This window comes from Stenotrophomonas sp. Bg11-02, assembly GCF_002836635.1.
GTDB classification, from domain to species: Bacteria; Pseudomonadota; Gammaproteobacteria; order Xanthomonadales; family Xanthomonadaceae; genus Stenotrophomonas; species Stenotrophomonas lacuserhaii.
This window is the reverse complement of the sequence record NZ_PJAY01000065.1, coordinates 1-57,671: the sequence shown is the minus strand read 5'-3', so window position 1 is coordinate 57,671 and position 57,671 is coordinate 1. Positions and strand designations below refer to the sequence as shown.

Below are 57,671 nucleotides of genomic sequence, written 5' to 3'. Positions count from 1 at the left end.
AGTAACACCATGCAGCTGATCCTTCTGCAGAAAGTCACCAACCTCGGCAACCTCGGCGACCTGGTCGACGTGAAGCCGGGCTACGGCCGTAACTTCCTCGTGCCGCAGGGCAAGGCCGTGCCGGCCACCGAGAGCAACAAGGCCGAGTTCGAAGCCAAGCGCGCCGAGTACGAAGCCAAGGCCGAGTCGATCCATTCCGACGCCGAAGCCCGCAAGGCTAAGCTGGAAGGCAAGTCGGTGACCATCGCGGCCAACGCTTCCACCGAAGGCAAGCTGTACGGCTCGGTCGGCGCGCGCGAAATCGCCGATGCCTTCACCGCTGCTGGCCTGCCGGTCAACAAGAGCGAAGTCATCCTGGGCGAAGGCGCCTTCCGCAACATTGGCGAGTACGACGTCCTGGTGCACCTGCACGCCGACGTTGAAACCACCGTCAAGGTCGTGGTCGAAGCCGAAAAGGCCTGATCCCACGCCGAAAGGCATGGAATCACCAGAACGGGCGCCCGCAGGGGCGCCCGTTTTGTTTTGGCGCGCGCCCCGGCCCCCTGCGTAGAACGCGGCCACATCGGTATACTCGGTGCATTACGCCCGACCGACGGCCCTGATCCCAGCCGGATCAAGGGGTTGGCGGGTAAATGCAGGCCTCACAACGGCCCCGGCCCGGAAACCCTATGCGTCTTTCCACGATCAAGCTGTCCGGCTTCAAGTCCTTCGTCGATCCCACCACGCTGCATCTGCCGACCAACATGACCGGCGTGGTCGGACCGAACGGCTGTGGAAAGTCCAACATCATCGATGCCGTGCGCTGGGTGATGGGCGAAAGCTCGGCCAGCCGCCTGCGTGGTGACTCGCTGACCGATGTGATCTTCTCCGGCTCGGCCGCGCGCAAGCCGGTATCGCAGGCCACCGTGGAGCTGATCTTCGATAACAGCGACCACACCATTTCCGGTGAGTACGCCTCGTTCAACGAGATATCGGTCAAGCGCACCGTCAGCCGCGATGGCAGCAGCAACTACTACCTCAACGGCACCAAATGCCGTCGCCGCGACATCACCGACCTGTTCCTGGGCACCGGGCTGGGCCCGCGCAGCTATTCGATCATCGAGCAGGGGATGATCAGCCAGATCATCGAAGCCCGCCCTGAAGACCTGCGTGTCTACCTGGAAGAAGCCGCCGGCATCTCCAAGTACAAGGAGCGCCGCAAGGAAACCGAGACCCGTATCCGCCACACCCGCGAGAACCTGGACCGGCTGGGCGACCTGCGCGATGAAATCGGCAAGCAGCTTGAACACCTCAAGCGACAGGCGCGCCAGGCCGAGCAGTACCAGACGTTGCAGGAGGAGCGCCGGGTCAAGGATGCCCAATGGAAGGCGCTGGAGTTCCGCGGCCTGGATGGCCGGCTCGGCAAGCTGCGCGAAGGGCTGTCACAGGAAGAGACCCGCCTGCAGCAGTTGATCGCCGAACAACGCGAAGCGGAATCGCGGATCGAAACGTCGCGCGTGCGTCGCGAGGAGTCGGCCGAGGCGCTCAATGCCGCACAGGCCGAGGTCTACCAGGTGGGCAGCATGCTGGCCCGGCTGGAACAACAGATCCAGCACCAGCGCGAGCTGTCGCAGCGCCTGCACAAGGCGCGCGATGAAACGCAGCAGGCACTGGCCGAACTTGGCCAGCACATCAGTGGCGACGAGGCCCGGCTGAGGGTGCTGCGCGAGGCGGTGGATGCGGCCACGCCGCAGTTGGAACAGCTGCAGGAAGAGAACGAGATCAAGCAGGAGAGCCTGCGCGAAGCCGAAGCCCGGCTGGGTGATTGGCAGGCGCGCTGGGAACAGCACAGCAGCCAGAGTTCGGAAGCATCGCGTTCCGGTGACGTCGAGCGCACCCGCGTGGACTACCTGGACCGGCAGGTGCTGGAAGCCGAACGGCGCCGCGAGACGTTGCAGTCCGAGCGCGCCGGCCTGGACGTGGATGCGCTGGAGGCAGCGTTCGAGCAACTGCACATCCAGCACGACACCCAGAAGACCGCGCTGGACGAGCTGGGCGAACAGGTGGAACTGCGCAAGCAGGAGGTCACGGCCGTGCAGGAGCGCCAGCGCGGCGCACAGAACGAACTGGCCGAACTGCGCAAGCAGGCCAATGGCGTGCGTGGCCGCTTGTCGTCGCTGGAAACCCTGCAGCAGGCCGCACTCGGCCAGGAGCAGGGCGCGGCGGTCGCCTGGTTGAAGGCGCGCGGGCTGGATTCGGCAGGCCGCGTCGGCGAGCGGCTGAAGGTTGAAGCGGGCTGGGAAAACGCGGTTGAAAGCGCGCTGGGTCAGTTGATCGAAGGCGTGCTGGTACAGGCACCGGAACAGCTGGTGGATGCGCTGGGTGAGCTGGGTGATGGCCGCATCGCGCTGGTGGCCGATGATGAAGCGCCGCTGCAGGTGGCTGCTACCTCGCTCGCAGCGAAGGTGCAGGGGCCGGCAGCCATCCGTCGCCTGCTGGCCCGCCTGCATGCTGCCGAAGACCTGGAGCAGGCGCGCGCACTGCAGGCCACGCTGGGCGACGGCGACTCGGTGATCACCCGTGGCGGCGAGCGGCTGGGTGCCGGTTGGGTGCGGGTATCGCGCTCGGGCGCGGCCAAGCAGGGCGCGCTGCTGCGCGAGCGCGAAATCAACACGCTGCGCGAACAGATCGAACAGCTGCAGCAGCGCGAAGCCGAACTGGAGCAGTTGCTGGGTGGCTTCCGTGACCAGCTGCTTGCCGCCGAACAGCAGCGCGAAGACGTGCAGCGCGCCGTGTACCAGGCGCACCGCGGCGTGTCCGAGCTTGCCGGCCAGCTGCAGGGCCAGCAGGGCAAGCTGGAATCGGCGCGCAGCCGCATCGACCGCATCGAAGGCGAGCTGGTCCAGCTGATGGAAACCCTGGAGCTCAACCGCGAGCAGGTGCGCGAGGCGCGCGGCCGGCTGGATGACGCGGTCAGCAGCATGGGCGACCTGGAGTCGACCCGGCAGGCGCTGGAGAACGAACGCCGGCAGCTGACCGAGGCCCGTGACCGGGCCCGCGATGCGGCCCGCAGTGTGCGCGAAGCCGCCCATTCGCTGGCGCTGACGCTGGAATCCCAGCGCGCCCAGGTGGCGTCGCTGAGCCAGGCGCTGGAACGCATGAGCAACCAGCGCGGCCAGCTGGATTCGCGCCTCGGCGAGCTGCACGCACAACTGGACGAAGGCGATACCCCGGTGGAATCGCTGCAGGCCGAACACCAGCATGCGCTGGAAGAGCGCGTGCGTGCCGATGGCATGCTGTCGCAGGCGCGCTCACTGCTGGATGGCATCGACGTGGAGCTGCGCGAGCTGGAGCAGACCCGGCACAAGCGTGACGAACAGGCGCTGGCACAGCGCGAGCGCATTTCGCAGCGCCGGCTTGACCAGCAGGCGCTGGTACTCAATGCCGAGCAGCTGCAGGCGGCGGTGGAGAAGGCCGGCTTCGTGCTGCAGGAGGTCATCGCCACGCTGCCCGAGGACGCCCGCCTGGGCGACTGGGAGCAGACCGTGCAGCAGATCGATGCGCGCATGCGCCGGTTGGAACCTGTCAACCTGGCGGCGATCCAGGAATATGGCGAAGCGTCGCAGCGCTCGGAATACCTGGACGCGCAGAACCTGGACCTGAATACCGCGCTGGAGACGCTGGAAGATGCGATCCGCAAGATCGACCGCGAGACCCGCGGCCGCTTCAAGGACACCTTCGACCGGGTCAACGCCGGCGTGCAGGCGCTGTATCCGCGTCTGTTCGGCGGTGGCCATGCCTACCTGGAACTGACCGGCGAGGACCTGCTGGACACCGGCGTGACCATCATGGCGCGGCCGCCGGGCAAGCGCGTTTCCAGCATTTCCCTGCTGTCCGGCGGTGAGAAGGCGATGACCGCGGTGGCGCTCGTATTTGCGATCTTCCAGCTCAATCCGGCCCCGTTCTGCCTGCTCGACGAGGTGGACGCCCCGCTGGACGAGGCCAACGTCGGCCGCCTGGCCAACATGGTCAAGGAGATGAGCGAGAAGGTGCAGTTCCTGTTTGTCAGCCACAACAAGGCGACGATGGAGGCGGCGCACCAGCTGTCCGGCGTCACCATGCGCGAACCCGGCGTCAGCCGCCTGGTCAGCGTCGACCTGGAAGAGGCGGCGCGGCTGGCCGGGGCGGCCTGATACGCCGCGTGCACGGGGGATTGGTGCATTATTCGCGCCACCCCCGGTGCAAGAAGACCTGCATCGTGCCATTCTTGTCTGAACGTATTTAGCCGGAGACCCAACCGAATGTCCGACACCGCACTGCTGCGCATCGGCATCCTTACCGCCGGCCTGCTGTTGATCGCTGCGATCCTGTTGTTCGGCCGGCCGAAGAGAAAGACCCAGGGACGCCGTGTCGAAGGCGACCCCGGCGCCGATGGCGCCCAGCGCCGCGAGCCGGTGCTGGGCGGCGGCGTCGACGCGGCGGGCGAGGAGCCACGCGACCCCGCCGTCGACGGCGAGCAGGCCGAACTGGGGCTGTCAGACAGCGAAGCCAACGCCAACAGTGACCTCGGCAAGCGGGCCAGCCAGGATTTCGACAAGATCGTTTCGTTGTTCGTGGCCGCGCGCGCCGGCGAACAGCTTCGTGGCGAGGACATCGTGGTGGCGGCGGAAAAGACCGGTCTGGTGTTTGGCCACATGAACGTGTTCCACCGGCTGGTCGAAGGCCACCCTGAGCGCGGTCCGATCTTCTCGATGGCCAGCATCATGAAACCGGGCAGTTTCGACATGGGCACCATCCGCGAGATGGAAACCCCGGCGATCGCGTTCTTCCTGACCCTGCCGGCGCCGCTGACGGCGCTCGATTCCTGGGAAAAAATGCTGCCGACCGTGCAGCGCATGGCCGAGCTGCTGGATGCGGTGGTGCTGGACGACAGCCGCAACGCGCTGGGTCGCCAGCGTATCGCGCACATCCGCGATGATCTGCGCGCCTACGACCGCCAGCACCAGGCGCCACCGCTGACCAAGACGCCGCGCTGGTAAGCGGGATGTTTCCGGCACGCAGGCCGGTGCCCGTGCGGAAGACCTCGCCGAAGCGTTCCGTTTCCGCTTCGCCGTGACGCGCCGCCGCGGCCTGCGCACGCCATGGACGTTAGAATCGCGGTCTGTACAGGAATCACCGGACCCGGCATGAACGTTACTCCCGCCCAGCGTATCGATGCGCTTCGCCGTCAGCTTGCAAGCGCGAACGCGGCCTACAACGAGCGCGATGAACTGCTGATCCCGGATGCCGATTACGACGCGCTGATGCGCGAGCTGGAGGCGCTGGAGCAGGCGCATCCGGAACTTTCGACAGTGGACTCGCCCACCGCGAAGGTCGGCGCACGGCCGTCTTCGCGCTTCGCCGAAGTCACCCATGCAGTGCCGATGTTGTCGCTCGGCAATGCGTTCAGCGATGAGGAAGTCGCCGATTTCGTGCGTCGCATCAGCGAGCGGCTGCGGCGTCCGGCGCTCGCGTTCTCCGCCGAGCCGAAGCTGGATGGCCTGGCGATCAGCCTGCGCTACGAGGGCGGGCAGTTCGTGCAGGGCGCCACGCGCGGCGACGGCAGCAAGGGCGAAGACGTGACCGCCAACCTGCGGCAGATTCGCGATATCCCGGAAAGCTTGCACGGCACTGGCTGGCCCGACGTGCTGGAAGTCCGCGGTGAGGTCTACATGGCACGCGCAGATTTCGAAGCGTTCAACGAACGCGCGCGGCAGCAGGGCGGCAAGGTACTGGCCAACCCGCGCAACGCCGCCGCCGGATCGCTGCGCCAGCTGGACCCGAAGATCAGCGCGCAGCGCCGGCTCAGCTTCTTCGCCTATGGCACCGGCGAAGTGGATGGCGGCGAGCTGCCCGATACACATTCCCGGACCCTGCAGCAGCTGCGCGGGTGGGGCTTCCCGGTCAGCGAGCTGTGCACGGTGGTGACCGGTACCGACGGCCTGCTGGCCTATTACCGCGACATCGGTGAACGCCGCGACGGCCTGGCGTTCGATATCGACGGCGTGGTCTACAAGCTGGACGACCGCGAAGGGCAACAGGCGATGGGCTTCGTCGCGCGGGCGCCGCGCTGGGCCATCGCGCACAAATTCCCCGCGCAGGAACAGAGCACCACGGTGGAGGCCATCGAGATCCAGATCGGGCGCACCGGTGCGGCCACGCCGGTGGCGCGCCTGGCGCCGGTCGCGGTGGCCGGAGTGATCGTCTCCAACGCTACCCTGCACAACGCCGACCAGATCGCGCGGCTGGATGTGCGCGTGGGCGACAGCGTGATCGTGCGGCGCGCCGGCGATGTGATTCCGGAGGTGGTCAGCGTGATCGCCGACCGCCGTCCTGCCGGCACCACGCCATGGAAGATGCCGACCCACTGCCCGGTATGCGGGGCGGAAATCGTGCAGGAAGAGGGCGCGATCGCCTGGCGCTGTTCCGGCGAGCTGAGCTGCCCGGCGCAGCGCAAGGAGGCGATCAGCCATTTCGCTTCGCGTCGTGCGATGGACATCGACGGCCTGGGCGGCAAGTACATCGAGACCCTGGTGGATGCGGGTATCGTGCGCGGCGTGGCCGACCTGTACCGGCTGACCCGTGACACCCTGCTGCAGTTGAAACTGGTGCTTGATGCCGAGGATCCCTCCGCGCTGGCCGCCAGCTTCACCCCGCACCTGCCGCCCGATGGCAGTGGCGCAGTGCTCAACGGCGTGCTGAAGATGGACGCAGGCGATGCGGGCTGGCGTGCGCAGGCGCTGGCCCAACCGATCACGTTCAGCTGGAACACGAAGAAGATCGCCACCCGCTGGGCCGACAACCTGGTGGCCGCCATCGAGGCCAGCCGCGAGGCGACGCTGGAGCGGTTGTTGTTCGCGCTTGGCATCGAGCATGTCGGCGAAAGCACGGCGAAAGCGCTGGCGCAGTGGTTCGGCGAACTGGAACTGATCCGCCACCTGCCGTGGCCGCTGTTCAAGCGGGTACCGGACATCGGCGGTGAAGTAGCACGATCGCTGGGTCATTTCTTCGAACAGCAGGGCAACCAGCAGGCCATCGACGATCTGCTGCAGTTCGGCCAGGTGCGCATCACCGATGAGCATCCGCCCAGCGGCAAGCTGCGCGAGGGGCTGGATCTTGCACAGCTGCTGGTGGAGGCCGAGATACCCGGCATCACCCGCCTGCGTGCGGAAAAGCTTGCCGCCGCACTGAGCAGTGCGCAGTCGATACTGGATGCCGAACACGGCCAGTTCGTCAATGCCGGGCTGCCTGACGACACCGCGCGCGGCCTGGCGGCGTGGCTGGACAGCGAAGGCAACGGCGAGCTGCTGCTGCAGGCAGAAGCGAAGATGAAGGAGATCCTGCAGCGCGCGCCGCAGCAGGCCGGGCAGCCCGTCGGGCCGCTGGAGGGCCAGACCGCGGTGCTGACCGGCACGCTGTCCGCGCTTACCCGCGATGTGGCCAAGGAGCGTCTGGAAGCGCTGGGCGCGAAGGTTGCCGGCAGCGTATCGAAGAAGACCAGCTTCGTGGTCGCCGGCACCGAAGCCGGTTCCAAGCTGGACAAGGCCCAGTCGCTGGGCGTGCCGGTGTGGGACGAAGACCAGCTGCTGGCCTTCCTCGCCGCCCACGAATGAAACGTACCAAAGCCGGGTACCCGCCCGGCGGGACCCCTTGAAGGAGAGTTGCATGCAGATCGCACCGCTGGATTTCCGCATGGCCACCCGCGCCGACGAAGCACAGTTGCTCACCCTGATGCGCGCGTTCTACATCGAAGACCAGATCGCGTTCGACGAGGCGCGCGTGCGCCGCGGGGTCGATGCCTTGCTGGCCGACCCGCGCAATGGCGAGGTGCTGATGCTGCTGGACGAGAACGGCGCGGTCGGCGGTTACGTGGTGATCGCGATGGGCTTCAGCCTGGAGCAGGGCGGGCATTTCGCGCTGCTGGACGAGCTGTACCTGGCGCCGGGTGTACGCGGACGTGGCCGTGGCCGGCAGGCACTGGCGATCGTCGAGCAGCGCGCACGCGCACGCGGTGTCGAACGCCTGCGGCTTGAAGTGAACCGCCACAACGAACTGGCGCGCCGGCTGTACACCGCAACCGGCTACATCGACGATACCCGCGACCTGATGACGCTGCCGCTGGACCATCCGCGCGACGGCCTGCTGTGAGCGCGCTGCTGCAGGCGCTGCGCCAGCGCGCCGCGCTCAACGCGATGGTGCGCCGCTTCTTCGCCGAGCGCGAGGTGCTGGAAGTGGAGACCCCGATCCTGTCGGCGGCAGGCAATACCGAGCCGAACATCGACAGTTTCCATACCGATTTCAGCGGCCATCGCGATGCCGGTGCGCGTCGTCGCTGGCTGCGTACCTCGCCGGAATTCCCGCTCAAGCGATTGCTGGCTGCCGGCGTGGGTGACTGTTACGAGCTCGGCCGGGTGTTCCGCAATGGCGAAGCAGGCGGCCGCCACAACCCGGAGTTCACCATGCTGGAGTGGTACCGGGTGGGCTGGGACCATCACCGGCTGATCGACGAAACCGCCTCGCTGGTGCAGCAGGCGCTGGCGTTGGTCGGGCGGGTGGCGACCCTGCAGGTGATCGACTACCGCACGCTGTACCTGCAGCGCATCGGCGTGGATCCGTTCGAGGCGAGCATCGCCGAACTGCGGCTGCCACTGGCCGGCATCCAGATCGATGCCGCGGGCCTGGGGCGGGACGACTGGCTGGACCTGTTGATGACCCACTGCATCCAGCCGCACTTCGATGACACCGTGATGACCGTGGTGCATGACTGGCCGGCATCGCAGGCGGCGCTGGCGCGGATCCGCGACGATACGCCGCCGCGCGCGGAGCGCTTCGAGCTGTACCTGGGGCCGGTCGAGCTGGCCAATGGCTACCACGAACTGGGCGATGCGCAGGAGCAGCGCGCACGCTTCGAAGCTGACCATGCGCGTCGGCAGGCACGTGGGGATGTGCTGCCGCCGCTGGACGAAGCGCTGCTGGCGGCGTTGCCGGCGATGCCCGCCTGCGCCGGCGTCGCGGTGGGCGTGGACCGGCTGCTGATGGCCATGGGGCGCACCGCGCGTATTGCCGACGTGCTCGCGTTTGATTTCAGTCGTGCCTGAACGTCGTAACCGGCGCTTGCGGGGGATACGCGATGATGCTCTTATCACGCCGGTTGCCGCATGGTGGCAAACGAATCACGATGACAGGGCGGACGAGTCGTTGAACAAGTTGTTGGCAAGCACGGGGGCCTCGTTGGGCGCGCTGCTGCTCTGGACCGCGCTGCTGCCATCGGCGGCCGCGCAGGGGCAGGGCGGCTATGCCGGCGAGGTGGTGCGTTGCCAGTCGCGCGACCTCGGATGGGTGCACTGCAACATGGATGTCGAACGGGGCGTGGAACTGGTGCGCCAGCTGTCCGAAAACGCCTGCGTGCGGGGCAGCGAGTGGGGCACCGACCGTTCCGGCGTGTGGGTCACCCTGGGGTGCCGTGCTGAATTCCGCGCGCGCGGTAGCGCCGGCGCCGCAGCACCGGGTGCACCGGCCAAGGTCGTCAGGCGCGTGGTGCGTTGCGAATCCAACGGCCGCCCGCAGAGCTGTCCGGTGCGCCTGGAAGGTGCGCCGGTGCGCCTGCTGCGGCAGAACTCGCGCATGCCCTGCCGTGAAGGCCACAGCTGGGGTTATCGGCGCAACGAAATCTGGACCACGCGCGGTTGCGAGGGTGATTTCGAGATCGGCGCGGCGGACGGCAGTGGCTTCGTCGATGCGCCACGCCGGCTCACCTGTGAATCCAAGGATCGGCGTCGGCGTTTCTGCGGGGCCTCCATCACTTCCGGCGTCAACCTGCTCAAGCAGCTGTCCGGGCGCGCCTGCGAAGAGGGACGCAACTGGGGCTGGGACAAGCGTGGGATCTGGGTGGACGACGGGTGCCGCGCCGAGTTCTCGGTGAACTGAGCGCGCATTACAATGGGCGCATGAACGCGCCCACCGATATCGACTACGCCCGCTACGACCACATCCGCCCGATCCTGTGGACCGGCGATGCCCTGCAACTGCTGGACCAGCGCAAGCTGCCCTTCGTGGTGGAGCACGTTGCCTGCACCACCAGTGACGAGGTGGCCACCGCCATCCACGCGCTGACCGTGCGCGGCGCGCCGGCCATCGGCATCGCCGCTGCCTGGGGCGTGGTGCTGGCCGCACGCGAGGTGCAGGCCGACGACGGCCCGCAGGCCCTGCAGAAGCTGGAACCGGCGCTGCAGCGCCTGAATGCCTCGCGGCCGACGGCGGTGAACCTGGCCTGGGCGCTGGCGCGCATGCGTCGGGTGCTGGGCGCGGCAGGCAATGACTGGCAGCAGGTGCTGGAACGCGAGGCCGAAGCCATCGCCACCGAAGACCTGGCGGCCAATCGGCACATGGGCGCCCTGGGTGCCGGCCTGATCGACGCCGGCAGCGGCGTGCTGACCCACTGCAACACCGGGTCGCTGGCCACCGCCGGCTTCGGTACCGCACTGGGCGTGATCCGCGCCGGCATGGCCCAGCAGCGCATCGCCAAGGTGTTCGCCGGGGAGACCCGGCCGTGGCTGCAGGGCGCACGCCTGACCGTGTGGGAGCTGCAGCAGGATGGCATCGATGCCACCTTGATCGCCGATTCGGCCGCCTCGCACCTGATGAAGACCGGTGCGGTGCAGTGGGTGATCGTCGGCGCCGACCGGATCTGCGCCAACGGGGACACCGCCAACAAGATCGGCACCTACCAGCTGGCCATCGCCGCACGCCACCATGGGGTGAAGTTCATGGTGGTGGCGCCGTCCTCGACGGTGGACATGGATACCGCCGATGGCGGACAGATCGAGATCGAACAGCGTGATCCCGGCGAGTTGTACGGGGTCGGCGGCAGCCGCACCGTGGCCGACGGTATCGCCGCCTGGAACCCGGTGTTCGACGTGACCCCGGGGGAGCTGATCGACGCCATCGTGACCGAGCGCGGGGTGATCCTGGCGCCGACCGTGGCCAGCATGCGGGCCGCCTTCAGCTGATCCCGGACGGGCGGCGAAGCGGATCGGGGAGGCAAGCGGGGCAATCGGTCAACAGGCGGACAACCGGTCCCTAAGTTGCTGATTTCTTCCGGTAAAAAGCCGCTGAACAGGGGAGAAAATTCCCGTGCTGTGGTAGACTCCGCCAGTTAATCGAGATTCCGCCGCTGCCGCCCTGAAAAGGGAGTGGCGCGACGGACTGGACCGCTACCAGACAACGGAACCCGAATGGCAGAATCCGCCAAGGAAATCATCCAGGTCAACCTGGAAGACGAGATGCGCAAGAGTTACCTCGATTACGCGATGAGCGTGATCGTGGGACGCGCGTTGCCTGATGCGCGCGACGGCCTCAAGCCTGTGCATCGCCGTGTGCTGTTCGCGATGAGCGAGCTGAACGCACACGCCAACAAGCCTTATTTCAAGTCGGCGCGTATCGTCGGCGACGTCATCGGCAAGTACCACCCGCATGGCGACCAGTCGGTGTATGACACCCTGGTGCGCCTGGCGCAGCCGTTCGCGCTGCGTTACATGCTGGTCGATGGCCAGGGTAACTTCGGTTCCGTCGATGGCGACTCCGCCGCGGCCATGCGTTACACCGAAGCGCGCATGTCGCGCCTCGCGCATGAGCTGATGGCCGACATCGACAAGGAAACCGTCGATTTCCAGCTGAACTACGACGAAAAGGAAAGCGAGCCGACGGTCATGCCGACCCGGTTCCCGAACCTGCTGGTCAACGGTTCGGCTGGTATCGCGGTGGGCATGGCGACCAACATCCCGCCGCACAACCTGACCGAATCGATCAACGCCTGCATCGCCTTGATCGACAATCCGCAGATCGATGTCGATGGCCTGATGGAGTACATCCCGGGTCCTGATTTCCCGACCGCGGGCATCATCAACGGCACCGCCGGCATCATCGCCGGCTACCGTACCGGCCGTGGCCGCGTGCGCATCCGTGCCAAGGCGGACGTGGAAGTGGCCGACAACGGCCGCGAGTCGATCATCGTCACCGAAATTCCGTACCAGGTGAACAAGGCGCGTCTGATCGAGAAGATCGCCGAACTGGTCAAGGAAAAGAAGCTCGAAGGCATCAGCGAACTGCGCGATGAGTCCGACAAGGACGGCATGCGCATCTACATCGAAATCAAGCGCGGCGAGTCGGCGGAAGTTGTCCTCAACAACCTCTACCAGCAGACCCAGATGGAGTCGGTGTTCGGCATCAACATGGTGGCGCTGGTCGACGGCCGCCCGCAGTTGTTGAACCTCAAGCAGATGCTGGAGGCGTTCGTCCGCCACCGTCGCGAAGTGGTGACCCGCCGTACCGTGTTCGAGCTGCGCAAGGCGCGCGCCCGTGCCCACGTGCTGGAAGGACTGACCGTCGCGCTGGCCAACATCGACGAGATGATCGAGCTGATCAAGAGCTCGGCCAACCCGAACGAAGCCCGCGAACGCATGCTGACGCGCGTGTGGGATCCGGGCCTGGTCGGTTCGCTGCTCGGCGCCGCCGGTGCCGAAGCGTCGCGTCCGGAAGACCTGCCCAAGGGCGTGGGCCTGGTCCAGGGCGGTTACCAGCTGACCGAAGTGCAGGCCACGCAGATCCTGGAAATGCGCCTGCACCGCCTGACCGGGCTGGAGCAGGACAGGCTGACCGACGAATACAAGCAGCTGCTGGAAGTCATCGCCGGGCTGATCCACATCCTGGAAAACCCGGACCGCCTGCTCGAAGTGATCCGCGAGGAGCTGATCAACGTACGCGAGGAATTCGGCGACGCACGTCGTACCGAAATCCGCCACAGCGAAGAAGACCTGGACATCCTCGACCTGATCGCCCCGGAAGACGTGGTGGTCACCCTGTCGCATTCCGGCTACGCCAAGCGCCAGCCGGTCAGCGCGTACCGCGCGCAGCGTCGTGGCGGTCGTGGCCGCAGCGCGGCGTCGACCAAGGAAGAGGATTTCATCGAGCAGCTGTGGCTGGTCAACACGCATGACACGCTGCTGACCTTCACCAGCGCCGGCAAGGTGTTCTGGCTGCCGGTGCACCAGTTGCCCGAAGCCGGTTCCAATGCGCGCGGGCGCCCGATCATCAACTGGATTCCGCTGGAACCGGGCGAGCGGGTGCAGGCGGTGCTGCCGGTGCGCGAGTATGCCGAAGGACAGTTCGTGTTTTTCGCCACCCGCAACGGCACGGTCAAGAAGACCCCGCTGGGTGAGTTCGCCTTCCGCCTGGCGCGCGGCAAGATCGCCATCAACCTGGACGACGGCGATGCCCTGGTGGGCGTCGGCCTGACCGACGGTGCACAGGACATCCTGCTGTTCGCTTCCAATGGCAAGACCGTGCGCTTCGGCGAAGACAAGGTCCGTTCGATGGGCCGTACCGCTACCGGCGTGCGCGGCATCAAGATGGCCAAGGGCGAAGAAGTGGTCAGCCTGATCGTCGCCGAAAGCGCCGGCGGGATCGAGGACGAGAACGAGGACGATACGGGCGTGGAGGACGCCAGCGTGGACAACGGTGATGCCGTGGTCGAGGTCGGTGACGAGGCGGGCATGAAGTTCATCCTGACCGCGACCGAGAACGGCTACGGCAAGCGCACCCCGCTGCCGGAGTATCCGCGAAAGGGACGTGGCACGCAGGGCGTGATCGGCATCCAGACCACCGAACGCAACGGCAAGCTGGTCGCTGCGGTGCTGATGGGTCCGGCCGACGAAGTGCTGCTGATCTCCGATGGCGGGACCCTGGTGCGGACGCGTGGCTCGGAAATCAGCCGGGTCGGCCGCAACACCCAGGGCGTCACCCTGATCCGCCTGTCCAAGGAAGAGAAGCTGCAGGCGGTGGAGCGGATGGACGCCTTCATCGAAGCCGACGAGGAGCAGGAAGGGGCGGTCGATGCTGCGGCGATCGAGCCGGCGGCTGCTACCCCGGCCGCAACGGACGACATGCCGTCGCAGGACTGACCGCTCTCTTGGTGGTCAACGGAAGACGCCGGCCCCGTGCCGGCGTTTTTCGTTACGCAGGATCGGTAGTGTCGAGCTTGCTCGACACTGCGGTAGTTCCCCACGCTGCGGTGCGCGCCCTACGGTACCTGGTCATGGCTTTCGCCACGGATGCTGGAGCCATGTCCAGTCAGCTTCGCATCGGCCGGGTTTCGCTTACCGGGACTTATTACTCCATCAACACTGTCACGGCACAACGGTCGCCTTGCTTCGTTGATCCCACGCTCGCTGCGCTGAGGATGGAGCAGCTTGAGCGAAGCGATCGGTCCGGGCTGACGCGCTCATTCGCTCGAGTGGTCATGCCCGACCATCTGCATTGGGTGATGCAGCTGAAAGACGGAAGGCTGTCGCGCTGCGTGCAGTCATTGAAGTCCCGTTCCGCGATCGCGATCAATTCAGCGCGCGTGGGCGAAGGCACGGTATGGCAACGGGGCTACTACGATCATCTCATCCGGGACGGCAACATGAAGCCAGTGCACGCGCAGCGCTCCGCGACGCGGTAATCTTGCGGTCCGCTGTTGAAGGAATTCCCTGTGCGTACCGTGCACGCTCTGCGCTATGTCACTCCGCTCCGCGAAGGCGGGTCGTTGCCGGCGATCGTCGAAACCGACGATGAGGGCATGGTCGTGCTCAAGTTCCGGGGTGCGGGGCAGGGGCCAAAGGCACTGATCGCCGAGCTGATCGCCGGGGAGATGGCGCGCACGCTGCAGCTTCCGCTGCCGGAGATCGTGTTCGTCGAACTGGATGCCGAGTTCGCCCGCACCGAGCCCGATCCGGAAATCCAGGAGCTGATCCGCGCCAGCGAAGGGCTCAACCTGGGCAGTGATTACCTGCCCGGTGCGATCAACTACGACCCGGCCGCGATGCCGGTGGATGCTGAGCTGGCCTCGCGGATCGTCTGGTTCGATGCGCTGGCCAGCAACGTGGACCGCACCGCGCGCAACCCGAACCTGATGGTGTGGCACCGCAAGCTGTACCTGATCGACCACGGTGCGGCGATGTACTTCCACCACGATTGGGCGACGGCGGGACAGGCCTGCGAGAGGCCGTTCGTGCTGATCCGCGACCATGTCCTGCTGCCCTTCGCCAGCCGGATCGCCGAGGTCGATGCCGAACTGGCAGCGCGCCTGCCGGATCACGAAATCGAACGCATCGTCAGCCTGGTGCCGGACGCCTGGCTGGTCGACGAGCCTGCATTCGATACGCCGGCCGCCTACCGCCAAGCCTACGTCGACTACTTCATCCATCGCCTGCGCGTGCGCGCGGCCTTCGTCCAGGAGGCCGTCCGTGCCCACGCTGCATACCTATGATTACGCGGTGATCCGGGTCGTTCCCCGGGTCGAGCGCGAAGAGTTCATCAACGTCGGAGTCATCGTCTCCTGCCCGGGCGCCAGGCACCTGGAGGCGGCGATCGAGATCGATCCGGCGCGCCTGCACGCCTTTGCTCCCAGCCTGGACCTGGAGGCGTTGCGGCCCTGGCTGGATGCCATCGTGGCGATCTGCCGCGGGGAAGCCGGCGCCGGGCCGATCGCGCAGTTGCCGGCGCGTGCGCGCTTCCACTTCCTCACCGCCAAGCGCAGCTCGGTGGTGCAGATGTCGAGCACGCATGTCGGCCGCACGGCAGATCCGGCGGGCGTGGTGGAGCACCTGCTGACGAAGATGGTGCGCGTACCGACCGGATGAGCCCACATGGGCCGCTGCGCTCGCCGACCATGGGTCGGCGCTACCGGGGTTGCGGGTCCTGCGCGGATACCAGGATGGCCGGGAGCGCCGAGGGCAGCACGCAGCCGTTGATCACCGCCCAGCACTCCGGTCCAGGCCCGGTCCTTTCGTTGATCATGGCGCGTGCCCGCGCACGTGCTCGATCAGCGCGCGCAGCTTGGCCGGTTGGTTGTGCCGGTTCGGGAAATACAGGAAAAAGCCCGGGAACGGGGGCAGGTACTCGTCCAGCATGGTGACCAGTTCGCCACGGGCCAGGTAGGGCGCGAAGGTTTCCTGCATGCCGAAGGTGATGCCGCCGCCGGCCAGTGCGGAGCGCACCATCAGCAGCATGTCATTGGTGGTCAGCTGCGGTGCCACGGTCACGTCGAAGTCGCGCCCGTCTTCAACGAACTCCCACCGGTACGGGGCCACCTGCGGTGAGGGGCGCCAGCCGATGCAGCGGTGCCGGGCAAGCTCACGCGGGTGGGCCGGCGTACCGTGCTCGGCCAGGTAGGCCGGCGTGGCCACCACGACTTCGCGCTGCGGTCCGGTCAAGGGAATGGCCACCATGTCCTGTTCGATCACCTGTCCCAGCCGCACGCCGGCATCGAAGCCGGCCGCGACGATGTCCGATTCATCATCGGTCACGGTGACATCCAGGGTGATGCCGGGATACCGACGCATGAAGTCGGCAATCAGCGGCCCGGACAGGAAGCGTTCGGCGATGGAGGTCACCGCGACGCGCAGCAGGCCGTGCGGCTGGCCGTCGCTGGCGGTGTCTTCGATGGCCGCAGCGACCACGCGCAGCGGGCCGGCAATCTGGCGGTGCAGCTGTTCACCGGCTTCGGTCAGCCGCACGCTGCGGGTGGAGCGCTGTACCAGCGCGATGCCCAGGCTGTCTTCCAGGCGTCGGATGCCCTGGCTTACCGCAGACCGGGTCACCCCCAGGCGATCGGCCGCCACGCGGAAGTTGTGGCCTTCGGCGACGGCCAGGAACAGGCGCAGGAGGTTGAGGTCGGTATCCATTGGTTACCGATACTAACCATTCTGTCCAGCGTACAGGGAATTCCGTGGACGCCGCGCTCCTCATAGGCTGGCAGCTCCTTCAAACAGACAGCTTCCAGGAGCCTGCCATGAACCTCATCCAGGACAAGATCATCGTCATCACCGGTGCCAGCAGCGGTATCGGCGAAGCCACCGCACGGCTGCTCGCGCGCAGCGGCGCCACCGTGGTGCTGGGCGCCCGCCGCGTTGATCGCCTGCAGCAGGTGGTGGCCGACATCCAGGCCGAGGGCGGCACGGCGGTCGCGCACGCGCTGGATGTCACCGCGCGTGAGCAGGTGCAGGACATCATCGACCGCACGGTTGCCGCGTACGGACGGGTCGACGTGATCATCAACAATGCGGGCGTGATGCCGCTGTCGCCGCTGGCCGCGCTGAAGGTCGAGGAGTGGGACTGGATGATCGACGTCAACATCCGTGGCGTGCTGCACGGCATCGCCGCGGTGCTGCCGCAGATGCAGGCGCAGGGCCACGGCCAGGTGATCAACATCGCCTCGATCGGTGCGCATGCGGTGTCGCCCACCGCAGCGGTCTACTGCGCTACCAAGTACGCAGTCTGGGCACTCTCCGAAGGCCTGCGCCAGGAGAGTCCTGCGATCCGGGTGACCACGATCAGCCCGGGCGTCACCACCTCCGAACTGGCCGAGAGCATCTCCGATGCGCAGGGGCGCGAAGAAATGCGCAGCTTCCGCGCCACCGCCATTCCCGCAGAGGCGGTGGCGCGCGCTATCGCGTTCGCCATCGCCCAACCCGCCGACGTGGATACCAGCGAGATCATCATCCGGCCTACGGCCAGCCCGTACTGAGTCCGACGCGCGCGCTCAAACCGGGACCGGTGCGTCCGCCGCGATCAGTTTGAGCTGCTTCAGCTCGGCCCAGAAATCGGCCGGGATCGCGATCGCCATCGACTCCACGTTGGCGCGCACCTGCTCCGGCGTACGCGCGCCGGGGATGATCGAAGAGACCACCTGCGGGGCATCGGCGAACTGGAGGGCGGCGGTGCGGATGTCGATGTCGTGGCGCTCGCAGACTTCGGCGATCTTCGCGCGTTTGGCGGGCGCCCATTGCGGGATCGGACCGCCATACAGATAGCGCTCGCGTCCGGTGAGGTAGCCGGCCAGCAACGGTGAACCGACCATCACCGACACGCCCTTTTCCGCCAGCCTGGGGAAGGTGTCGTGCAGGGTGGCTTCGTGATCCAGCAGCGAGTACTGGCAAGCCAGGAGCATGATGTCCGGATCGGCTTCTGCTACCGCGCGCAGCGCCGGCTGGGGCCGGTTCACGCCAAAGCCCCAGCCCTTGATCAGGCCTTCTTCGCGCATCCTGGTCAGTTCGGGCATGGCACCGCGCAGTGCCTCGGAAAAACGCTGTTCCCACGGCATGCCGAGGTCTTTTTCGTTCTCCGGCGAGAGGTCGTGGATGTAGACGATGTCCAGCTGGGAGACGCCAAGCCGGTTGAGGCTGTCTTCAACCGAACGCCGCGCGCCATCAGCGGAGTAGTCGTATCGATAGTGGAACGGGGCGGGGTCATGCCAGTTGGTTTTCTGCAGCGGGCCGGCGGTGCCGGTCAGCAGGCGGCCGACCTTGGTGCTGAGCGTGTACGCATCGGCGGGATGGGTGTGCAGTTCGTGGCCCATCCGCCGTTCGCTCAGGCCCAGCCCGTACCACGGCGAGGTATCGAACAGGCGCACGCCCGCCGCCCACGCCGCCGCCATCGTGGCATCGGCCGCCTCGCGGGTGGTCGGTGCCAGGCTGCCGCCAAGCGGCGCCCCGCCCAGTCCCAGCCGAGTGGGTGGACGGTAGCGGCTGCCCTTGGGCGTTGCACGCGGGGTGGCCTGGTTGCCCGTGCGCGGGGTGCCGCGGGTGGGCAGCACGCTGCCCGGTGCCGGCGATTGGCCGAACAGGGGAGAGGCGGCCATCATCGCGGCGCTGGCCGCGGCAATCGAAAGGAACTGACGACGTGAGTTCACTGGTGTCTCCTGCGGAGGAAGGCGTTCAGGGCGCTCGCAAGCCGTTCGACCATAGCGTGGGAACGTGTCAACGCGGTGGGAACGGGATCGCACCGCGACCGCTGATGACGATCGTCGGTGGGTGACGACCGTTGGTCGTCACGCTGTTGCTTTCCGCTGCGCTCGCCGAGCATGGCTCGGCGCTACCAGGGCGCGTGCGGTCCGGTAGTGACGGCCGCTGGCCGTCATGCGGATACGGTGCGGCGTCAGTTCGCCAGCAGGCGCGCGTACAACGCGGCGCCGTAATGCGGCGCATGCAGGGGTGCGCGCAGGACGAAGTCCGGGCTTGCCGCGTGCAGCGCGTCAGCGAACGGGTGCATCAACGCGTCACCGGCGCTGAATGCACCACCGGACCAGGACAGCGGCACCGGCTCGCCGGGCTGGAAGCCCAGGGTGACCCGCAACGCCTCGCCGATCGCCGCCAGTTCATGCCCGGCACGCTCGAAGATCGATGCGGCCACCGCATCGCCGGCCAGTGCGGCCTGCGATACCAACGGTGACAGCTGCGCCAGTTCGCCGCGCGAGCCATGGCCTTGGCCATACACATGCGCACAGATGTCCAGGTCGTGCTCTCCCAGCTTGAAGTGTTCGCGCAGGATCACGTGCAACGGGCCGCGCGGCAGCCGCCCGTCACTCATCCGCGAGAACGCGTTCAGGCCCTGCACGGCAATCCAGTACGCCGACCCTTCATCGGAAAAGGCTTCGCCCCAGCCACCGGCGCGCGCCGACGCATCACCACGCCGACCGTAGCCCATCGATCCGGTGCCGGCGATGATGTTGATGCCGTCCGCACAGGCCAGCGAGCCGGCCCAGCCACATACCATGTCGTTGTCGCAGGCATAGCGCGCATGCCCCAGCACCTGGCCGGGAATCGCCTGCAGCAGGGCGGTGGCGCGACTGTCTTCGCCGTACGCCGGAAGCCCGAAGAACGCCTGGGTGATGTCGGCGCTGTTCGCCTGCACCTGCGCCAGCACCGCCTCGATGCCCGCACCGAGGATCGCACGCACCCCGTCCAGCCCCACCTGCGGATGGTAGGTGGTGCCCAGCTGGGCTTCGGCGAGCAGGCCAGCCTGTGCATCGATCAGCGCAAACCGGGTCTTGGTGCCGCCGCCGTCCACGCCCAGGTAGAGCGGGGCGGTCATGCGTCCAGCGCGTACAACTGCACGCCCTGTACCACGCGGTTGACGATGCCGGCCGGGTTCGGATTATCCGGCGTCACGCCGCGCTCCAGTGAATGCAGCAGCGCGTAGATCTGTGCGGCGGCGACATACGGCCACAGCAGGTCCACGTCTTCGGCACGTTCCAGTCCGTGCACGGCCAGGGTGTCCTGGAGCGCTCCGGCGCGCGGCTGGGCGCTGATCTCGACCACGCGCGCCGCACAGCCATCGCGGCGCAGTTCGTCGATCAGGTCATGGTCGTAGCGGCGGGTATACGGATCATTGGAGACGAACACGATCACCAGGGTGCTGTCGGTGACGAAGGTCTTCGGGCCGTGGCGGAAGCCCAGCGGCGAATCGAAACAGGTCACCACCGCGCCATTGGTCAGCTCGCCCAGCTTCAACGTGGCTTCGCGCGCCAGTCCCTGCAGCAGTCCGCTGCCGAGATAAACCACGCGGTCGTGGCGGGCTGCGGCGAGTTCCTGCAGCAGCGGCATCGCGCCTTCGATCACGCCGTCGGTGGCGCGGGAAATCGCTTCAATGCGGCCATCCAGCGCCGCAGCCGGCGACAGTGCGGCAAGGGTTGCATACATCATGCAGCTGAAGCTGGAGGTCATGGCGAAGCTGGTGTCGTGGGTCTGCTCGGGCAGCAGCAGGGTCATCGCCTGCGCGACCGGGATGCGGGCCAGCGCACCGGCCGGGTTGCAGGTCACCACCAGATGGCGGATGTCGCTCACCAGCGCTTCGGCCAGTTCCACCGCAGCCAGGCTTTCCGGACTGTTGCCGGAGCGGCCGAAGGACACCAGCAGCAGCGGTTGGCCAGGATCCAGGTACAGCTGCGGGGCGCAGACGATATCGGTGGTGGGCACCGCATCCACGCGCGCGGCGAGCTGGCGGTCCAGCAGCGGTGCGAGGCATTGGCCGATATAGGCCGAGGTGCCGGCGCCGGTCAGGATCACGCGCGCCCTGGGATCATCCACCAGCGGGGCGATGAAGGCACGCAGCTGCCCGGCCAGCGAGTCCACCAGCGCATGGGTGGCCCGCAGCATGGCCGGCTGCTGGGCGATCTCGCGCGCCGTCCACAGCGCGCCCTTCGCCTCCAGCAGGGGTTCTGGGAATCCGAGGATTTCAGGAGAGGTCATGGTCTTGGCATGCATGGTGGTAGTCATCGAGGACAGCGCTAATATGGGCCATGGCCAGGGACTGCGGATCGAACGTAGCAGTTCCATCGCGCACTGCGTGCAGGGCATGGGGAAGGTATTGGCTGACGAGCGGCAGCGGCGGGGGATCGGCACGCAGGTTGTCGAACAGCTGTACGCGCGCAGCTTCGATGGCGGTGTCCGGCCAGTAGTAGCGGATGCGGTCGCTGAGGCTGTACTGCAGGTCGGTGGACAGCGCACGTCCGGCGCCGTGGTAGTAGCGCTGCCAGTAGCCCGGCGCCTCCTGCATGCGGCGCAGGGTGACTTCGCGCAGGCGCGCGCGCTTGCCCTCCTCGATCCACTCGCCTTCGATCGCATCCAGTGCCCACAGCGCTTCGCGCAGGGCGAAGGTCAGGCCGGGGCCGACCTTCAGGATCGCGAAATGGTCGCGCACCAGCGCGGTCAGCGCATCGCGGGTCTGGTAATCGGTCGAATGCGCTTCGAACACCAGCCTGGGCACGGTGGTGACCGAATGGCTGAGCGGCTGCGCCTTGTCGCTGTCGTAGTCGATGACATCGTGGTGGTCGAACTCCACGCCCGGCTGCACCACCGAGGCCAGCACGCGCTGCCAGGCGGCGTCCAGTCCGGCTTCGGCGAAGGCGACCCGGTGCGCCTCGATGGTGGTCAGCGCCGCTGCCGGAGTGGTCAGGGCGAGACCGTCGATCGCTTCGGTCGCGCCGCCCGGAACCGGCACTTCGGTGCCGATCACATACACCGGCGCCTCGCCGCCTGCGCTGGCCCAGGCGTCTTCGGCCGCGCGGCACAGGCGCACCGCGCGGCGCACGATCTCCGCTTCGGGCAGCGGCTCCGGATCGCCCTTGCAGGCCATTGAACAATCCAGGTGGATCTTGCGGAAGCCGGCGGCCACGTACTCGGCCACCATCACCTCGGCCTTGTCCATCGCCGTGGCGGCATCCAGCGCGGTCCATGGGTTGGGCCCCAGGTGGTCACCGCCGAGGATCAGCCGCTCGATATCGAAACCCACCCGCGCGGCGATGCCATGCACGAAGCGCACGAAATCGGCCGGGCGCATCCCGGTATAACCGCCCTCCTGGTTTACCTGGTTGCAGGTCGCTTCGAACAGCAGCAACGCCTGGCCGCTGCGCTGGGCGTGGCGCAGGCTGGCTTCGATGACGAGGGGATGGGCCGAGCAGATCGAGGTCACGCCGATGGCGTGGCCCTGCCGGTGCCGCGCGACCAGGTCGAGCAGTGCGTGCATGGGGGAGTCCTTCAGGAAAGAGGGCGTTGTGCCGGTTCGCGCTCGGGTTCGAGCACCAGCAGCAGCGAGGCGACCAATGCCAGCACCAGGCCGACGGTCTTCAACGGACCGGGCACCACGCTGGCGAACAGCAGCGACAGCACGGCGGTGACCAGCGGCGCGCCGGCATTGCTCAGCGGCGCCACCACCATCGCCTTGCCGTGGCGGAACGCATACACCAGCGTCAGTGCGCCGACCGCGTTGAGGATCTGGATGCCGGCGGTCATCCACGGGCCATCCAGGCCCCAGTTGATCGGCTGGCTGAAGTCGGTCATCGCCAGCGCCACCGGCGCCAGCAGCAGCGCACCGACGGTCATGTAGGCGAAGATGCTTTCTGCCCGCACGGTGTCGTTGGCCAGCTTCATGAAGTAGGCCTGCAGGCCCCAGGCCAGCATGATCAACAGCGACTGCAGGAACCAGCCCAGGCCGGCTTCGCCGCTGCCGAAAGAGAAATCCAGCAGCGGCAGTGCGACCAGCGCCAGCACGATCCCCAGCGTGCCCTGCCAGCCGGTGCGCTCGCGCAGCAGCAGGAAGGACAGGGCGATGGTGACCACCGGCGACAGCGAGATCACCGGAAACACGAAGTATGCCGGGCCGATGGTCAGCGTATGGAACAGCAGCATCTGCCCGCCTGCACCCAGCAGGCCGATGACCAGCCCGTAGCCGATGGCGCGCGGCGAGCGCTCCAGCTGCCAACCGCCGCGCCACAGGATGTACAACGCCGGTGGCAACATGGTCAGCGCCCATACGCAGTACACCAGCGTATCCGGGAAGCCATGCGCGGCCGACAACGGGGACAGCGCGCCCCATACGCCCCACAACGCGACAGTCGCCAGCGCATAGCCGAGCCACGGGCGGCGTCGCGTTGTAGCGGAGACCGACACGGCGTCGGCATTCATGCCACGCTCCCGGCCGGAGTGGCCTGCAGGAACAGGAAGCGTTCGAAGCGCGCGGGCAGGGTAGCCACCGCACCGCCGTCGACCACGCCCAGGTCGGTTTCGTTGAACAGGTCGCGGACCTGCCAGCGGCCGGCCGGCAGGCCGCGCAGCTCGACCTTGCCGTCCCAGCGCGGGGCATAGAAGGTGTAGTACTGCGCACCGTCCTTGCGGATGGCGTGGGCTTCGGGCTTGTCGAAGCCGATGTCATACAGGGTGCCGAGGTACTCGCCCTTGGGCAGCATGTGCGTGTTGTAAAGGCCTACCCAGCGGCGCCACAGCGCCTCGCGTTCGTCGGTCAGCACGAAGCCGCCCGGCGGCAGCGGTACCGAAGGTCGATCGGTGTCCTTGGGCCAGGTGAACTTGCTGGAAATCACCGCGCCGATGCCCACGCTTGAAGCAAAGTCATCGCGGTTGTCGGACAGCTCCACGTGGTCGCCGGCGTAACTGCTGCGCTCGCCGATCAGCGCCTTGATCGACTTGCCCTTGCTGCGCACCTGCCAGGATGACAGCGGGTCCGAGGAGGGGAATTGATCGGTGGCCGGCAGGTTGTGGAAGGCGAACGCGGTGCCGCACGGGCACAGCTCCACCACCGCCTCGGGATTGGCGTCATGGGCGGCGCGGTAGATCGCGTTCCAGAACGTGGCCAGTCCGGTGACCGAGTCGTCCGGGCTGGCGTGTCTGTGCGCCGGATTGTGGCAGGGCGCCACGGCGTTGAGGTGTTGGCCGTCCAGCTTGATGCCCTCGAAACCCCAGTCGCCGATCGCCTTCTTGACCAGCTCGACATAGAAATCGATGGTCGGCTGGTAGGCCGGACACTGGGTGAGCGCGTTCCACCAGGTCACGGTCTGGAAAGCGCCTTCCTTGTCCAGCAGCAGCATGTCCACATGGTCGTGCAGTACGTCGCTGCCCGGATCGGCCGCGAGCGGGGCCAGCCACAGCCGCGGGCGCATGCCGTGCCGGCGGACTTCGGCGGTGAACGCGCGCATGTCCGCGTCACCGCGCGGGAACTTGCGCCGATCGATCTTCCAGTCGCCTTCGTTGGTCTGCCAGCCATCGTCCAGCACCGCCCACTCAAAGCCGAGCTCCTTGGCCTTGGGCAGGGTCGCGTAGATCTGCTCGACGCGGAAATCACGTTCATAACCCCACGCGCACCAGATCGGGGCGAACGCCGAATCCGGTGGGCGCGGGCCTTCGATCCCCTCGCCGCGCATGAACACCTGGTACTGCTGCAGCGGCGCGTAGAAATCGCCTTCATGCACGGCCAGCAGGGTGCGTTCGGTGACCAGTTCCTGCCCCGGGGCGAGGGTCTGCGCCTTCGCTGACTCAACCGCGATGGACGCGCCGTTTGCGGTGCGCTTGACCGGCATGTCCAGTGGGCGCGGCACCGGTTCGACGTGGCCCACGGCCAGGCCCCCATCGCGACGCCAGATGTTGGCCACTGGCGTGCCGCCGCCGTAGTCCGATGAATCCATCGCCAGGGTGTTGCGCTGGTCGAAGTCGGCCGCCAGCGGTTGCACCCAGTCGCGGCGATCGGTGTGGGTGGCGCCGGAGAAACTCCAGAAGCCACCGGGCGCGTCGTCGAGCTGGTAGGCGCTGCTGCGCCAGCCTGTCACTTCAAGCGGCACATCGCCGAGGTTGCGGTAGCGCACCTGCACCAGCGCCAGTCCGGGCTGGGCGTCGAAGCTGCTGAGCGAGACCTGTTTTTCCACACCCGCCGCGCGCGAGCGACCGATGAACACCACCTGCCTGCCAGCCCCGTGGCGGGGGTCATCCAGCACATGCGCGGTCTGCTCGACCAGGGCAAAGTCGGTGATATCCCCGCTGGCCAGCAGCAGGGCTTCGCTGGGCTGCCAACCGGTGAGCGGCTTGCCATGGCGCCAGATGCGCGTATGCATGCGCTTGTCCAAGCCGATGGACAGCACGCCATCACCTGCGCGGCCATCGGGGGCGGGTGCAGCGGTGGCAGCGCGCACCCAGGGGGCGGCACTCCAGGCCATGCTGCCTGCCACGCTTCCGGCAATCAGCTTCAAGGCGGTACGGCGTCCGATCGGTGGCATAAGCGTCAACCCGGTGGAGATGGCTAGCATTCTGCGCACGCACCTCAGATTGATGCAAGCGTTTTGTTGCGATATGGTTCGATCAAGTTTCGTTATGTATAAGCGAGGGCGTCATGCGGTGGAACCTGCGTAGCTGGGCCGGGTGTGCGGTGGTCGGAATGGTGGTGCTGGCGGGCTGTACGCCGGAAAAAACGCCGCCAGCAGACCCGAGTGCGACCGCCATGACAGAAGGGCGCGGCGGGCCGTCCTATGCGATGGCGGACTTTTCCACGGTGCGCAAATTCGACGCGCACGTGCATGCCAACGACCGTGGTACAGCGCTGCTGGAGCAGGCGCGCGCGGACAACTTCGGGCTGCTCTCCATCAATGTGGATTACCCCGACTTCCCCAGCCTGCAGGAGCAGCGCGCGATCGCAGTAGCGCAGGCACGGCAGGATCCCGGGCACTTCCATTGGGCGACCACGTTTTCAATGAAGGGCTACGGCAGTGAAGGCTGGGCCGGCCAGGTCAACGCCGCGCTGGACCGTGACGTGGCCGAGGGCGCGCGTGCGGTGAAGGTGTGGAAGAACATCGGCATGGTGGAAAGGGATGCGCAGGGCAGGGCGATCATGCTCGATGATCCAGGTCTTTCCCCGGTGGCCGAGCACGTGCGCGCGCTGGACGTGCCGCTGATCGCGCACCAGGGCGAGCCGTACAACTGCTGGCTGCCGCTGGACAAGATGACCACCAACAATGATCGCGAGTACTTCGCCAAGCATCCGCAGTACCACATGTTCCTGCACCCCGAGCAGCCTTCGCATGCCGAGCTGATGGCCGTGCGCGACCGCTTCGTCGGCGCCCATCCGCAGCTGCGTGTGGTGGGTGCACACATGGCCAGCCTGGAGTACGACGTGGATGTGCTGGCCGCCTTCCTGGATCGTTTTCCGCAGGCCACGGTCGACCTGGCCGCGCGCATGAGCCAGGTGCAGTACCAGTCCAACGCTGATCGCGCGAAGGTGCGCGATTTCTTCATCCGCTACCAGGACCGGCTGCTGTACGGCACCGACCTGACCCAGTCCCCCGGCGCGGATGCGGCGCAGTTCAAGGCGGAAACGCACGCGGTATGGCAGTCGGACTGGCGCTACCTGGCGACCGGCGAGAGCCAGCGGATCGAGGTGCTGGAGGCGGACGTGGCAGGGCTGTCGCTGCCGCGCGCGGTGATCGACAAGGTGTACTACGGCAACGCGGCGCGCGAGTTCAAGCTGTAAGTCGGGCAGCGCCGAGCCATGCCCGGCGAGCGCAGCGGGAAGCAGGAGCGTGACGACCAACGGTCGTCACCCACCGACAGCGGAAGCAGACGACCAACGGTCGTGACTACCGGGCGGGCGATCAGGCCAGCTGCAGGTCCACGCCCAGCGCACGGCAGGCGTCGGCGACCTCGCCAGGCGCGCCGGTGTCGGTGATCAGCGCGTCCAGCCCGGATACCGGGATGATCCGGTGCAGGCAGACTTTGCCGAACTTGGAGCTGTCGGTGATCGCCACCACCGCACGCGCGGCTTCCACCATCTTGCGGTTGAGCATCGCCTCGGGTTCGTAATGCGTCGTGATGCCGCGCTCCAGGTCGAAGCCATCCACGCCCAGGAACAGCAGGTCCACGTGCAGCGCATCGAGCGCTTCCACTGTCAGCCCACCGTAGAAGGCCATGTTCTTGCGGCGCAGCTCGCCGCCCAGCATCACCAGGTTGATCCGGGTCTTCGGGCTGAGCACGGTCAACACGCCGAAATCGTTGGTGACCACGGTCAGGTCGATGTCCGGAAGCGCCTCGGCCAGCTGCATCGAGGTGGTGCCCGAGTCGATGGCGATGGTGTCGCCTGGCTGCACCATCGCCGCTGCGCGCGCCCCGATCCGGCGTTTTTCATCCAGGTAGGCAGTGCGCTTGGCTTCGTAATGGGGTTCTGCCGCCGGGGCCGGACCCACCGCGCCACTGTCGATGCCGCCGCCGTAGGCGCGCGCCATCACCCCGCGTTCGGACAGATAGCGCAGGTCCTTGCGCACGGTCTGCAGGCTGACGCCGAACTGCTGGGCCAGCGAGGACACCTGCACGCTGCCGTGCTGGCGTACCAGTTCACTGATCTGTTGACGGCGATGGCTGGTGTCCCGGGTGGCGACCATGCAGAAAGCTCCTTTCAAATGTTCCAGAGTATGGCGGTTTTCGTTACATTTCGCTATTGATGCAAAACGAAACCTCATATACGCTCGGTTTCGTTGTTTCACCAGCCAGGCCCCCACAGCCCGCCGTCCTATGCTTCATGCCTCAGGAGAGAGAGCCCGTGAACGCCGTCCGTCCGCACCGCCACTGTCTTTACCATGGAATTGCCCTTGCCCTGCTGCTGCCCGCTACCGCGTGGTCGCAACAGGCCACCGAACCTGTCCCGGCCAACACCTCGACCGGGCAGGCCGCTGCACCCGCAGGCGAGGGCCCGATCGACCTGCAGACGGTCCAGGTCAGTGGCGTACGCGCCGCGCTGGCGCGTTCCACCGAGCTCAAGCGCGATGCGTCCACCGTGCAGGATTCGATCAGCGCGCTGGAGCTGGGCCGGTTCCCGGATGACAACGTGGCCGATTCGCTCAGCCATATCACCGGCGTTTCCATCACCCGCACCGCCGGTGGCGAAGGCCAGAAAGTCAGCGTGCGCGGGCTGGGCCCGGAGTACACCCTGACCACCTTCAACAACCGCATCCTGGCCACCGATGGTGCCGGCCGTGATTTCGCCTACGACGTGCTGCCCTCCGATGTGATCAGTGGGGCCGACGTGGTCAAGGGGGCCCAGGCTGCGTTGACCGAAGGTGCGATCGGCGGGCTGATCAACCTGCGTTCGGCCAGCCCGTTCGACAACAAGGGCCAGCACGCCATTGTGCGTGCCGAGGGCGACCACAACCAGATGTCCGAGTTGAACGGCCGCAAGTTCTCCGCGACCTACAGCAACACCTTCGCCGATGACACCATGGGCCTGCTGATCGGCGCGGTGTACGCCGAGCGCAAGGACCGTACCGATATCGCCGGCAACGACGGCGGCTGGACCCGCAACCCGGACCCTGCCGACCCCAGCTGGGGCGGCAATGCCTGGGGTGGCAACATCGACCCGAACGGCAACGGCGAACTGGACCCTGAAGAATACGGGCTGATCGCACCGGGCCAGTTCCGCGTCGGTACGGTGCAGGAAGACAAGAAGCGCAAGGCGTTTTCCGGCAAGTTCGAATGGCGTCCCAACGATGACGTGCGGATCGTGGTGGACGGCCTGAAGACCCGGCTGGATTCGCCGCAGGTGTCCTACCAGCAGTCGTTCTATCCGCTGTTCGCGCCCGGCCGCTGGTCGGACATCAACGTGCAGAACGGTATCGTCACCGGCTTCACCATGGACAACCCGGATCCGGAGCAGCGGATGAACCCGGAGCTGCTCAACCAGACCGAACACCGCGTGGTGGACACCGACCTCTTCGGCATCAACGGCAGCTGGAAGGTCAATGACAGCCTGACCATGACCGGCGATGTGTACCGCTCCACCTCTGAACGCAAGTCCGGCGGGCAGGACACCTACGTGGTGCTGCGCATGAACCAGCCGAACGTGACCCGCATCGACCTGACCCGCGACGCCGTGCCGAATGTCACCACCACCTTCGATGATGGTCGTGACCTGTCCACCGGCCTGGCCAACGGCCAGTTCAACGACAGCGACTTCAACACGCACTACATGGAACTGCGCGGCGACAACATCAAGGATGAGATCACCGGCGGCACCGTTGGCGGCAACCTGTACGTGGGCCAGTGGGGCATCGACAGCCTGAACTTCGGCATGACCCGCACCGAACGCAGCAAGCGCCGTGACCTGGTCAACAACACCCTCAACGGCGGTGCCGACTACTACTCGGTGGACAACGCGATCAACGTCGGCGACCTGGGCGGCGGCGTGCTGGATCGCACCCTGTCGCTGCCGAACTTCATGAACAAGGTCGGTTCCACTTTCCCGCGCAGCTTCCTGGGCTTTGACGTGCCCAATTACCTCAGCAGCCTGGAGGCCTACAACGGCAACCCGCGCCCGGATGGCACGGTCTACGATTTCGCCAACGCCGCGCCGCAATGGAATCCGCTGGAAAGCTACCGCGTGGAAGAGAAGACCAACGCGTTCTACATGCAGGCCGATCTGTCCGGCGATCGCTGGAGCGCGGACGTAGGCGTGCGCGTGATCAGTACCCAGACCCGCGCCGAAGCCTGGGATGCGAAGATCATCGGCATCACCGAGAACGGCGCGTTCAACTACACCGCCCGCTATGCCGATCCCACCCCGGTGCAGCAGGACGGCAGCTACCGCTACATCCTGCCGTCGGGCAACTTCACCTGGCGCTTCACCGATGAGCTGTTGCTGCGCCTGGGCGCGGCCAAGACCATGGCCCGCCCGCCAGTGGACAAGCTGGCCCCGACCAACACCACCGCCAGCGTGTCCTGGGGCGAGTTCACCCAGATCTACGGTGGCAACGTCGACCTCAAGCCGTATACCGCCAAGCAGGGTGACGTGTCGCTGGAGTGGTACTTCGCTGAACAATCCATTGCCAACATGGCGGTGTTCTACAAGCGCATTTCCAACCAGATCACCACCAGCTGGGAGCCGGGCCAGGACATCGGCGTGCCGGGCTATCTGTTCAACGTGATGCGCCCGATCAACGGCGACTACGCCAAGGTGCATGGCCTGGAAGCCGGCCTGCAGCATTTCTGGGAGAACGGCCTGGGTTTCCGCGCCCAGTACACCCGCAACTGGTCCAAGAGCTTCGTGGCAGGGGAAGAACGTCCGCTGGAAGGGATTGCCCCGTCGGTCTACTCGCTGGGCCTGATGTATGAAAAGGGCCCGTGGTCGATCAGCACCACCGCCGACTACAGCGATGGTTTCGTGACCGCCACCAACGTGCTGGGCGCGGGCTACAACGAACAGGCCGATGAGATCACCTGGCTAACCGCCAGCATCTCTTATGAGATCAACGACATGTTCAGCGTCAGCCTGCAGGGCCAGAACCTGCTGGACGAAGCGCAGACCTACAGCATCAACGGCAATCCGCTGCTTTCGCAGGGCTACTACCGTTACGGCCGTTCGTTCACGCTCGGCTTCAGCGCGCGATTCTGATCTCGATGGCGTGCCGGCTTTCCGGCCGGCACGCCATGCGCAGCGCTGGGCAGATGGTCATCATCGGCCATTACACTATCCCGTCTTTGCCACGGGGCCCCCGATCATGAAACTGCATGCTGCAGGCCTGTGCTGCCTGCTCCTCACCAGCGCGCCCGCATGGGCCGACGCGGTCACCGTCAGTGGACGGGTCTACCAGGAACGTGATGGCAAGTCCGGTCGCGGGCCGACCGATCCGGGCATGGGCGGCGTACAGGTCTCCAACGGCCGCAGCATCGTGCGCACCAGCGCCGATGGCAGCTATCGCCTGCCGGTCGAGGCCGGCGATACCGTGTTCATCATCAAGCCCGACGGCTACCGCATTCCAGCCGGTTCGGATGGATTGCCCGCATTCTGGCGCCACCACGTCCCGCAGGGGTCGCCGGTGTTGAAGTACCGCGGCATCGCGCCGACCAGCACACCCGCTACTGCCTACGATTTCGCGCTCGCCCCTGAAAAACACGACAACCGCCGCGGCTTCCAGATGCTGGTGTTCACCGATCCGCAGACCGCAACGCGGGGTGACATAGGCTACTACGAGCAATCCATCGTCAGTCCGCTGGTGGGAAAGACCAAGGCGCGCCTCGGCACCACGCTGGGCGACATCGTCAACGACGACCTGTCGCTGTATCCGGCCATCAACAAGGTGACCACCCAGCTCGGTGTCCCGTGGTTCCATGTCCCCGGCAACCATGACCTGGATTTCGACGCCGGCCATGATGAGCATTCGCTGGACAGCTGGCGTGCGGTGTACGGACCGGACACCTATGCAGTGGAAGAGGGCGGCGCCAGCTTCGTGTTCCTGGACGATGTGGTCTACGATCCGGCGGCCCGGCCGACCTACATCGGCGGGCTGCGCGAGGATCAGTTCGCCTTCCTCGGCCAGTACCTGAAGGGAGTGCCGCACGACCGCCTGCTGGTGCTCGGGATGCATATCCCGCTGTTCGATGCCGCACCGGGTCGCGAAACCTTCCGCCATGCCGACCGCCAGCGCCTGTTCGAGATGCTCAAGCCTTTCAGCAATGTGCTGGTGTTGAGCGGCCACAGCCATACCCAGCAGCACTACTACCACGCCGCGGCCGATGGCTGGCACGGCGACAAGCCGCTGCACGAGTACAACGTCGGCGCCAACTGCGGCGCGTTCTGGTCCGGGGTCAAGGATCGGCGTGGCGTGCCCGACAGCACCATGAGTGATGGCACGCCCAAGGGCTACGCGCTGCTGGATGTGGCCGGCAACGGGACGTACCGGCTGCAGTACCGCGTGGCCGGTGCGGCGGACAGCGAACAGATCGGCCTGCATGCGCCGAAGGTACTGCGCCAGGGCGCTTACCCGGCCTGGGGCGTGTTCGCCAACGTGTACATGGGCGAGGCTGCCACGCGCGTGGAGTTCCGCATCGACGGCGGCCCCTGGCAGCCGATGAAGCAGGTGCGCCAGGGCGATCCGCGGCTGCTGGCGGAGAACGTGGCCGATGACCTGGCCCCGGCCTTGCGCGGCTATGACCGTTCGCCCGAAGCCACCCCGTCGCCGCACCTGTGGCGCGGCGCGCTGGCCACCGACCTGGCCCTTGGTGAGCACAAGGTGGACGTGCGCGCGACCCAGCCGGATGGTTCGGTCTACACCGCCAGCACCCGTTACGCGTTGCAGTCAGCCCAGCCCTGAGCAGCAGGCGAGGGTAGCGCCGGCCAGTGGTTGGCGAGCGCAGCAGGCCGCAGAAAAAAAACGGCAGCCGCCCATCAAGGCGCGGCTGCCGCGGAGAGAACGGACCCCGCCGCGAGGCGGGGTTTTTTCAGCTCAGAACTTGTAGTTCAGGCCGAAGTACAGCTGGCGGCCACTGTAGATGTTGGAGATCAGGCGGGCCTTGGTGTCGCCCCCCAGGTGCATGCGCTGTTCTGACTTGGTGGCATTGAGCACCGAAGCGGTCAGCGTCAACGCCTCGGTCAGGTTGTAGGCCGCATTGAGATCCAGCTGGTCGTAGGGCTCGGTGAACACGGTCATGCCGTTGTTGAGCCCACCGACCACTTCGCCGCGGCGGTTGTAGGACGCGCGCGCGAGGAACTTGTCGTTCTCGTAGAACAGGGTCACGTTGGCCTGGTTCTTCGCGCTGCCGACCAGCGGCGAAGCGCCGATGTTCTCTCCGTCCAGCACGATCGAGGCCAGGTTGGTGTCGTTGTAGGTGTAGTTGGCCTGCATGCCAAAGCCCATGTCGAAGGTGTACTGGCCGTAGATTTCCACGCCCTGCGACACGCCGTCACGGCCGTTGGCCTCGGTGGAGTAGTTCTGCACCGTCACCATCTCGCCGCCCACGTCCATCTGCTGGTCCGTCACCACCGGCACGGTGAAGTTGTCCACGTCCTTGCGGAACAGGGCCACGCCGGCGACCGCGCCCGGCTTGAAGTAGTACTCCAGGCCGAGGTCGTACTGCAGGGCCTCGAACGGCTCCAGCTGCTTGTTGCTGCCCGACCCGTACCAGCCCGGGGTGGTGGTGCCACCGGCCACGCGGCGGTCGTTGCTGTATTCCTCGCTGATGTACTCCAGGCCGCCCGGGTAGGCGATGCTGGTATAGCCGGGACGTGCGATCACCTTGGACGCCGCGCCGCGCAGCACCAGGTTTTCGGTGATGTCCCAGGCGATGTTGAAGCTGGGCAGGACATCGGTGTAGGTCTTGTCCAGCGAGGACTGCTCGTAGGTTTTTTCGCGCACGTCGCGGCGCACGAAGCCGGATTCGCATACCGTGCCAGCCGGCGGCGCGCCGGTCGGGCAGGCCAGCGGATTGCCGTCGGCGCCGTCGACGAAGTAGTCCATGAAGCGCTCGACCGAGTCGCTCGATGCCGCGTGCTGCTTGGTCTGCACCAGGCGCACGCCCAGGTTGCCGCGGACGCGTTCGGTGCGGAAGTTGGCCTGGAAGTAGGTCGAGTAGATCTTCTCGTTGACGTCGTAGACGAAGTCCGGCTCGATCCGCTTCTGCATGCCGCCGTAGCGTTCGTTGAGGTAGGCCAGGTAGGCGGGGAAGTTGATGCCCGGCATCACGTTGGCGTCGAAGCCGCCGGCGATGTCGTCGATCGGGCTGGACAGGAAGAAGCCCGGCTGGGCCACGCTCTTTTCCGGATCGGCACAGTTGCCGGCCTGGTAGCGTGCCTCGTAATCGTTCGGATCAGCACCCTGGCAGGCCCAGTAGGTGTTGCCGGTGTTGCGATGGACCTTGCCGTCGCGGTACTTCACGCCGAACTGGAACGAATCGATGAAGCCGCTTTCAAACAGGCGGGTGAAGTCGGCCTGGAAGTAGTTCTGTTCGATGCTGGTCTCGCGCCACGACGAATCGGTCGAGCCGGTGTCGATCTCGGCGATGCCGGCCATCAGCTGGTCCTGCAGGTCCGGCGAGAACGTGGCCGACGGCGTGCCGGTCAGGTCGTACGCGCTGTAGCTGTTGCCGGATTGCCACACGCCATCGACCTGGCGGCGCGGCTTGGCCGACATGCGGAAGTTGATCGACGGGCCGCCTTCGGACCAGGTGCGGCCGCCCTTGAAGGTCACCTTGGACAGCGGGCTGATTTCCCAGTCCACGGTCAGGTCGCCGGTCTGCGACAGCGCCTTTTCGCGGCTGTAGGCGCCACTCAGCTGCGGGGTGGGGATGGTGCAGTCATCCGGGCCCCAGCCACCCGGCGCCATGCCGGCGGCAGCGGCCTGTGCTTCGCTGCAGTAGTACGCCTTGCCCGGCAGCTTCTCGAACTGTGCGCCGGTGACGACGCTGCCGCTGGAATCGAAGTCCATGCCATTGAGCAGGCGTCCGCCGGCCCAGTTGCCGTCGCCGTTGTAGCGGGCGATGTTCCACTCCGGGATCTTGGCCTGGTTCAGCGTGTAGTCGCCGGACAGCTCGAAGCGGAAGTAGTTGGCGGTGACGGTCAGGTTGTCGACCGGCTTGAACTGGAAGGTGAACTGGCCGCCGGTACGCTCGCGCTCTTCTTCGCGCACGCCGAAGTTGACCGACGTCGGCATGAAGAATTCGCTGTAGTTGCCACCGGTCTGGTTGTTGAAACCGGACTCGCCCCACCAGTAATGGATGCCATCCTGCGGCAGCGTATTGCCGTAGGCGTCCTTTGCCTCGGTGCCGGCGCCGTACCACTGGTAGTCATCTACGGTGACTTCCATGCTGCGGTTGGTGCGCTTCTGCTTGGTCGCCCCGATCAGCACGCCGAAACGCTCGTCCTTGCTGTGCCAGGCGTACATCGCCGACAGGTTCGGATCCACGCTGTCGCTGGTATCGGAGGTGACCCCTTCGATGTTGACGAAGCCGGAGTTGGCTTCCATTTCCAGCGGGCGGCGGGTATGCAGGATCACCGTGCCGCCGATGCCGCCTTCGTCGATGCGCGCTTCGGGCGACTTGAACAGCTCCGCGCTCTCCAGCATGTTCGACGGCAGCAGGGTGTAGTTGAACGAACGCGAAGCCTCGTTGTTGGTTTCCGAGGTGGCGATGTAGTTGCCGTTCAACTGGGTCAGGGTCAGGTCGGCATCCAGGCCGCGCACGCTGACATTCTTGCCTTCGCCGCCATCGCGGGTGATGACCACGCCGGGCACGCGCTGCAGCGCATCGGCGACGTTCTTGTCGGGGAACTTGCCGACGTCTTCTGCGGTGATGACTTCAACCACGGCATTGGCGTCACGCTTCTGCTGCAGGCTCTTTTCGATGGCGTAGCGGTAGCCGGTGACATTGACGCTGTCCAGCGTGGTGGCGCTGGGCGAAGCGGCGGGGGTGGCGGGTGCTGCGTCCTGGGCGAACGCCGGCGCCGCAGTGGCCGCCAAGGCGAATGCGATGGCTGCCGACAGGGCGTGGCAACCGTGCTTGTGTGACATGTAATTCATTCTCTCCCTCTCCTGGATCGAACCGTTGGCTGATACGAAATACTTGAATCGATCTTATGTTTTGACGCGAGACCGCAAGCGTGGGGCGGGAGAGACAGGGCACCTGGGGGCGTTGCTGTCGGATTCCGAACCCGGCAATCGTGACCGTTTGAAGTTGGATCGATCTAAACGATTGCCGCGCATTTTTTAACACGGCCTGACTCAAGTCGCATGCTGCTGCGCAATATGAAAACGTTTGCAGTTCGCCCGCGCCCCGGCGTGCGGTGTTCCATGTTGCGCTGCAGGATGCGCGAGGACAGACGTTCATGTTTACTTCAATCGATCTAAATCGACGAACAGGTATCGGGTCGACCTCCCGCGACGCGGGCCTGTCGGCTCGGATCCCGATCTGCCAACGCCCGCCAAGGAGCCCGTGAACGTGACCTTCCGACGTTGTTTTCCCCTGCGTGCCTTCACGCCCATCGCCTCGCTGGCGTGCGTGATTGCGTTGTCTGCCGCGCCCGCCCTGCAGGCCGCGCCGGCGGCGCTGGAGCGCGAAGTGAACACCTTCATCGGCAGCAAGGATGATGGCAATACCTTCCCGGGCGCCTCGGCGCCGTTCGGCCTGATCCAGGTCAGCCCGATCGGCAGCCATTACGCCGGCTGGCGCTACGACGACGAAAAAATCCGCGGCTTCGGCCATTCGTTCCTGTCCGGTGCGGGCTGCTGGGAGCAGGGCGGTCAGGTCTCGGTGCTGCCGGTCACCGGCACCATCGGGGCAGGCGGCGATTTCGATACGTCCAACCCCAAGGCTTTCGACCACAAGGCCTATGCGTCCACCTATGAGCATGCCGGTGAAGTCGGCCAGGCCGGCTACTACCGCGTGCGCTTGACTGGCTACGGCGGCATCGATGCCGAAGCCACCGCGCGCACCCGCGCCGCCGCCGAACGCTACACCTTCGCCGCCGGACAGAAAGAAGGCCACGTGCTGGTGAATGTCGGACAGGCCAACGAGCGCCATTCGGTGATCGGCAGCGTGGTCGACGTGGTCGGCGACCGCGTGGTGGAAGGCAAGCTGGTCACCAAGAGTTTCTGCGGTGGCCATCAGTACACGACGTGGTTCCGGATCGAGTTCGACCGTCCGTTCACCGCACACGGGGTGTGGGGCGAAGAGCGCGGCCTGCCCGGCGCGCGCCACAGCATGCAAGGCGAGGCCAAGCCGAATGGTGCCTGGCTGACCTTCGACATGGCGCAGGGCCGCGCCGTCACCGCGGTCAGTGCGATCTCGCACGTGGATGCCGAAGGTGCGCGCACCAACCTGCGCAGCGATGGCATGCAGGGCGGCAAGCTGCTCGGCTTCGATGGCATGCGCCGCCTGGCGCAGGACGCCTGGCGCGAAGAACTGTCGACGGTGAAGCTCGACGGGGGCAGCAAGGACGACCGCACGGTGCTGTATACCGCGCTGTACCACGCGCTCCTGCAACCGTTGACGGGCAGCGATGCCGACGGCCGCTATCGTGGCTACGACGATGCGATCCATCGTGCCGACGGCTGGACGTACTACGAGTATTTCTCGCTATGGGATACCTATCGCGCGCAGAACCAGTGGCTGGCGCTGACCCGCCCGCAGGTGGTGCGTGACATCGGCCGCACGCTGCTGGCCATCGATGCACAGGGGGGATGGCTGCCGCGCTGGGGCTATGCCAACTTCGAAACCAACATCATGACCGGCGATCCGGTCACGCCGTTCATGGCCGACCTGTGGCGCTTCGGCGCGCTGGAAGGCCGCGAGCAGGAAGCCTGGTCGGCGCTGCGCCGCAATGCGTTCGACGTGCCGCCGTTGAACTCCCGCGCGGCCGGCCGCTCGGGCAACCCGTCCTACCTGGACAAGGGCTACGTGGTGTATGACCGCGCGTTCCCATCCAAGGGCATGGACGTGGACCCGCACCATGGCGGTTCGGCGACGCTTGAATACGCCTTGGCCGATTGTGCGCTGGCGCAGATGGCCGATGGCCTGGGCCATGCCGCCGACGCGGCGACCCTGCGTGCCCGTGGGCGTAACTGGCGCAACGTGTGGGATGTGTCGGTCCGCGATGACGAGACCGGTTTCACCGGCTTCCCGCGTCCGCGCACCGACGGTGGCCAGTGGTATGCGCCGTCCGACGGCCACTACAGCCCGCGCTCGCACCATGGTTTCCATGAAGGCACCGCCTGGCAGTACCAGTGGCTGGCGCAGCAGGACGTACCGGGCCTGGTGGAGGCGATGCATGGCCGCGAGCAGGCTGGCAAGCGTCTGGATGCGTTCTTCGCGATGGATGCGCTGCTGGCCGATCCGCTGCAGGCCGCGCGCAAGGAATGGGTGGTGGGCCCTTACAGCTATTACAACCAGTACCGCTACAACCCCAACAACGAACCGGACCTGCATGCGCCGTGGATGTACACGCTGATCGGCCAGCCGTGGAAGACCGCCACCGTGGTCCGCGCAGCGCAGCAGTTGTTCACCAACGCCCCGAACGGGGTGACCGGCAACGATGACCTGGGCACGATGTCGGCCTGGTACCTGTTCAGTGCGCTGGGCCTGTATCCGGCGGTGCCCGGCAGTGGTGAGTTCCTGCTGCACGCGCCGCGCTTTGCCAAGGTGGATGTGGCGCTGGGCAACGGCCGCACGCTGAAACTGCGCGCCCCCGGCGCGGACGGTCGCACGCTGCAGTACGTGCAGGGCGTGGAAGTGGATGGCGCCGCGCAGTCCGCGGTGTGGCTGGACTGGGAAGCGCTGCGCGCTGGCCCGACCCTGCAGTGGTCGCTCGGCACGCAGGCGCCGGAACAGGGCTGGGGCACGGCGGTCAATGACCTGCCGGTCTCGTTCTGCGCCGCACCCGGCAGCGTCCTGAAGTGAGGCATTCGGCCGCCCGTGCTGCGCATGACCGTGCACGCGCGGCTGGGGCCGTTATGATTCAGGTACCTATCCAGAGCTCAGGGTCCATTACAGGATGAATGACGCCACCGGCAGCAAGGGGCCGCGCAAAAGCGGCGACCGCGCGGTCACCGTGACCGACATCGCACGCGCGATCGGCGTGTCACGGGCGACCGTGTCGCTGGTGCTGCGTGGCAGCCCGCTGGTGAACGTGGATACGCGCGCCAAGGTGGAGGCCGAACTGCGCCGCCAGCGCTATGTGTACAACCGCGCGGCGGCCAACCTGCGCCGGCGCACATCCTCCAGCGTGGCGCTGGTGATCAACGACCTGTCCAACCCGTTCTTCGCCGAGTTCGCCGCCGGCGTCGACGAAGCACTGGGCGACCAGGGCTACGTGACCCTGCTCGGCAGCACCGGCGAATCACCACAGCGCCAGCAGGCGGTGCTGGGCACGCTGATGGAGCACACCCCGGCCGGATTGATCCTGTCACCGGCCGAAGGCAGCGATACCGCGCAGGTGCGCCAGGCGCTGGGCCCGACCGCCAACGTGCTGTTGTTCAACCGTGCGCTGGCCGGCGCTGACTGGGATTTCCTTGCGCTGGACAACCAGCAGGGGGCCTACCTGGCGACCCGCCACCTGATCGAACGCGGTCACCGCGAAATCGCCTTCTTCGGTGGCCACGCCGATTCCAGTTCCTGCGAACAACGCCGTGCCGGCTACCAGCAGGCACTGGGCGAGGCCGGCCTGTCGGTCACGCCGCAGTGGCTGATCGAATCGGCGCCGAACCGCCTGGAAGCCGCGCGGCGGGTCGACGAACTGTTCGTCGGTGGTGGGCGGCCCAGTGCGGCGGTCTGCTACAACGATACCGTCGCGCTGGGGCTGATGCTGGGCCTGACCTCGCGCGGGATCCGTCCCGGCGGCGACTTCGCCGTCACCGGTTTCGATGACATTCCCGAAGCGGCCGTCGCCGTGCCGCCGTTGACAACCCTCACCGTTGATCCGCGGGCGCGCGGACGCCAGGCCGCCGAGCTGCTGCTGCAGCGTGTGCAGACCCCGGATGCGCCGCCGCAGCGTACCGTTGCCCCCGTGCAGCTGCGCATACGCGAAAGCAGCGCCGCCCGCCCGAACTGATTCCCCTTCCCCATTCAACCTACGCGCACCGAGGCGCGAACCCGCATGCCGATTTCATCAACGCCCCGTTTGAACACCACGCCCGGGCAAGGCGCACCACCGGTCAACACCCGCATGGCGCTGGGCGTGGCCACCACCATCTTCTTCATGTGGGGCTTCCTGACCTGCCTCAATGACATCCTCATTCCACACCTGAAGGCGGTGTTCGAACTGAATTACGCGCGCGCGATGCTGGTGCAGTTCACCTTCTTCGGCGCCTACTTCCTGATGTCCCTGCCGGCCGGTCGGCTGGTGGCCCACCTGGGGTACAAGAAAGGCATCGTGGCCGGCCTGTTGATCGCCGGCGTAGGCGCGCTGGGCTTCTGGCCCGCCGCCGAGCTGCGCGAGTACAGCGCCTTCCTGGGCGCGCTGTTCGTCCTGGCCACCGGCATCACCGTGCTGCAGGTGGCCGCCAACCCGTACGTGGCGCTGCTGGGTCCGGTGGAAACCAGTTCCAGCCGCTTGACCCTCGCCCAGGCACTGAACTCGCTGGGTACGGCGATCGCGCCGATCTTCGGCGGACTGTTGATCCTCGGCAACACGGTCAAGAGTGCCGATGAGATCAACGCGCTGTCGGTGGCCGAACAGGCCGCTTACCGTGCAGCCGAGGCGCAGTCGGTGCAGGGCCCCTACATCGGCCTGGCGATCGCCCTGGCGCTGCTGGCGCTGTTCGTTTACCTGTTCCGCCTGCCGACGCTGAGCGAGAGCACCGAGAAGGTCGATGATGGCCCTCAGCAGAGCTACGGCGCGGCCCTGCGCCACCGCCACCTGCTGTTCGCGGTGCTGGGCATCTTCTTCTACGTGGGTGCCGAAGTCTCCATCGGCAGTTTCCTGGTCAACTACCTGTCGATGCCCACCATCGGTGGCTTCACCGAACAGCAGGCCACCCATTACGTGTCCGCCTACTGGACGATGGCGATGATCGGTCGCTTCGCCGGCTCGGCGCTGCTGACCCGCTATTCGCCGCGGCACATGCTGGCCCTGTTCGCCGGCATCAACGTCGTGCTGCTGGGTGCCACGATGGCCAGTTCGGGCCAGGTCGCGCTGTACTCGGTGGTGGCCATCGGCCTGTTCAATTCCATCATGTTCCCGACCATCTTCGCGCTCGGCATCGAACGCCTGGGCCCACTGACCAACAAGGCCTCCAGCCTGTTGATCATGGCCATCGTCGGTGGCGCGCTGGTGCCGTACCTGCAGGGCGTGCTGGCCGACCACATCGGTCTGCAGCCGAGCTTCATCCTGCCGCTGCTGTGCTATGGCTACGTCATCTTCTTCGGTCTGGTGGGCGCCCGCCTGCCGGCTGCCACGACCCGCGGAGGCTGATGCAGATGGGCACCATTGTCTGTTTCGGCGAGATTTTGATCGATCTATTAGCGCAGCCACCGGCCTCGCCGGCCGAGCCGCGCGCGTTCCTGCAATACGCCGGTGGCGCGCCGGCCAACGTCGCGGTGGCCGCCGCGCGGCTGGGCGTGGATACCCAGTTCGTGGGCATGCTGGGACGGGACATGTTCGGCGATTTCCTCGCCGACAGCCTGCAGCAGCACGGCGTGGGCATCGACTACATCGCGCGTACCGATGCGGCCAAGACGGCGCTGGCATTCGTCGCGCTGGATCCGCATGGCGAGCGCAGTTTCAGCTTCTACCGGCCGCCGGCGGCGGACCTGCTGTTCCGCGCCGAGCATTTCCAGGCAGCCTGCTTTGCGCAGGCACGCTGCTTCCACGTCTGTTCCAACAGCCTGACCGAAGCGGCCATCGCGCAGGCGACGTTCGAGGGCATGCAGCGTGCGCGCGCGGCCGGTGCACTGGTCAGCCTGGACCTCAACCTGCGCCCGGCCCTGTGGCCGGCCGACGCCGATCCGCTGCCGACGCTGTGGCAGGCGCTGGCGCTGGCAGACGTGGTCAAGCTGTCGCGCGAAGAGCTGGATTTCCTTGCCGCACCGCTGGGCGACGACGGCGCCGCGCAGGTCCTGCAACGGCTGTTTGCCGCGCAGGCGCGCTGGGTGGTGGTCACCGATGGCGCCGCCGCACTGCGCTGGTACACGCGCAGCGCGCAGGGCCAGGCCACCAGCTTCCGTGTGGTCACCGTGGACAGTACCGCTGCGGGCGATGCCTTCGTCGGCGGCCTGCTGACCGCGCTGATCGAGCGCGGCGTGGATGCCGCCAGCCTGCCGGCGTTCTGCAGCGATGAAGCCGCCATGCGCGAGGTGCTTCGCTTTGGCGCTGCGGTGGGCGCGCTGGCGGTGACCCGCAAGGGCGCATTCGCGGCCATGCCCTCGCGCGATGAAGTCAACGAACTGCTGCTGCAAACCGAGGAATCGCACTGATGACCCAGACTCCGGACTTCCGTTCGCCGGCTTTCCTGCGCGGCCACATCGCCCACACGATGGCGTTCTACCATCCGCGTTGCATCGATCCGAACGGTGGCTTCTTCCATTACTTCCGTGACGACGGCAGCGTCTACGACGCAGGGCATCGCCATCTGGTGAGCAGCACGCGTTTCCTCTTCGACTACGCCATGGCCTACCGCGAGTTCGGTGATGCCGCTTATCTGGACGGGGTCAAGCATGGCGTGCGCTACCTGCGCGAGGTGCATCGCAACCCGGCCACCGGCGGCTATGCCTGGACGCTGCGCGATGGCGTGGTGGAAGACGCTACCAACCACTGCTACGGCGTCGCCTTCGTGCTGCTGGCGTACAGCTGCGCGCTGAAGGCGGGCATCGAAGAAGCGCGTGGCTGGATGGAGGAGACCTGGCAGCTGCTGGAAACGCGGTTCCATGAGCCGGCGCACGGTCTGTACCGTGACGAAGCCGATGCGCAGTGGAACTTCAGCGGTTACCGCGGGCAGAACGCCAACATGCACATGTGCGAGGCGATGCTGGCCGCGTTCGAGAGCAGCGGCGAGCAGCGCTACCTGGATCGCGCGCTGCAGCTGGCCGACATCATGACCCGGCGGCAAGCCGCCAAGGCAGACGGGCTGGTGTGGGAGCACTACGACAGCGACTGGAACATCGATTGGAACTACAACCTGGATGATCCAAAGCACCTGTTCCGTCCGTGGGGCTTCCAGCCGGGTCACCAGACCGAGTGGGCCAAGCTGTTGCTGATCCTGGATCGCCATGTACAGGCGGACTGGCTGGTGCCGATGGCGCGCCATCTGTTCGACGTGGCGGTGGAACGCAGCTGGGACAACGAGCGCGGTGGGTTGTATTACGGCTTCGCGCCGGATGGCAGCGTCTGCGACGACGACAAGTATTTCTGGGTGCAGGCGGAGTCGCTGGCGACCGCGGCGGTGCTGGCACAGCGCACGGGTGATGCGGTGTACTGGGAGTGGTACGACCGTTTGTGGGCGTATGCGTGGGAGCACTTCGTGGACCATGAATACGGTGCGTGGTTCCGCATCCTGGATGCGGACAACCGCAAGTACAGCGATGAGAAGAGCCCGGCCGGGAAGGTGGATTACCACACGATGGGCGCGTGCCATGAGGTGTTGAACGTGGTGCGTTCCGGAGCCGGAGCTGCGGCGCCTGTTTGATTTCGGGTAGCGGCGGCGGGGAGGCCTGCGCAGGACACCCCGCAAGTACGTCCCTGTAGGCTCGTTTCCGCCCGTGCGGGGCGCCAACGGTCCTGCGCGGGCCTCCCCGCCGCAGCCCAGCCGGATTCCCGCGTGCGCGGCGGGTTCAGAGCCAGACACTTACGGTGTGGGGCTTTCCAGGCGGAATCATTGTTGCGACGGGGTGTTCGGATGCGGATCTGGAATGCGTGGGTGCGGTTCGGTGCGGTAGTGCTGGCGTGTCTGTTGCCGGTGCTGGCACAGGCCGGTGTGCTGCAGGCACGCTGGGAGTTCCGGCTGCTGCCGGGTGGGGCGCAGGTGGCCGTGCATCCGGAAGCGGCAGGCTGGGGCGCAGCGCAGGTGCCGGGCAGTGTGCATACCGATCTGCTGGCCGCCGGCTTGATCCGCGACCCGTATGTCGGTGCGCCGGAAGCGCAGCTGCAGTGGATCGGGCTGGCGGATTGGGAATATCGCGCTGGCTTCGATGTGGATCCGGCGACGCTGGCGCGGCCGCACGCCGAGCTGGTGTTCGAAGGGCTCGATACCTTCGCCGAAGTGGAACTCAACGGCCAGCCGTTGCTGCGCGCAGACAACGCGCACCGGACGTGGAAGGCGCGCGTCGAAGGTCGCCTGCAGTCGCGGGGCAACGTGGTGCGCATCGTCTTCCGTTCGCCGATCACCCGGTTGCTGCCGGCCGTGCAGGCGATGCCGCACAAGATCGCGGGCAACTATCCCTCGCCTTATGGCGACGAGCCGCGCGATGCGATGGTCGGCAATTTCGTGCGCAAGCCGGCCTACCATTTCGGTTGGGACTGGGGGCCGCGCTATGTCACCGCAGGCGTGTGGAGGCCCGTACGGCTGGAGGCGTGGGGCGCACAACGGGTGACCGACCTGGCCATGCGCACCGAGGCGCTGGATGCAAACCTCGCCGCGCTGACCGCTCTGGTCGAGGTCGAACATGCCGGCGCCGACGCGACGTTGCCACTGCGGCTGGAGGTGCGCGATCCGGACGGCAAGGCTGTGGTGCGGATAGTTCGCGATGTCCGGGTGAAGGCGGGAAGGCAGACGCTGCAGGTGCCGTTGCAGGTCCCGAAGCCGCGTCGCTGGTGGCCGGCCGGGCAGGGCGCGCAGGACCGCTACAGCGTGCAGGTCACGCTGGGTGCGGGCGACGATCCGGCACTGCAGGCCAGCCGACGGATCGGCCTGCGCAGCGTGGAGCTGCGGCGCGGCAAGGATGCCCAGGGTGGCCAGGGCTTCGCCTTCGTGATCAACGGGCGCGAGGTGTTCGCCAAGGGGGCCAACGTGATCCCCTTCGATGCGTTCCCCGCACGCGTGGACACCGCCCGCCTGCGCACCATCCTCACCGCCGCACGCGATGCCAACATGAACATGCTGCGCAACTGGGGCGGCGGTTACTACGAAGACGAGGCGTACTTCGAGCTGGCAGACGAGCTCGGGCTGATGGTATGGCAGGACTTCATGTTCGGCGGCGGCATGCAGCCGGGGTTCGATCCGGCGTTCCGGCAGAGCGTGGTCGCCGAGGCCCGCGACAACGTACGGCGGCTGCGCCACCACCCCAGCATCGTGCTGTGGTGTGGCAACAACGAAGAAGAAACGGCTTGGAAGGATTGGGGGCATGGCCGCGATCTTGGAAAGGCCGACCCTGCGTTCGCCGCCCGCGTGTGGCAGGGCTACGTGGACCTGTTCGGGCATGACCTGCGCGCGGTCGTGGCCGAACAGGGCCTGGGTGTCCCGTACTGGTCCAGCTCGCCCAGCAACGACCTGGATGACAAGGCCAACGACTCCACCCGCGGTGACAAGCATTACTGGCAGGTGTGGGGCAATCCGGCATTGCCGGTCGGCGCCTACCTGAAAGAAACGCCGCGCTTCATGTCCGAGTATGGCCTGCAGTCCTGGCCGTCGCAGGCCATGGTCGACCGCTTCGCCACGCGTGCCGAGCAGCGCATCGACAGTCCGGTGATCCAGGCCCACCAGAAATTCATGGCCGGGCAGGGCAACGAACGGCTGCTGCATTACATCCGGCTCGGCTATGGCGAGCCGGCTGATTTCCCCGCGTTCCTGTACCTGTCCCAGGTGATGCAGGCTGAAGGCATCCAGCTGGCTGCACTGCACCACCGGGCATCGCGTCCCTACACCATGGGTTCGCTGTACTGGCAGCTCAATGATGTGTGGCCGGGTGCATCGTGGTCGGGAATGGACCACGACGGCAACTGGAAGGGGCTGCATTTCCAGGCACGTCGCTTCTTCGCCGACCTTGCCGTCGCGGCGCTGCGCGATGACGGGATGACCCGCGTGAGCCTGCTCAACGATACTGCGCAGCCTCACCCAGTGCGCTGGCGGCTGCGGGTGATGGACCTGCAGGGGCAGGTGCTGGGTACGCAGGAACAGGCGGTGGTGCTGGCGCCGGGATCAGCGACCGAGGTCGGGCGTTTCAGCGATGCGCGCCTGCTGGGTGGGGCGGATCCGGCGCGCACGATTGCGGTGGTGGAACTGCTGCAGGACCAGCGGCTGCTGTCGCGGCAGGTGGTCGGCTTCGTCGAGGCGCGCGATCAGGCGTTGCAGCCCGGCCAGCTGCAGGCAAGCCTGCAGGGCGAGGGCGATGCGCTCGAAGTGGTGCTGCAGGCACGCGGGCTGGTGCGCGCGGCATGGATCGGATTCGGGGCAAACGAAGCGGTGCTGGAGGACAACCTGCTGGACCTGCTGCCGGGCGAGCGCCGGGTGCTGCGTGTGCGCTCGGCCAGTGACGCCCGGACGCTGCGCGCGGCACTGCGCGTGCAGACCCTGGGCGACGTGCTGGAAGGGAGTCGGTAGCGCCGAGCCATGCTCGGCGGCTGTGCGCGGGAAGGCCCCCGCCGAGCACGGCTCGGCGCTACCAGGGCTTGGCCGCGCGGCTCGCTCAGAGCATGATCTGCGGCCGTGCGCGGGAGGGCCCCGCCGAGCACGGCCCGGCGCTGCCAGGGCCTGGCCGGCGCCGCTCGCTCAGAGCGTGATCTGCTGGAAATTCTCTACCCGTTCATGGCCGTGCGTGGCCTCGCCGCTGCGCGGCAGCGGGTAGTCGTCCAGGCGGTCCAGCAGGCGGGTCTGCAGGCCGGCTTCGCGCGCCGCATCGAGCTCTTCCACCACGTCGGACAGGAACACGATCCCAGCGGCGGGAACACCGATGGCCGCCACGATACGGCGGTAGCTGTCCGCCTCGCGCTTGCCGCCGATTTCGGTATCGAACCAGCCGGAGACCAGCGCCGTCAGGTCACCGGCTTCGCTGAAGCCGAAGAACTGCTTCTGTGCCGGCACCGAGCCGGAGGAATACACGTACAGCGGCAGCCCTGCGGCATGCCAGCCCTTCAGCACTGCGGCGACTTCCGGATAGAAGTGCGCCTTGTAGTCACCGTTGCGGTAACCGGATTCCCAGATCATGCCCTGCAGCGCCTTCAGCGCCGTGTGCTTGCGATCCTGGTCGATCCAGCCCTGCAGCGTTTCTGCCACCACGCTGTCCTGGCAGGCGCCACCGATCTCGGTGGCCACCGCATCCAGCCAGCGCCGGACCTGCGGCTCGTTGCCATGGGCGGCGATGAAGCCGGGCAGCGCCTGGCGTGCATACGGGAACAGCACGTTCTTGACGAACGAGATGCTGCTGGTGGTGCCTTCGATATCGGTGAGGATGACGCGCGGCTGCATGGATATTCAGGCCTGGGTAGGGACGTAACGGGGGAACTTCTGCGCGATGTCGGTGCCGGTGAAATGACCGACCCAGCCATCGGCTTCAGTAAAGAAGCGGATCGCCACGAAGCTCGGTTCATCGCCCATGTCGAACCAATGGTTGACGCTGTCCGGCACGGCGATCAGGTCGTCCTTCACGCACTCGATCTCGTAGACCTTGTCGCCCACGTGCAGGGTGAACAGGCCGGAGCCTGCGACGAAGAAGCGGACTTCGTCTTCCTTGTGGAAATGCTCGTCGAGGAACTTCTTCCGCAGTTCTGCACGGTTCGGGTTGTCCGGCGCGATCGATGCGACATCCACGCTCTTGAACCCGCGTTCGGCGACCAGCCGGTCGATGTCGGTGCGGTAAGCGGCGAAAACCTCTTCCTGGCTGGCGCCCGGGGCGACCGGCTGGCTGGCCTGCCAGCGCTCGAAGGTGACGCCGATCTTCTGCAGTTCGGCAGCGATCAGCGCGCCGTCCTGGGAGACCAGCAACGGGGCGTCGGGGGCGGTGTCGTTGTAGATGCGCAGTCGGCTCATGGCGGCAGCTTGGACGTCGGGGGGACGGGTAGGGTAGCAGCGTGGCGCGGCGGGGTCAGATTTCCATCGGCCATGTGAGCGCTCCGGATTCAGCCTCGCAGGCGGCGCAGTTCCAGTTCACAGTGGAACAGGAACTCGAACGCCTCCAGGTGGCGGCGTGCTTCGGCCATGTCGCGGCCCCAGGCGTACAGGCCGTGGCCGTCGATCAGGTAGCCCCACAGGCACTGAGTATCCAGCAGCGCGTCGACCTGGGCGGCCAGCACGTCCATGTCCTGCGTGTTGGCGAACACCGGCGCGTCGATGGCCATCTCATGGGTGCTGTTGCCGGCGAAGGCCTTCAGCAGCTCGTAGCCTTCCAGCCGGATGTGGCCCTGGGGTGCGTACAGCCGCGAGGCGATGGTCTGCACTGGAGAATGGGTGTGCAGCACGCAGCCGACTTCGGGGAAGCGGCGATACAGCTGGGTATGCAGCAGCGTTTCGGCAGACGGGCGCAGCGGCCGGCCGACGGCCTTGCCGTCGAAGTCCACCACCATGATGTCGTCTTCGATCAGGCGGCCCTTGTCACGGCCGGACACGGTGATCGCCGCATGCTGGTCATCCAGCCGATGCGAGAAGTTGCTGCTGGTCGCGGGCGTCCAGCCGGCCTGGGCCAGCTCGCGGATGTTGTCGATCAGCAGCTGCGCCAGTTCGCTCAGGCGCTGGCTGTCATACGGAAAAAGGGGCGCGTTCATGCGCCCCATTCTATCCGGTCCCGCCGGGCAGGGCGCGTGCCTGCCCCGGCAGTGACGGCCGCTGGCCGTTGGTGGGTGACGACCGTTGGTCGTCACGCTGTCGCTTGCCGCTGCGCTCGCCGAGCATGCCCCGGCGCTACCAACCCATGGCGTGGCGCTACCCGCTGCCTGTTACCGGCGCAGGCGGCTGTGGCGGAAGCCGTAACCGAAGTAGATCGCGAAACCGACCGCTGTCCACACGCCCATCAGCATCCAGTTGTGGAACGTCATGGCCGACAGCAGTGCCATGCAGCTCAGCACGCCCAGGCTGCAGACCAGCCAGGCACCGCGGATGCGGAACGGCCGCGGCAGGTCCGGCTGGGTGCGGCGCAGTACCAGCACGCCGGCGCACACCGCGGCGAAGGCGATCAGGGTGCCCATCGAGGTCAACTCGCCCAGCACGTCCAACGGAAACAGCGCGGCCAGCAGGGCGATGCCGATGCCGGTGATCACCGTGTTGATGTGCGGAGTGCGGTACTTCGGGTGGATCTTGGTGAACAGGGGCGGCAACAGGCCGTCTCTGCCCATGATCATGAAGATGCGCGGCTGGCCGATGATCATCACCAGCACCACCGAGGACAGGCCGACCAGCGCACCGATTTCCACCACCACGCGCAGCCAGCCCAGGGACGGGTGGGCGGCCACCGCAGTCACCACCGGCTCATCGGTGCCCAGCAGCGTGTACGGCACCAGGCCGGTCATGACCGCCGCCATGGCGATGTACAGGATGGTGCAGATCACCAGCGAGAGCATCATGCCGATCGGCATGTCACGCTGCGGACGGTGCGATTCCTGGGCCGCCACCGAGACCGCCTCGAAGCCGATGTAGGCGAAGAACACCATCGCCGCACCGCGCAGCACGCCTTCCATGCCGAACTGGCCGGGGCCGGTGTTTTCAGGGATGAACGGCTGCCAGTTGGACGTGTCCACGTACTTCCAGCCCACCGCGATGACCAGCACGATCAGGCCGGTTTTCAGGATCACCATGGCCATGTTCATCGCCGAGGACTTGCGGATGCCGACGTAGCACAGCCAGGTCAGCAGCAGCACCAGGATCGCAGCGGGGATGTTGGCGATCGCCCCGGTGGGGCGCAGCTGGCCGTCCAGTGGCGCGCTGACCAGCGCGGCGGGCAGGTGGATGTCGAAATGGCTGAGCAGGCTGAGGAAGTAGCCGGTCCAGCTGACCGCCACCGCCGAGGCGGAGACGCCGTATTCCAGCACCAGCATCCAGCCGATGAACCACGCCGCCAGCTCACCGAAGGTGGCATAGGTGTAGCTGTAGGCACTGCCGGAAACCGGCACCATCGCGGCGAATTCGGCGTAGGCCAGCGCGCAGAAACCACAACAGATGGCGGCCAGCACGAAGGACAGCATGATCGCCGGTCCGGCATGGTTGGCGGCGGCCTGGCCGGTGATGACGAAGATGCCGCCGCCGATCACCGCGCCGATGCCCAGTGCGGTCAGGCCCCAGGGCCCCAGCGTACGGGTGAGGCTGAGGCCGTTGGCATCTTCGTGGGCGGCGTGCGGGTGCTTGGTGGCCCACAGTTGCTTGAGCATGGGTGTGTGTTCTTGTGGGTGCGTGCAGGCAACCGGTGCCTGCGGAATGTGCCGGTATCAAAGCAGACGGGCCGGCGAGGGCCGACCCGTCAATGTATCAGGAGGACTTGGCCAGCTTGCTGTTGCGCATGCCGTAGCCGAAGTAGATCAACAGCCCCAGCACGGTCCAGCCGACGAACAGGTGCCAGTGTTCGCGGAAGGCCATGGCGAACAGGGTAAGGCACGCCAGCGCACCCAGCGGACAGATCAGCCAGGCCATCGGCACGCGGAACGGACGCACCAGTTCCGGACGGGTGTAGCGCAGCACCAGCACGCCGACGCAGACCGTGGCGAAGGCCAGCAGGGTGCCCATCGACACCAGTTCACCGAGCACGTTCAGCGGCATCATGCCGGCCAGTGCCGCGGCGATGACACCGACGATTATGGTGGCCACGTACGGCGTCTTGAAGCGCGCATGGACTTTGCCCAGGAAGCCTGGCAGCAGGCCGTCGCGGGAAATCGTGTAGGCGATGCGGGTCTGGCCCATCATCATCACCAGGATCACCGAGGACAGACCAGCGATGGCGCCGATCTCCACGGCGGTTTTCAGCCATGCCAGCTGCGGATAGGCTTCCAGCGCGGTGGCGACCGGCTTGGCGGTTCCCAGCTGCTGGTAAGGCAGCAGGCCGGTCAGCACCAGGCATACGATCACGTAGATCACGGTGCAGACGGCCAGCGAGCCGAGCAGGCCGATCGGCATGTTGCGTTGTGGGTCCTTGGTCTCGCCGGCGGCGGTGGACACCGCATCGAAGCCGATGAAGGCGAAGAACACGATCGAGCCGGCGCGCAGTACGCCACTCCAGCCGAACTCACCGAAGGTGCCGGTGTTCTCCGGGATGAAGGGTTGCCAGTTGGCGGTGTCGATGTGCGAGGCGCCAAAGCCGATGAAGAGGCAGATCACGCTGACCTTGATGGCGACGATGATGCCGTTGACGAAGGACGACTGGGAAATGCCCACGTACAGCAGCCCGGTCATCACCGCCACGATCAACACCGCCGGCAGGTTGAACAGCTGCCCCGAGGAGACGAACCGGCCGCCTTCCCAGGCGATGGGCGCCGAGCTGAGGGCGGCCGGGAAGGGCATGTCCAGCGTAGTGGTCACGAAGCTCAGCAGATAGGCCGACCAGGCAACGGCAACCGACGCGGAGGCAAACAGGTACTCCAGCACCAGGCACCAGCCGATGAACCAGGCCATGCCTTCGCCCAGCGTGGCATAGGAATAGGAATAGGCACTGCCGGATACCGGCATCATCGCGGCGAACTCGGCATAGCACAGGCCGGCCAGTGCGCAGGCCAGGCCAGCGGCCACGAAGGACAGGGTGACGGCGGGGCCGGCATGGAACGCCGCGGCCTGGCCGGTCATCACGAAGATGCCCGCACCGATCACCGCGCCGATGCCGAGCAGGATCAGGTGTTTTGCCGTGAGCGTCCGTTTCAGGGTGGCTTCGCCGTCCAGGCGGCCTTCGATGGGTTCGCCAGCGTCAACGTGCCCGGCTGGCTCAACCGGTTTGACCCTCAACAGAGCTTTCAGCATGCGGTACTTCCCTAAGTGGTCGTTGATTGGCCGGCGATGCGTTGCCGCCGGCGCGTATGGTTGGTGAAGGCCATGCGAATGGCTCGCTGTACCTTAGCCAAAGCTGAAGGTGATGCACAAGCCGCATGTGCAATATTTTCTGGCGATAATGGCCGATACTTTTGCTGAACGCGTGCCGGACATGTCGGAAACTGTCGCAACCCTTGGCCTGCTTGACGATGCGTTGCGTCAACTGCTTCGCCGATACGCGCTTGAAGTGCCTGTGCAGGGCGCATTGGCTGACGAATTCAGCACACTTCTCGATGATCCGCTGGATCCGTTTTTTCGCGAGCGGCTGCAAGGCCATTTCACCGGAAGCGCGTGGCTGGTCAGCGCCGACGGGCAACGGGTTCTACTGACCCACCACCGCAAGCTGGACCGATGGCTGCAGCTGGGTGGGCATGCCGATGGCGATCACGACCTGGCGCGGGTGGCCTTCAATGAAGCCGAGGAAGAATCCGGGCTGTCCGGGCTGTCACTGGACGATCCGGCGATCTTCGATCTGGACAAGCATTGGATCCCGGAGCGTCACGACGTGCCGGGGCATTGGCACTACGACGTGCGTTTCGTGATCCGCGCGGGCGCTTCGGAAGCCTTCGCGATCAGCGAAGAGTCGCTGGCGCTGGCCTGGCGCGACATCGCCCCGATCGCCGCCGACCCGCAGGCGGATGAATCGCTGCGGCGGATGGCCCGCCGCTGGCTGAGCCGCGGGTAGCGCCGAGCCGTGCTCGGCGAACGCTATCCGGTCGCGCCGGCAAAGAGCCGCCGAGCATGGTTCGGCGCTACCGATCCGCTGGTCAGCTGTACAGCACGCGGGTGCGCAGGGTACCGGGGATGGCGGCCAGTTCATCGCGTACCGCGCCGGCCTGCTCCACGCTGGCGGTGATGTCGATCACCACGTAGCCCACCTTCGCGTCGGTGCGCAGGAACTGGCCGTCGATGTTGACGTTGTGGCGCGAGAAGATTTCGTTGACCTTGGACAGCACGCCCGGCACGTTGCGGTGGATGTGCAGCAGGCGCAGGCTGCCGTCGTGCTCGGGCAGGGTGACTTCGGGGAAATTGACCGCGGTCAGCGTGCTGCCGTTGTCGCTGTAGCGGACCAGCTTGGCCGCCACTTCGATGCCGATGTTGTCCTGCGCTTCCAGCGTGCTGCCGCCCACGTGCGGGGTCAGGATCACGTTGTCGTGCGCGGTCAGCGGGGAGTCGAAGAGGTCGCCGTTGCCCTTGGGTTCCACCGGGAACACGTCCAGTGCCGCACCGCCGATGTGCCCGGAGCTGAGCGCTGCATCCAGCGCCGCGATGTCGACGATCGTGCCGCGCGCGGCGTTGATCACATGCGCGCCGCGGCGCATCTTCGCCAGTTCCGCCGCGCCGATCATCCACTGCGTGGCGGGGGTCTCCGGCACGTGCAGGGTGATGATGTCCGAGCGTTCCAGCAGGTCGTCCAGGCTGATCGCGGCGCGCGCGTTGCCCAGCGCCAGCTTGGCTTCCACGTCGTGGAAGATCACCTGCAGGCCCAGTGATTCGGCCAGTACGCCGACCTGGGTGCCGATATGGCCGTAGCCGATGATGCCCAGCGTCTTGCCGCGTACTTCGTGGCTGCCGGCAGCCGATTTGGACCAGCCACCGCGGTGGCATTCGGCGTTCTTCTGCGGGATGCCGCGGGTCAGCATGATGGCTTCGGCGATCACCAGTTCGGCCACGCTGCGCGTGTTGGAGTAGGGCGCGTTGAACACCGGGATGCCGGCCAGTTCAGCCGCGTCCAGGTCGACCTGGTTGGTGCCGATGCAGAAGCAGCCCACGGCGATCACGCGCTTGGCCTCGGCCAGCACCTCGGCCGACAGCTGGCTGCGCGAGCGGATGCCGACGATGTGGGCTTCGGCGATGCGCGCCTTCAGCTCGTCTTCGGGCAGCGCTTTGGAATGCAGTTCGATCTGGCTGTAGCCGGCCGCAGTGAACACGTCCACGGCGGTCTGGCTGACCCCCTCCAGCAACAACACGCGGATATCCTGCTTGGGGTAGGAGGTCTTCTTCGGCGACATGGGACGGCACGGCCAGTGGGGCAAGGGCTGATCACTATGCCAGATGCGGCTGCCCATGGTGCACTGCGGAATTGGTTGCAGACGTAGCCATTGCTGATCGCGCGCAGGGCTGGACGCTGGACGGCGGCACTGGCACGCTTTCCCGTTCTGCCTGTGTCTGCCTGGACTGCCATGACCGATCCCCGCGTTGCCTCCCTCCAGCAGGCCGTTCCCGACCTGCGCCTGAAGACCGACGCGGCTGATCTGGAGCATTACGGGCGCGATTGGACCCGGCGCTGGACCCCGGCACCATTGGCCATCGCGCTGCCGGCCAGCGTGGAAGAGGTGCAGGCGGTAATGCGCTGGAGTGCTGCCGAAGGCGTGGCGGTGGTGCCGTCGGGCGGACGTACCGGCCTGTCCGGTGGTGCGGTGGCGGCCAACGGCGAACTGGTGCTGAGCCTTGAGCGCATGAACAAGGCGCTGGGTTACGACGCGGTGGACCGGACCCTGGTGGTGCAGGCGGGCATGCCGCTGGAGTCGCTGCACAACGCGGCGCTGGAGCACGGGCTCATCTACCCGGTGGATTTCGCTGCGCGCGGGTCCTGCTCGATCGGCGGCAACATCGCCACCAATGCCGGCGGTATCCGGGTGATCCGCTACGGCAATACCCGCGAGTGGATTGCCGGGCTTAAGGTTGTCACCGCTGACGGTGAGCTGCTGGAGCTCAACAAGGGCCTGATCAAGAACTCCAGCGGGTATGACTTCCGCCAGCTGCTGATCGGCTCGGAGGGTACGCTGGGGGTGATCGTGGAAGCCACGGTGAAGCTGACCGATCCGCCGCCGGCCAGCAACGTGATGCTGCTCGCCGTGCCCAGCTTCGAGGTGCTGATGCAGGTGTTCGCTGCGTTCCGTGCGCGGCTGCAGCTGCAGGCCTTCGAGTTCTTCACCGCCCAGGCACTGAAGCACGTGCTGGCGCATGGCGCGCAGGCGCCGTTCGACCAGGTGCATCCGTATTACGTGGTGACCGAATTCGCCGCCGGTGACGAGGCGCAGGAAGCCGCGGCGATGGCGGCGTTCGAAGACTGCATGGGCAATGGCTGGGTCAGCGACGGGGTGATCAGTGCCAGTGACGCCCAGGCCGCGCAGTTGTGGCGCCTGCGCGAGGGCATCACCGAGGCGGTCGCGCGTTACAAGCCGTACAAGAACGACGTGTCGGTGCGGATTTCGGCGATGCCGGCGTTCCTCGCCGAAACCCAGACGCTGATCACCCAGGCTTACCCGCAGTTCGACGTCGTGTGGTTCGGCCACATCGGCGATGGCAACCTGCACATCAACGTGCTCAAGCCCGATGACACCGGCGATGCGGAGTTCCTGCAGCAGTGCGAGCAGGTGACCAAGCTGCTGGCGCAGGTGCTGGCACGCTTCGATGGCAGCATCTCCGCCGAGCACGGCATCGGGCTGGTCAAGAAAGCCTACCTGGACAGCACCCGCGGGCCGGCCGAAATCGGCTTGATGAAGGCGGTCAAGCGCGCGTTTGATCCGCAAGCCCGGCTGAATCCCGGCAAGGTCTTTGATCTCTGAGCTGCCGTTTGCGTCATGGGTCGGGTACGCTCTGCACGTACCCTTCACGAGCAAAACCATGATCTCCCGACTGCCTTCGCTGCTGGTTCCCGTTGCCCTGTCCCTGTTGGTGCTGCCACTGGCTGCGGGTGCGTCCAGTTTCGCCGGAACTTCGGCGGGCTCGGCCTCCGGTGCGTCGTCGAATTCGTCGGGCAGCAGCTCCGGCGATGACAAGGTGATCCTGGCTGCGCGCGATGATGCGGCCGCCTTTGTTGCCAGCGATGGCCAGATCCGTGGCGCCCGCCTGCAGGCGGCGCTGGTCCACCTGCGCGAGCAGGATGCGGCGGCCCGCGCAACCAGCGACCTCGCGCTGGCCCAGGCGTTGCTCGCGCGCTGATGCCGATGCGCCGCCGCGCGTGGTTGGCGTGGTGGCTGCTGTGCGTGGCACCGGCCACGCTGGCGTTCGAGCTGGCGCCTGACCTGCACGGGCTGGACGCCGGCGAACGCGCCCGCGCAGAGCGCGCCGTGGATGCCGTGGCCCAGCGCCTGCCTGGCACGCTGCGCGCGGCGCTGCCACCGCAGGTGCCGGTGCGCTGGGTGGACACGCTGCCCGCGCATGTTGCCGGCCGCGCATTCGCCGGCGACATCCAGCTGCAGCGCTCTCTGCTTGGCGGTCATGAAGACGCGGCTGGCCGCGTGCTGCAGGCCGCGCTGATCCATGAACTGGTGCACGTAGCTGATCGCGGGCAGGCCGGTGGATGGTCGGGCCAGGCGCGCTTCCGCGAACTGGCCGGATGGCAGCGCCGTCCCTGGAAACTGGGGCGCAGCCCGAATCGTTTCAGTGACCGCAGTCCGGACGACTACGAGCGCGAGAGCGCGGCCGAATACCTGGCGGTCAATGCGGAACACTGGCTCATGGATGCGGACTTCGGCTGCCGCCGTCCGGCCCTGGCGAGCTGGTTTTCCGCGACGCTGGGCCCGGCGCCACGGCAGGCGGACTGTGATGCCGGCGTGCCGCTGCTTCAGGCCGGTGCGGAGGAAGGCCTGGTTGAACTGGCGCGATTGGATCCGGCACGCGTTTATGCGGTGGATTACCTGTTCGCCGAGAGCGGCGACGTACCGATGAGCCGCTGGGGCCACAGCATGCTGCGGTTGGTGATCTGCCGCGAGGGGCGCGCACCGGGGCCCGACTGCCGGCTGGACCTGGACCAGCACCGGGTGCTGTCGTTCCGTGCGTTTGTCGGCGATGTTGAACTGTCCAGCTGGCGTGGCCTGACCGGGGGCTACCCCTCACGCCTGTTCGTGCTGCCGCTGCAGCAGGTGGTGGATGAGTACACCAAGGTGGAACTGCGCGGCCTTGCCTCGCTGCCGCTGCAGCTTTCCGCGCAGGAGATCGCCGGCCTGCTCGAGCGCAGCGCGCAGGTGCATTGGAGCTACGACGGCCGCTATTACTTCATCGGCAACAACTGCGCGGTGGAGACTGCCAAGCTGCTGCAGGCGGGCGTGCCTGCGCTGCAGGAGGCCGGCATCGAACGCATCAGCCCACGGGGTCTCCGGCGCAGGCTGGCGCGGCTGGGCAGGCTGGATGAAAGCGTGCTGCATGACCGCGCCGCGGCGATCCGCCAAGGCTACTACTTCGAATCCAGCGACCAGCACTACGACCTGCTGTTCGCTGCGGCGCGCGACGAACTGTTGCTGCCGGCGCGTGACGCGCAGGCATGGCTGAAGCTGGACGCCGCAACGCGTGCGCCGTGGCTGCAACGCGGCGGGCTGCGCGCCACTGCCGGCCTGCTGCTGCTGGAACAGGCCGCGTCCGCACGCGCCGAGCTGCGTGCGCGCGACACGTTGAAGCGTGCCCTGCTGGCAGAGCGTGACAGCGATGGGGCGCGGCAGTTGCAGGGGTTGCTGGAGCAGGCGGGGCAATGGCTGCAGCCCGGCGCGTTGCTGGGTGGGCCGGGGTATGGACTGCCGCAGGCCGATGAACTCGCCGCGTTGCAGCCCCGGCTGCTGGCGGCATCGACGCAGGCACCGCAGGCGTGGAAGCAGTTGCGACAGCAGATGCGCGCGCAGCTGCCAGTGCAGCAGCGGCAGGAGCTGGACACGTTGGATGCCAACCTGATGGCGCTTCGGAGGCATCTGCGTGCGCAGGCCGCTGCGCCTGCTCGGGCAGGAATCTGAACGCCACGAACGGCGTTTCCCGTGGCGTTGACGGTGCGGATGTTAGCGTGGTGCGCTGTTGAACGACGGAGAGGAGCGCACATGCGTCCATCTTTTTTCCTGCTGCCCACCGTGCTGGTGGTTGCCCTGGCGGTCGCCTGCCAGCCTGCGGCGGACCCAGCGCCAAACGGCGAGGCCGCCGCTGCTGGGCCTTCCGACGCGCCGGCGGCGGTTGTTGCTCCGGCCGCTGAGGGGCGTGCTTCCGACGCCTTCCGCGCGACCGGCAACGAGCCAGGCTGGTTGGCCGAAGTCGCCGCAGGTACTGGTTCGGCGCTACGCGTGGAAGTGGATTACGGCCAGACACAGTACGAGGTGGCTGCCCCCACGCATGGCCCGGATGGCTGGGCCGGCGCGGCTGCCGATGGCACGCCGATCAAGTTGAGCGTGCAGCGGGTGCCGTGCCAGGACGATATGAGTGGCAAGACCTTCGATGCGAAGGTGATGCTGACCGTGGGCACGCGCCAGCTGCACGGCTGCGGGAGTTTCAGCGCGGCGCAGTGAGCTGAGAGCCAGAGCCAGAGCCACTGCTGCAGGGCTGCGTGTTGGCGGGGCGGGGTGGCTGTGCAGGACACGCCGTGAATCCGTCCGTGGAGGCTCGCTTTTCGCATCCATGCGAC

General features: G+C 66.7%; 41 protein-coding genes and 1 pseudogene. 27 read left to right on the top strand and 15 right to left on the bottom strand.

The window, feature by feature from the left end; translation table 11 throughout:
• The first annotated feature begins 9 nt into the window (after positions 1 to 9).
• The 12 genes from rplI to CXG43_RS14430 all read left to right on the top strand — a co-directional run bounded on the left by rplI (position 10) and on the right by CXG43_RS14430 (position 15,698).
• Positions 10 to 462: a 50S ribosomal protein L9 gene (rplI, locus tag CXG43_RS14485; protein ID WP_042613983.1), complete on the top strand. Its 453-nt coding sequence runs from the start codon at positions 10 to 12 to the stop codon at positions 460 to 462.
• Between the two features lie 206 nt (positions 463 to 668).
• Complete coding sequence (gene smc / locus CXG43_RS14480; RefSeq protein WP_101100560.1) at positions 669 to 4,172, top strand: chromosome segregation protein SMC; 3,504 nt, start codon at positions 669 to 671, stop codon at positions 4,170 to 4,172.
• Positions 4,173 to 4,280: 108 nt separating this feature from the next.
• Complete coding sequence (gene zipA, locus CXG43_RS14475; RefSeq protein WP_101100559.1) at positions 4,281 to 5,018, top strand: cell division protein ZipA; 738 nt, start codon at positions 4,281 to 4,283, stop codon at positions 5,016 to 5,018.
• A gap of 147 nt (positions 5,019 to 5,165) precedes the next feature.
• Entirely contained in the window at positions 5,166 to 7,631 is a 2,466-nt protein-coding gene (gene ligA, locus CXG43_RS14470) for an NAD-dependent DNA ligase LigA (RefSeq protein ID WP_101100558.1), read from the top strand.
• Between the two features lie 52 nt (positions 7,632 to 7,683).
• Entirely contained in the window at positions 7,684 to 8,166 is a 483-nt protein-coding gene (locus tag CXG43_RS14465) for a GNAT family N-acetyltransferase (protein ID WP_101100557.1), read from the top strand.
• Entirely contained in the window at positions 8,163 to 9,116 is a 954-nt protein-coding gene (gene epmA, locus CXG43_RS14460; protein ID WP_269801197.1) for an EF-P lysine aminoacylase EpmA, read from the top strand. The genes CXG43_RS14465 and epmA overlap by 4 nt, the downstream gene beginning before the upstream one ends.
• A 160-nt stretch (positions 9,117 to 9,276) precedes the next feature.
• Positions 9,277 to 9,945, top strand: coding sequence for a DUF3011 domain-containing protein (locus CXG43_RS14455; protein WP_232767820.1), 669 nt, complete (start codon positions 9,277 to 9,279; stop codon positions 9,943 to 9,945).
• A 20-nt stretch (positions 9,946 to 9,965) separates the two neighbouring features.
• Positions 9,966 to 11,027, top strand: a complete 1,062-nt coding sequence (gene mtnA, locus CXG43_RS14450) for an S-methyl-5-thioribose-1-phosphate isomerase (RefSeq protein ID WP_101100556.1) — start codon at positions 9,966 to 9,968, stop codon at positions 11,025 to 11,027.
• Between the two features lie 225 nt (positions 11,028 to 11,252).
• Complete coding sequence (gyrA, locus tag CXG43_RS14445) at positions 11,253 to 13,976, top strand: DNA gyrase subunit A (RefSeq protein ID WP_101100555.1); 2,724 nt, start codon at positions 11,253 to 11,255, stop codon at positions 13,974 to 13,976.
• Between the two features lie 161 nt (positions 13,977 to 14,137).
• Entirely contained in the window at positions 14,138 to 14,518 is a 381-nt protein-coding gene (locus CXG43_RS14440) for a transposase (RefSeq protein ID WP_157825000.1), read from the top strand.
• A gap of 30 nt (positions 14,519 to 14,548) precedes the next feature.
• A complete protein-coding gene (locus CXG43_RS14435; protein WP_101100553.1) occupies positions 14,549 to 15,325 on the top strand; it encodes a HipA family kinase in 777 nt (258 codons plus the stop codon).
• Complete coding sequence (locus CXG43_RS14430) at positions 15,303 to 15,698, top strand: DUF3037 domain-containing protein (protein WP_101100552.1); 396 nt, start codon at positions 15,303 to 15,305, stop codon at positions 15,696 to 15,698. The genes CXG43_RS14435 and CXG43_RS14430 overlap by 23 nt, the downstream gene beginning before the upstream one ends.
• Before the next feature lie 153 nt (positions 15,699 to 15,851).
• Here the strand turns inward: CXG43_RS14430 and CXG43_RS14425 are convergent, their stop codons facing one another.
• Positions 15,852 to 16,742, bottom strand: a complete 891-nt coding sequence (locus tag CXG43_RS14425) for a LysR family transcriptional regulator (protein WP_101100551.1) — start codon at positions 16,740 to 16,742, stop codon at positions 15,852 to 15,854.
• A 107-nt stretch (positions 16,743 to 16,849) separates the two neighbouring features.
• On the opposite strand from CXG43_RS14425, the gene CXG43_RS14420 reads away from it, so the two are divergent.
• Positions 16,850 to 17,584, top strand: coding sequence for an SDR family oxidoreductase (locus CXG43_RS14420; RefSeq protein ID WP_101100550.1), 735 nt, complete (start codon positions 16,850 to 16,852; stop codon positions 17,582 to 17,584).
• 15 nt (positions 17,585 to 17,599) lie between these two features.
• On the opposite strand, the gene CXG43_RS14415 is transcribed toward CXG43_RS14420, so the two are convergent.
• The 6 genes from CXG43_RS14415 to CXG43_RS14390 all read right to left on the bottom strand — a co-directional run bounded on the left by CXG43_RS14415 (position 17,600) and on the right by CXG43_RS14390 (position 25,396).
• On the bottom strand, positions 17,600 to 18,748 hold the full coding sequence (locus CXG43_RS14415) for an aldo/keto reductase (RefSeq protein WP_101100549.1): 1,149 nt from the start codon (positions 18,746 to 18,748) through the stop codon (positions 17,600 to 17,602).
• Between the two features lie 245 nt (positions 18,749 to 18,993).
• Entirely contained in the window at positions 18,994 to 19,929 is a 936-nt protein-coding gene (locus tag CXG43_RS14410) for a BadF/BadG/BcrA/BcrD ATPase family protein (RefSeq protein ID WP_101100548.1), read from the bottom strand.
• Positions 19,926 to 21,086: an SIS domain-containing protein gene (locus CXG43_RS14405; protein ID WP_101100594.1), complete on the bottom strand. Its 1,161-nt coding sequence runs from the start codon at positions 21,084 to 21,086 to the stop codon at positions 19,926 to 19,928. Before CXG43_RS14405 ends, CXG43_RS14410 begins: the two co-directional genes overlap by 4 nt.
• Positions 21,073 to 22,362, bottom strand: coding sequence for a D-tagatose-bisphosphate aldolase, class II, non-catalytic subunit (locus CXG43_RS14400; protein ID WP_101100547.1), 1,290 nt, complete (start codon positions 22,360 to 22,362; stop codon positions 21,073 to 21,075). Before CXG43_RS14400 ends, CXG43_RS14405 begins: the two co-directional genes overlap by 14 nt.
• A gap of 11 nt (positions 22,363 to 22,373) precedes the next feature.
• On the bottom strand, positions 22,374 to 23,300 hold the full coding sequence (locus CXG43_RS14395; protein WP_101100546.1) for a DMT family transporter: 927 nt from the start codon (positions 23,298 to 23,300) through the stop codon (positions 22,374 to 22,376).
• Entirely contained in the window at positions 23,297 to 25,396 is a 2,100-nt protein-coding gene (locus CXG43_RS14390) for a glycoside hydrolase family 36 protein (protein ID WP_101100545.1), read from the bottom strand. Before CXG43_RS14390 ends, CXG43_RS14395 begins: the two co-directional genes overlap by 4 nt.
• Before the next feature lie 221 nt (positions 25,397 to 25,617).
• On the opposite strand from CXG43_RS14390, the gene CXG43_RS14385 reads away from it, so the two are divergent.
• Positions 25,618 to 26,643 (top strand): amidohydrolase family protein, encoded by a 1,026-nt coding sequence (locus CXG43_RS14385; protein WP_232767816.1) that lies wholly within the window; start codon positions 25,618 to 25,620, stop codon positions 26,641 to 26,643.
• A gap of 121 nt (positions 26,644 to 26,764) precedes the next feature.
• On the opposite strand, the gene CXG43_RS14380 is transcribed toward CXG43_RS14385, so the two are convergent.
• Positions 26,765 to 27,547, bottom strand: coding sequence for a DeoR/GlpR family DNA-binding transcription regulator (locus CXG43_RS14380; RefSeq protein WP_101100543.1), 783 nt, complete (start codon positions 27,545 to 27,547; stop codon positions 26,765 to 26,767).
• A 158-nt stretch (positions 27,548 to 27,705) separates the two neighbouring features.
• Between CXG43_RS14380 and CXG43_RS14375 the strand changes: the two genes are divergently transcribed.
• Both CXG43_RS14375 and CXG43_RS14370 read left to right on the top strand, forming a co-directional pair.
• Positions 27,706 to 30,549: a TonB-dependent receptor gene (locus tag CXG43_RS14375; RefSeq protein WP_232767814.1), complete on the top strand. Its 2,844-nt coding sequence runs from the start codon at positions 27,706 to 27,708 to the stop codon at positions 30,547 to 30,549.
• 106 nt (positions 30,550 to 30,655) lie between these two features.
• Positions 30,656 to 32,248, top strand: a complete 1,593-nt coding sequence (locus CXG43_RS14370; RefSeq protein ID WP_101100541.1) for a calcineurin-like phosphoesterase family protein — start codon at positions 30,656 to 30,658, stop codon at positions 32,246 to 32,248.
• Between the two features lie 132 nt (positions 32,249 to 32,380).
• Here the strand turns inward: CXG43_RS14370 and CXG43_RS14365 are convergent, their stop codons facing one another.
• Positions 32,381 to 35,446 (bottom strand): TonB-dependent receptor, encoded by a 3,066-nt coding sequence (locus CXG43_RS14365; RefSeq protein ID WP_101100540.1) that lies wholly within the window; start codon positions 35,444 to 35,446, stop codon positions 32,381 to 32,383.
• A 478-nt stretch (positions 35,447 to 35,924) separates the two neighbouring features.
• Here CXG43_RS14365 and CXG43_RS14360 point away from each other — a divergent pair, with 478 nt between their 5' ends.
• From CXG43_RS14360 to CXG43_RS14335, 6 genes are all read left to right on the top strand, one after another.
• A complete protein-coding gene (locus tag CXG43_RS14360; RefSeq protein ID WP_232767818.1) occupies positions 35,925 to 38,321 on the top strand; it encodes a GH92 family glycosyl hydrolase in 2,397 nt (798 codons plus the stop codon).
• A gap of 94 nt (positions 38,322 to 38,415) precedes the next feature.
• The gene (locus tag CXG43_RS14355) at positions 38,416 to 39,471 is read left to right on the top strand and encodes a LacI family DNA-binding transcriptional regulator (RefSeq protein ID WP_101100538.1); all 1,056 of its coding nucleotides are present in this window, start codon (positions 38,416 to 38,418) and stop codon (positions 39,469 to 39,471) included.
• 45 nt (positions 39,472 to 39,516) lie between these two features.
• The gene (locus CXG43_RS14350) at positions 39,517 to 40,833 is read left to right on the top strand and encodes a sugar MFS transporter (RefSeq protein WP_101100537.1); all 1,317 of its coding nucleotides are present in this window, start codon (positions 39,517 to 39,519) and stop codon (positions 40,831 to 40,833) included.
• A gap of 5 nt (positions 40,834 to 40,838) precedes the next feature.
• The gene (locus tag CXG43_RS14345) at positions 40,839 to 41,834 is read left to right on the top strand and encodes a carbohydrate kinase (protein WP_101100593.1); all 996 of its coding nucleotides are present in this window, start codon (positions 40,839 to 40,841) and stop codon (positions 41,832 to 41,834) included.
• Positions 41,834 to 43,042, top strand: a complete 1,209-nt coding sequence (locus CXG43_RS14340) for an AGE family epimerase/isomerase (RefSeq protein WP_101100536.1) — start codon at positions 41,834 to 41,836, stop codon at positions 43,040 to 43,042. The genes CXG43_RS14345 and CXG43_RS14340 overlap by 1 nt, the downstream gene beginning before the upstream one ends.
• A 210-nt stretch (positions 43,043 to 43,252) precedes the next feature.
• The gene (locus CXG43_RS14335; protein ID WP_101100535.1) at positions 43,253 to 45,892 is read left to right on the top strand and encodes a glycoside hydrolase family 2 protein; all 2,640 of its coding nucleotides are present in this window, start codon (positions 43,253 to 43,255) and stop codon (positions 45,890 to 45,892) included.
• 168 nt (positions 45,893 to 46,060) lie between these two features.
• Here the strand turns inward: CXG43_RS14335 and mtnC are convergent, their stop codons facing one another.
• The 5 genes from mtnC to CXG43_RS14310 form a co-directional block, all read right to left on the bottom strand.
• Positions 46,061 to 46,756, bottom strand: coding sequence for an acireductone synthase (gene mtnC / locus CXG43_RS14330; RefSeq protein ID WP_101100534.1), 696 nt, complete (start codon positions 46,754 to 46,756; stop codon positions 46,061 to 46,063).
• Between the two features lie 6 nt (positions 46,757 to 46,762).
• Positions 46,763 to 47,317: an acireductone dioxygenase gene (locus CXG43_RS14325; RefSeq protein ID WP_101100533.1), complete on the bottom strand. Its 555-nt coding sequence runs from the start codon at positions 47,315 to 47,317 to the stop codon at positions 46,763 to 46,765.
• Positions 47,318 to 47,406: 89 nt separating this feature from the next.
• Positions 47,407 to 48,048 (bottom strand): methylthioribulose 1-phosphate dehydratase, encoded by a 642-nt coding sequence (locus CXG43_RS14320; protein WP_101100532.1) that lies wholly within the window; start codon positions 48,046 to 48,048, stop codon positions 47,407 to 47,409.
• 171 nt (positions 48,049 to 48,219) lie between these two features.
• The gene (locus CXG43_RS14315) at positions 48,220 to 49,644 is read right to left on the bottom strand and encodes an amino acid permease (RefSeq protein ID WP_101100531.1); all 1,425 of its coding nucleotides are present in this window, start codon (positions 49,642 to 49,644) and stop codon (positions 48,220 to 48,222) included.
• Between the two features lie 97 nt (positions 49,645 to 49,741).
• Entirely contained in the window at positions 49,742 to 51,217 is a 1,476-nt protein-coding gene (locus CXG43_RS14310; RefSeq protein WP_101100530.1) for an amino acid permease, read from the bottom strand.
• 181 nt (positions 51,218 to 51,398) lie between these two features.
• Between CXG43_RS14310 and CXG43_RS14305 the strand changes: the two genes are divergently transcribed.
• A complete protein-coding gene (locus tag CXG43_RS14305; RefSeq protein ID WP_101100592.1) occupies positions 51,399 to 51,971 on the top strand; it encodes an NUDIX hydrolase in 573 nt (190 codons plus the stop codon).
• 82 nt (positions 51,972 to 52,053) lie between these two features.
• Here CXG43_RS14305 and serA read toward each other — a convergent pair whose 3' ends face one another.
• Positions 52,054 to 53,298 carry a phosphoglycerate dehydrogenase gene (serA, locus tag CXG43_RS14300; protein ID WP_101100529.1) on the bottom strand — a complete coding sequence of 415 codons (1,245 nt, stop codon included), beginning with the start codon at positions 53,296 to 53,298 and terminating at the stop codon, positions 52,054 to 52,056.
• Positions 53,299 to 53,469: 171 nt separating this feature from the next.
• On the opposite strand from serA, the gene CXG43_RS14295 reads away from it, so the two are divergent.
• The 4 genes and pseudogenes from CXG43_RS14295 to CXG43_RS14280 all read left to right on the top strand — a co-directional run.
• Positions 53,470 to 54,858 (top strand): FAD-binding oxidoreductase, encoded by a 1,389-nt coding sequence (locus tag CXG43_RS14295; protein WP_101100528.1) that lies wholly within the window; start codon positions 53,470 to 53,472, stop codon positions 54,856 to 54,858.
• A 58-nt stretch (positions 54,859 to 54,916) separates the two neighbouring features.
• Positions 54,917 to 55,234, top strand: coding sequence for a DUF2388 domain-containing protein (locus CXG43_RS14290; RefSeq protein WP_101100527.1), 318 nt, complete (start codon positions 54,917 to 54,919; stop codon positions 55,232 to 55,234).
• A complete protein-coding gene (locus tag CXG43_RS14285) occupies positions 55,234 to 57,015 on the top strand; it encodes a DUF4105 domain-containing protein (RefSeq protein ID WP_101100526.1) in 1,782 nt (593 codons plus the stop codon). Before CXG43_RS14290 ends, CXG43_RS14285 begins: the two co-directional genes overlap by 1 nt.
• Positions 57,016 to 57,243: 228 nt before the next feature.
• Positions 57,244 to 57,555, top strand: a pseudogene (locus tag CXG43_RS14280) (hypothetical protein); the annotation flags it as partial.
• Positions 57,556 to 57,671 lie beyond the last annotated feature (116 nt).

What these genes read in the sequence shown, in the direction of transcription:
- CXG43_RS14420 (WP_101100550.1), top strand. Translation starts at nt 16,850, where the DNA reads ATGAACCTCATCCAGGACAAGATCATCGTCATCACCGGTGCCAGCAGC.
- CXG43_RS14315 (WP_101100531.1), bottom strand. Translation starts at nt 49,644, where the DNA reads ATGCTCAAGCAACTGTGGGCCACCAAGCACCCGCACGCCGCCCACGAA.
- CXG43_RS14440 (WP_157825000.1), top strand. Translation starts at nt 14,138, where the DNA reads ATGTCCAGTCAGCTTCGCATCGGCCGGGTTTCGCTTACCGGGACTTAT.
- CXG43_RS14310 (WP_101100530.1), bottom strand. Translation starts at nt 51,217, where the DNA reads ATGCTGAAAGCTCTGTTGAGGGTCAAACCGGTTGAGCCAGCCGGGCAC.
- CXG43_RS14285 (WP_101100526.1), top strand. Translation starts at nt 55,234, where the DNA reads ATGCCGATGCGCCGCCGCGCGTGGTTGGCGTGGTGGCTGCTGTGCGTG.
- CXG43_RS14335 (WP_101100535.1), top strand. Translation starts at nt 43,253, where the DNA reads ATGCGGATCTGGAATGCGTGGGTGCGGTTCGGTGCGGTAGTGCTGGCG.
- smc (WP_101100560.1), top strand. Translation starts at nt 669, where the DNA reads ATGCGTCTTTCCACGATCAAGCTGTCCGGCTTCAAGTCCTTCGTCGAT.
- CXG43_RS14340 (WP_101100536.1), top strand. Translation starts at nt 41,834, where the DNA reads ATGACCCAGACTCCGGACTTCCGTTCGCCGGCTTTCCTGCGCGGCCAC.
- CXG43_RS14320 (WP_101100532.1), bottom strand. Translation starts at nt 48,048, where the DNA reads ATGAACGCGCCCCTTTTTCCGTATGACAGCCAGCGCCTGAGCGAACTG.
- mtnC (WP_101100534.1), bottom strand. Translation starts at nt 46,756, where the DNA reads ATGCAGCCGCGCGTCATCCTCACCGATATCGAAGGCACCACCAGCAGC.
- CXG43_RS14305 (WP_101100592.1), top strand. Translation starts at nt 51,399, where the DNA reads ATGTCGGAAACTGTCGCAACCCTTGGCCTGCTTGACGATGCGTTGCGT.
- CXG43_RS14370 (WP_101100541.1), top strand. Translation starts at nt 30,656, where the DNA reads ATGAAACTGCATGCTGCAGGCCTGTGCTGCCTGCTCCTCACCAGCGCG.
- CXG43_RS14290 (WP_101100527.1), top strand. Translation starts at nt 54,917, where the DNA reads ATGATCTCCCGACTGCCTTCGCTGCTGGTTCCCGTTGCCCTGTCCCTG.
- mtnA (WP_101100556.1), top strand. Translation starts at nt 9,966, where the DNA reads ATGAACGCGCCCACCGATATCGACTACGCCCGCTACGACCACATCCGC.
- CXG43_RS14405 (WP_101100594.1), bottom strand. Translation starts at nt 21,086, where the DNA reads ATGACCTCTCCTGAAATCCTCGGATTCCCAGAACCCCTGCTGGAGGCG.
- CXG43_RS14325 (WP_101100533.1), bottom strand. Translation starts at nt 47,317, where the DNA reads ATGAGCCGACTGCGCATCTACAACGACACCGCCCCCGACGCCCCGTTG.
- CXG43_RS14400 (WP_101100547.1), bottom strand. Translation starts at nt 22,362, where the DNA reads ATGCACGCACTGCTCGACCTGGTCGCGCGGCACCGGCAGGGCCACGCC.
- CXG43_RS14345 (WP_101100593.1), top strand. Translation starts at nt 40,839, where the DNA reads ATGGGCACCATTGTCTGTTTCGGCGAGATTTTGATCGATCTATTAGCG.
- CXG43_RS14295 (WP_101100528.1), top strand. Translation starts at nt 53,470, where the DNA reads ATGACCGATCCCCGCGTTGCCTCCCTCCAGCAGGCCGTTCCCGACCTG.
- CXG43_RS14350 (WP_101100537.1), top strand. Translation starts at nt 39,517, where the DNA reads ATGCCGATTTCATCAACGCCCCGTTTGAACACCACGCCCGGGCAAGGC.
- serA (WP_101100529.1), bottom strand. Translation starts at nt 53,298, where the DNA reads ATGTCGCCGAAGAAGACCTCCTACCCCAAGCAGGATATCCGCGTGTTG.
- CXG43_RS14395 (WP_101100546.1), bottom strand. Translation starts at nt 23,300, where the DNA reads ATGAATGCCGACGCCGTGTCGGTCTCCGCTACAACGCGACGCCGCCCG.
- CXG43_RS14385 (WP_232767816.1), top strand. Translation starts at nt 25,618, where the DNA reads ATGACAGAAGGGCGCGGCGGGCCGTCCTATGCGATGGCGGACTTTTCC.
- zipA (WP_101100559.1), top strand. Translation starts at nt 4,281, where the DNA reads ATGTCCGACACCGCACTGCTGCGCATCGGCATCCTTACCGCCGGCCTG.
- CXG43_RS14465 (WP_101100557.1), top strand. Translation starts at nt 7,684, where the DNA reads ATGCAGATCGCACCGCTGGATTTCCGCATGGCCACCCGCGCCGACGAA.
- CXG43_RS14380 (WP_101100543.1), bottom strand. Translation starts at nt 27,547, where the DNA reads ATGGTCGCCACCCGGGACACCAGCCATCGCCGTCAACAGATCAGTGAA.
- CXG43_RS14355 (WP_101100538.1), top strand. Translation starts at nt 38,416, where the DNA reads ATGAATGACGCCACCGGCAGCAAGGGGCCGCGCAAAAGCGGCGACCGC.
- rplI (WP_042613983.1), top strand. Translation starts at nt 10, where the DNA reads ATGCAGCTGATCCTTCTGCAGAAAGTCACCAACCTCGGCAACCTCGGC.
- gyrA (WP_101100555.1), top strand. Translation starts at nt 11,253, where the DNA reads ATGGCAGAATCCGCCAAGGAAATCATCCAGGTCAACCTGGAAGACGAG.
- ligA (WP_101100558.1), top strand. Translation starts at nt 5,166, where the DNA reads ATGAACGTTACTCCCGCCCAGCGTATCGATGCGCTTCGCCGTCAGCTT.
- CXG43_RS14390 (WP_101100545.1), bottom strand. Translation starts at nt 25,396, where the DNA reads ATGCCACCGATCGGACGCCGTACCGCCTTGAAGCTGATTGCCGGAAGC.
- CXG43_RS14410 (WP_101100548.1), bottom strand. Translation starts at nt 19,929, where the DNA reads ATGACCGCCCCGCTCTACCTGGGCGTGGACGGCGGCGGCACCAAGACC.
- CXG43_RS14425 (WP_101100551.1), bottom strand. Translation starts at nt 16,742, where the DNA reads ATGGATACCGACCTCAACCTCCTGCGCCTGTTCCTGGCCGTCGCCGAA.
- CXG43_RS14365 (WP_101100540.1), bottom strand. Translation starts at nt 35,446, where the DNA reads ATGAATTACATGTCACACAAGCACGGTTGCCACGCCCTGTCGGCAGCC.